47 protein-coding genes and 1 pseudogene (1 of these 48 cut by a window edge) are annotated in these 55,042 nt (G+C 58.8%); 26 read left to right on the top strand and 22 right to left on the bottom strand.

The genetic code is table 11. The annotated features are described in order from the left end of the window. Positions 1 to 85: 85 nt before the first annotated feature. From ACUNV4_RS16105 to ACUNV4_RS16055, 11 genes and pseudogenes are all read right to left on the bottom strand, one after another. Positions 86 to 1,539, bottom strand: a pseudogene (locus ACUNV4_RS16105) (transposase). Between the two features lie 296 nt (positions 1,540 to 1,835). Beyond that, positions 1,836 to 3,104, bottom strand: coding sequence for a hypothetical protein (locus ACUNV4_RS16100; RefSeq protein WP_430879603.1), 1,269 nt, complete (start codon positions 3,102 to 3,104; stop codon positions 1,836 to 1,838). Between the two features lie 160 nt (positions 3,105 to 3,264). Then, the gene (locus ACUNV4_RS16095; RefSeq protein ID WP_430879602.1) at positions 3,265 to 5,103 is read right to left on the bottom strand and encodes a DUF2264 domain-containing protein; all 1,839 of its coding nucleotides are present in this window, start codon (positions 5,101 to 5,103) and stop codon (positions 3,265 to 3,267) included. Between the two features lie 22 nt (positions 5,104 to 5,125). Then, the gene (locus ACUNV4_RS16090) at positions 5,126 to 6,193 is read right to left on the bottom strand and encodes a LacI family DNA-binding transcriptional regulator (protein WP_430879601.1); all 1,068 of its coding nucleotides are present in this window, start codon (positions 6,191 to 6,193) and stop codon (positions 5,126 to 5,128) included. Positions 6,194 to 6,324: 131 nt separating this feature from the next. Continuing rightward, positions 6,325 to 8,013 carry a dipeptide ABC transporter ATP-binding protein gene (locus ACUNV4_RS16085; RefSeq protein WP_430879600.1) on the bottom strand — a complete coding sequence of 563 codons (1,689 nt, stop codon included), beginning with the start codon at positions 8,011 to 8,013 and terminating at the stop codon, positions 6,325 to 6,327. Positions 8,014 to 8,023: 10 nt separating this feature from the next. Next, positions 8,024 to 9,184: an ABC transporter permease gene (locus ACUNV4_RS16080; RefSeq protein WP_430879599.1), complete on the bottom strand. Its 1,161-nt coding sequence runs from the start codon at positions 9,182 to 9,184 to the stop codon at positions 8,024 to 8,026. Next, on the bottom strand, positions 9,184 to 10,182 hold the full coding sequence (locus tag ACUNV4_RS16075) for an ABC transporter permease (RefSeq protein ID WP_430879598.1): 999 nt from the start codon (positions 10,180 to 10,182) through the stop codon (positions 9,184 to 9,186). The genes ACUNV4_RS16080 and ACUNV4_RS16075 overlap by 1 nt, the downstream gene beginning before the upstream one ends. A gap of 75 nt (positions 10,183 to 10,257) precedes the next feature. After that, complete coding sequence (locus ACUNV4_RS16070) at positions 10,258 to 12,180, bottom strand: ABC transporter substrate-binding protein (RefSeq protein ID WP_430879597.1); 1,923 nt, start codon at positions 12,178 to 12,180, stop codon at positions 10,258 to 10,260. Positions 12,181 to 12,218: 38 nt separating this feature from the next. Beyond that, positions 12,219 to 13,013, bottom strand: coding sequence for a sugar phosphate isomerase/epimerase family protein (locus ACUNV4_RS16065; RefSeq protein ID WP_430879596.1), 795 nt, complete (start codon positions 13,011 to 13,013; stop codon positions 12,219 to 12,221). After that, complete coding sequence (locus ACUNV4_RS16060; RefSeq protein WP_430879595.1) at positions 13,010 to 14,005, bottom strand: hydroxyacid dehydrogenase; 996 nt, start codon at positions 14,003 to 14,005, stop codon at positions 13,010 to 13,012. Before ACUNV4_RS16060 ends, ACUNV4_RS16065 begins: the two co-directional genes overlap by 4 nt. Before the next feature lie 474 nt (positions 14,006 to 14,479). Next, the gene (locus ACUNV4_RS16055; RefSeq protein WP_430879594.1) at positions 14,480 to 15,370 is read right to left on the bottom strand and encodes a LysR family transcriptional regulator; all 891 of its coding nucleotides are present in this window, start codon (positions 15,368 to 15,370) and stop codon (positions 14,480 to 14,482) included. 136 nt (positions 15,371 to 15,506) lie between these two features. Here ACUNV4_RS16055 and ACUNV4_RS16050 point away from each other — a divergent pair, with 136 nt between their 5' ends. The 5 genes from ACUNV4_RS16050 to ACUNV4_RS16030 all read left to right on the top strand — a co-directional run bounded on the left by ACUNV4_RS16050 (position 15,507) and on the right by ACUNV4_RS16030 (position 19,369). Beyond that, the gene (locus tag ACUNV4_RS16050) at positions 15,507 to 16,295 is read left to right on the top strand and encodes an ABC transporter ATP-binding protein (protein WP_430879593.1); all 789 of its coding nucleotides are present in this window, start codon (positions 15,507 to 15,509) and stop codon (positions 16,293 to 16,295) included. A 71-nt stretch (positions 16,296 to 16,366) separates the two neighbouring features. Beyond that, positions 16,367 to 17,143: an ABC transporter substrate-binding protein gene (locus ACUNV4_RS16045; protein WP_430879592.1), complete on the top strand. Its 777-nt coding sequence runs from the start codon at positions 16,367 to 16,369 to the stop codon at positions 17,141 to 17,143. 53 nt (positions 17,144 to 17,196) lie between these two features. Next, complete coding sequence (locus ACUNV4_RS16040) at positions 17,197 to 17,886, top strand: ABC transporter permease (RefSeq protein WP_430879591.1); 690 nt, start codon at positions 17,197 to 17,199, stop codon at positions 17,884 to 17,886. 4 nt (positions 17,887 to 17,890) lie between these two features. Next, positions 17,891 to 18,676 (top strand): ABC transporter permease, encoded by a 786-nt coding sequence (locus ACUNV4_RS16035; RefSeq protein WP_430879590.1) that lies wholly within the window; start codon positions 17,891 to 17,893, stop codon positions 18,674 to 18,676. A gap of 66 nt (positions 18,677 to 18,742) precedes the next feature. Beyond that, positions 18,743 to 19,369 (top strand): cysteine hydrolase, encoded by a 627-nt coding sequence (locus tag ACUNV4_RS16030; protein WP_430879589.1) that lies wholly within the window; start codon positions 18,743 to 18,745, stop codon positions 19,367 to 19,369. A gap of 3 nt (positions 19,370 to 19,372) precedes the next feature. Here ACUNV4_RS16030 and ACUNV4_RS16025 read toward each other — a convergent pair whose 3' ends face one another. The 6 genes from ACUNV4_RS16025 to ACUNV4_RS16000 form a co-directional block, all read right to left on the bottom strand. Then, positions 19,373 to 19,855 (bottom strand): hypothetical protein, encoded by a 483-nt coding sequence (locus ACUNV4_RS16025; RefSeq protein WP_430879588.1) that lies wholly within the window; start codon positions 19,853 to 19,855, stop codon positions 19,373 to 19,375. A gap of 155 nt (positions 19,856 to 20,010) precedes the next feature. After that, entirely contained in the window at positions 20,011 to 22,332 is a 2,322-nt protein-coding gene (locus ACUNV4_RS16020; RefSeq protein ID WP_430879587.1) for a DUF1989 domain-containing protein, read from the bottom strand. A 149-nt stretch (positions 22,333 to 22,481) separates the two neighbouring features. After that, complete coding sequence (locus tag ACUNV4_RS16015; RefSeq protein ID WP_430879586.1) at positions 22,482 to 23,033, bottom strand: L-threonylcarbamoyladenylate synthase; 552 nt, start codon at positions 23,031 to 23,033, stop codon at positions 22,482 to 22,484. Then, on the bottom strand, positions 23,030 to 25,519 hold the full coding sequence (locus ACUNV4_RS16010) for a DNA topoisomerase I (protein ID WP_430879585.1): 2,490 nt from the start codon (positions 25,517 to 25,519) through the stop codon (positions 23,030 to 23,032). Before ACUNV4_RS16010 ends, ACUNV4_RS16015 begins: the two co-directional genes overlap by 4 nt. 251 nt (positions 25,520 to 25,770) lie before the next feature. After that, on the bottom strand, positions 25,771 to 26,982 hold the full coding sequence (gene dprA / locus ACUNV4_RS16005; RefSeq protein ID WP_430879584.1) for a DNA-processing protein DprA: 1,212 nt from the start codon (positions 26,980 to 26,982) through the stop codon (positions 25,771 to 25,773). A 51-nt stretch (positions 26,983 to 27,033) separates the two neighbouring features. Continuing rightward, entirely contained in the window at positions 27,034 to 28,260 is a 1,227-nt protein-coding gene (locus ACUNV4_RS16000; protein ID WP_430879583.1) for a LysM peptidoglycan-binding domain-containing protein, read from the bottom strand. Positions 28,261 to 28,396: 136 nt separating this feature from the next. Between ACUNV4_RS16000 and def the strand changes: the two genes are divergently transcribed. The 14 genes from def (at position 28,397) to ACUNV4_RS15930 (ending at position 42,534) form a co-directional block, all read left to right on the top strand. Beyond that, a complete protein-coding gene (def, locus tag ACUNV4_RS15995; RefSeq protein ID WP_430879611.1) occupies positions 28,397 to 28,927 on the top strand; it encodes a peptide deformylase in 531 nt (176 codons plus the stop codon). Further along, on the top strand, positions 28,924 to 29,913 hold the full coding sequence (fmt, locus tag ACUNV4_RS15990; protein ID WP_430879582.1) for a methionyl-tRNA formyltransferase: 990 nt from the start codon (positions 28,924 to 28,926) through the stop codon (positions 29,911 to 29,913). Before def ends, fmt begins: the two co-directional genes overlap by 4 nt. Beyond that, positions 29,910 to 31,214 (top strand): 16S rRNA (cytosine(967)-C(5))-methyltransferase RsmB, encoded by a 1,305-nt coding sequence (gene rsmB / locus ACUNV4_RS15985; RefSeq protein WP_430879581.1) that lies wholly within the window; start codon positions 29,910 to 29,912, stop codon positions 31,212 to 31,214. Before fmt ends, rsmB begins: the two co-directional genes overlap by 4 nt. A 9-nt stretch (positions 31,215 to 31,223) precedes the next feature. Beyond that, positions 31,224 to 31,868 carry a DUF4390 domain-containing protein gene (locus tag ACUNV4_RS15980; RefSeq protein WP_430879580.1) on the top strand — a complete coding sequence of 215 codons (645 nt, stop codon included), beginning with the start codon at positions 31,224 to 31,226 and terminating at the stop codon, positions 31,866 to 31,868. Then, positions 31,853 to 34,069: a sensor histidine kinase gene (locus ACUNV4_RS15975; protein WP_430879579.1), complete on the top strand. Its 2,217-nt coding sequence runs from the start codon at positions 31,853 to 31,855 to the stop codon at positions 34,067 to 34,069. The genes ACUNV4_RS15980 and ACUNV4_RS15975 overlap by 16 nt, the downstream gene beginning before the upstream one ends. Continuing rightward, the gene (locus tag ACUNV4_RS15970) at positions 34,066 to 35,436 is read left to right on the top strand and encodes a sigma-54-dependent transcriptional regulator (protein WP_430879578.1); all 1,371 of its coding nucleotides are present in this window, start codon (positions 34,066 to 34,068) and stop codon (positions 35,434 to 35,436) included. Before ACUNV4_RS15975 ends, ACUNV4_RS15970 begins: the two co-directional genes overlap by 4 nt. 21 nt (positions 35,437 to 35,457) lie before the next feature. Beyond that, positions 35,458 to 36,831 (top strand): Trk system potassium transporter TrkA, encoded by a 1,374-nt coding sequence (gene trkA / locus ACUNV4_RS15965; RefSeq protein WP_430879577.1) that lies wholly within the window; start codon positions 35,458 to 35,460, stop codon positions 36,829 to 36,831. A 30-nt stretch (positions 36,832 to 36,861) separates the two neighbouring features. Continuing rightward, entirely contained in the window at positions 36,862 to 38,313 is a 1,452-nt protein-coding gene (locus ACUNV4_RS15960; RefSeq protein ID WP_430879610.1) for a potassium transporter TrkG, read from the top strand. Next, positions 38,313 to 38,867, top strand: coding sequence for a class I SAM-dependent methyltransferase (locus ACUNV4_RS15955; protein WP_430879576.1), 555 nt, complete (start codon positions 38,313 to 38,315; stop codon positions 38,865 to 38,867). The genes ACUNV4_RS15960 and ACUNV4_RS15955 overlap by 1 nt, the downstream gene beginning before the upstream one ends. 38 nt (positions 38,868 to 38,905) lie before the next feature. Next, positions 38,906 to 39,229, top strand: a complete 324-nt coding sequence (locus ACUNV4_RS15950) for a tetratricopeptide repeat protein (protein ID WP_430879575.1) — start codon at positions 38,906 to 38,908, stop codon at positions 39,227 to 39,229. Continuing rightward, complete coding sequence (locus ACUNV4_RS15945; RefSeq protein ID WP_430879574.1) at positions 39,226 to 40,116, top strand: glycosyltransferase family 2 protein; 891 nt, start codon at positions 39,226 to 39,228, stop codon at positions 40,114 to 40,116. Before ACUNV4_RS15950 ends, ACUNV4_RS15945 begins: the two co-directional genes overlap by 4 nt. 89 nt (positions 40,117 to 40,205) lie before the next feature. After that, entirely contained in the window at positions 40,206 to 40,967 is a 762-nt protein-coding gene (locus ACUNV4_RS15940; protein ID WP_430879573.1) for an FkbM family methyltransferase, read from the top strand. Positions 40,968 to 40,971: 4 nt separating this feature from the next. Further along, positions 40,972 to 41,757: a hypothetical protein gene (locus ACUNV4_RS15935; RefSeq protein ID WP_430879572.1), complete on the top strand. Its 786-nt coding sequence runs from the start codon at positions 40,972 to 40,974 to the stop codon at positions 41,755 to 41,757. Next, a complete protein-coding gene (locus tag ACUNV4_RS15930) occupies positions 41,758 to 42,534 on the top strand; it encodes a hypothetical protein (RefSeq protein WP_430879571.1) in 777 nt (258 codons plus the stop codon). A gap of 70 nt (positions 42,535 to 42,604) precedes the next feature. On the opposite strand, the gene ACUNV4_RS15925 is transcribed toward ACUNV4_RS15930, so the two are convergent. Next, the gene (locus tag ACUNV4_RS15925) at positions 42,605 to 42,964 is read right to left on the bottom strand and encodes a DUF1127 domain-containing protein (RefSeq protein ID WP_430879570.1); all 360 of its coding nucleotides are present in this window, start codon (positions 42,962 to 42,964) and stop codon (positions 42,605 to 42,607) included. 187 nt (positions 42,965 to 43,151) lie between these two features. Here ACUNV4_RS15925 and gcvA point away from each other — a divergent pair, with 187 nt between their 5' ends. Then, a complete protein-coding gene (gcvA, locus tag ACUNV4_RS15920) occupies positions 43,152 to 44,099 on the top strand; it encodes a transcriptional regulator GcvA (protein WP_430879569.1) in 948 nt (315 codons plus the stop codon). A gap of 176 nt (positions 44,100 to 44,275) precedes the next feature. Here the strand turns inward: gcvA and ACUNV4_RS15915 are convergent, their stop codons facing one another. The 3 genes from ACUNV4_RS15915 to ACUNV4_RS15905 form a co-directional block, all read right to left on the bottom strand. Next, positions 44,276 to 45,817: a tripartite tricarboxylate transporter permease gene (locus ACUNV4_RS15915; RefSeq protein ID WP_430879568.1), complete on the bottom strand. Its 1,542-nt coding sequence runs from the start codon at positions 45,815 to 45,817 to the stop codon at positions 44,276 to 44,278. A gap of 15 nt (positions 45,818 to 45,832) precedes the next feature. Next, positions 45,833 to 46,264: a tripartite tricarboxylate transporter TctB family protein gene (locus tag ACUNV4_RS15910; protein WP_430879567.1), complete on the bottom strand. Its 432-nt coding sequence runs from the start codon at positions 46,262 to 46,264 to the stop codon at positions 45,833 to 45,835. A gap of 118 nt (positions 46,265 to 46,382) precedes the next feature. Next, the gene (locus tag ACUNV4_RS15905) at positions 46,383 to 47,369 is read right to left on the bottom strand and encodes a Bug family tripartite tricarboxylate transporter substrate binding protein (RefSeq protein ID WP_430879566.1); all 987 of its coding nucleotides are present in this window, start codon (positions 47,367 to 47,369) and stop codon (positions 46,383 to 46,385) included. A gap of 168 nt (positions 47,370 to 47,537) precedes the next feature. On the opposite strand from ACUNV4_RS15905, the gene ACUNV4_RS15900 reads away from it, so the two are divergent. From ACUNV4_RS15900 to ACUNV4_RS15880, 5 genes are all read left to right on the top strand, one after another. Next, the gene (locus ACUNV4_RS15900) at positions 47,538 to 48,209 is read left to right on the top strand and encodes a response regulator (RefSeq protein WP_430879565.1); all 672 of its coding nucleotides are present in this window, start codon (positions 47,538 to 47,540) and stop codon (positions 48,207 to 48,209) included. Next, complete coding sequence (locus tag ACUNV4_RS15895) at positions 48,199 to 49,587, top strand: sensor histidine kinase (RefSeq protein ID WP_430879564.1); 1,389 nt, start codon at positions 48,199 to 48,201, stop codon at positions 49,585 to 49,587. Before ACUNV4_RS15900 ends, ACUNV4_RS15895 begins: the two co-directional genes overlap by 11 nt. Next, a complete protein-coding gene (locus ACUNV4_RS15890; protein WP_430879563.1) occupies positions 49,580 to 50,668 on the top strand; it encodes an ABC transporter substrate-binding protein in 1,089 nt (362 codons plus the stop codon). The genes ACUNV4_RS15895 and ACUNV4_RS15890 overlap by 8 nt, the downstream gene beginning before the upstream one ends. 194 nt (positions 50,669 to 50,862) lie before the next feature. Next, positions 50,863 to 52,296 (top strand): hypothetical protein, encoded by a 1,434-nt coding sequence (locus ACUNV4_RS15885; protein WP_430879562.1) that lies wholly within the window; start codon positions 50,863 to 50,865, stop codon positions 52,294 to 52,296. Positions 52,297 to 52,478: 182 nt separating this feature from the next. Continuing rightward, a complete protein-coding gene (locus ACUNV4_RS15880) occupies positions 52,479 to 53,591 on the top strand; it encodes an NAD(P)/FAD-dependent oxidoreductase (RefSeq protein WP_430879561.1) in 1,113 nt (370 codons plus the stop codon). A 3-nt stretch (positions 53,592 to 53,594) separates the two neighbouring features. Here ACUNV4_RS15880 and ACUNV4_RS15875 read toward each other — a convergent pair whose 3' ends face one another. Beyond that, positions 53,595 to 54,653 (bottom strand): ABC transporter ATP-binding protein, encoded by a 1,059-nt coding sequence (locus tag ACUNV4_RS15875; protein WP_430879560.1) that lies wholly within the window; start codon positions 54,651 to 54,653, stop codon positions 53,595 to 53,597. Between the two features lie 58 nt (positions 54,654 to 54,711). Here ACUNV4_RS15875 and glnE point away from each other — a divergent pair, with 58 nt between their 5' ends. Then, positions 54,712 to 55,042 carry the start of a bifunctional [glutamate--ammonia ligase]-adenylyl-L-tyrosine phosphorylase/[glutamate--ammonia-ligase] adenylyltransferase gene (glnE, locus tag ACUNV4_RS15870; protein WP_430879559.1) on the top strand. 2,705 nt of this gene lie beyond the right edge of the window, so only the first 331 of its 3,036 coding nucleotides appear in the window; its start codon is at positions 54,712 to 54,714; the stop codon falls past the right edge of the window.

The raw sequence follows: 55,042 nt of genomic DNA, 5'->3' as shown, positions 1-55,042 counted from the left end.
TGGGAGCCCGGTGAATCGAGAGGTTCACGCCGGGTTCTGAGAGCAGCTGAGGGGGAAGTTCCCTCGGCTGACTCACCGCGTTAAATCAGGATACAGCTTGCACCTTTTTCTCGGGGTTCAGCGCCATGACCGGCTGGTGACCCCAGTTCCGTGTGTTTCCACTCCAACGCTCAGGGTTGGCCGCTTTGGCTTGTTGGTAGACTTCCTCACGTTTGGCCAGTATTTCAATGTCTTCACCACGGTGACGCTGAGCGGGGGTGACAAATTTCAAGGCACTGTGCTTGTGCTCGTGGTTGTACCAGTGCATGAACTCGTTGGCCCATTGGCGAGCAGCGTCGAGGCTCTCGAAGCCTTCGGATGGCCAGCGCGGGCTGTACTTATCCCGCAGTTTCTGCATGACGGTTTGCGATTTCAATACGCTCCCATTGTCCCGGTGCAGTATCGGCGGGTGTAACGCGCACTTCTCTCGCCATACCGATTGCTCGATGATCTGACAGGTGTGATCACTGTTTTCCTCGTCAAAAACTTCCCAATGCACGCCATAGCGACTGAACAGATCCTCGACCATATACAGATAAAAGAACTGTCCTTTGACCCGGCTCGGGAGCCAGGTGACATCAAGCATCCAAACCTGGTTGATTGCCGTCGCCAAGTGAGTGGTCGGTGGTTTGCGTTTCTGACGCACTTTGGCTCGTCCTCTAGGGGCGAGCTGGCCGATCCGCTTGAGCTCTCTGTATATCGTGGATTCAGAGCCGATGTACTGCCCTTGGTCCGCCAGGGCAGGCACTATCTGGCTCGGCGGCAGACTGGCGTACTCCGGACGGTTGCAGGTGTCCACGATGCGCTGTCGCTCCTCATCGCTGAAACGCCCGAACGGTACCGGCCTGTCTGCCGTCGGACGACAATCGGCTTGTACGGCGCTTCCAGCGGGGCGCCATCGTCGCAGCGTACTGGCGGCAATGCCAATGACCTTGCAGGCCTCCGTGTGCCTTGCTCCGCTACTTACGGCCTCGTCAACCAGTTCCAGTATTTCGTTGCGCTGTGCAAGGGTACTCATCGATCCTCGTCCTCCCACAGCGCCTGGAACTTTTTTGACAGCACCAACAGAGCTGCGCTCTCCGCCAGGGCCTTGTCTTTGCGATCCACCTTGCGCTTGAGACGCTTGATCTCATTACGCGCCTCTTTCAGCGGTTCGTTGGTGGGCTCCTTGTTGGAGGCACCGGCGATACAGGCAGCGCGCCACCGCTCGATCTGTTCAGGGTAGAGGCCCTTTTCCCGGCAATACTCCGTCTTTTCTGCCTCATTCATGGGCTGTGTTTCCAGTACGACAGCGAATTTGGCTTCGCCGCTCCACTGTTCAGCATTGCTGGCTCGACTACCCGGCACAGCGGATCCTCCGTCTCGGACTTGTGACAACCAATTGTACAGAGTCCCCTCACTGATACCTTCTGCCTGAGCGACCTCTGGCACGGATTGGTTGTTCGGTGGCAGTAATTTCTTCAGTACGGCGTTCTTGCGTTCATGAGAATAGCGTGGCATTTCGTTGCTCCAACATCGCCCCCGGGTGATTCCGGGTTTGGGGAGCAACTATGCTGACGTAGGGGGACCGGGAGAAGGCAGCCGTAGACTGTTTAGGTAATAAAGGAATTGATATCAGTATTAGTACATTGAATGCAGTGGCGTGAAAGGTAAATATCCTTCCTTAGAAATGGCCGCTGCATGATGCCTGAAAAGATATTGACTCGGTATTTCAATCCAATTGCTGGAACAGTAAAGTGTATATGTGTTGATGGCGCTTGGATGATTGTCGGTATTGGCTGATGATTTAGCCTTACTTACCCCCAAACACTAACCACCCAAATCCACCCCGACAACAAGCCCCCACTAACCACCGCATACCCCCCATTCCACACCAATCCGGCATACCGCCCACTTACCCCCCCGAAATTCGCCATTAAAAGAGTCGAGGCGGTGAAAGGTGATGTGGCTCCTGCCACAGCCCAGCCGCCGGTGATCGTCACGATCATCGCGGTAGGACTGATGCCGAGCTCTATCGGTGTGGGCAGCAAGGGTGCAAACAGAGATACGGCCAGGATCGGGTTCATGCCCAACTGGCCGGCTATGGGTATCAACCAGAAGACCGACAGCAGGACAATGATTGCCGGAGCCTGGCTCAGATCAATACCTGAGGCGCTGACAACCGGCGCGAACAGGTCGGCGCCAACAGCTCCGATGAATCCCGCCATGGTCAACAGCACCAGCTCCGAGCGTAGCGCGGGCAGTTCGACTGTGGCAAAGGTCGTGGCACGTTGAGCGCTGTGCAGAGCGCGTTCGCCGAGAGACAGGTCTGTGGCCTGAATGGCTGCCCAGACCAATGCAATGGCCGGGACTACGGACATCATGATCCCGACAGTACGAACACCGGTCAGTGCATGTAAAGCCGTGGACAGGACGACCAGCAACGAGAGCAGGATCAGCAATGGTCGCAATTGCTGCAACCAGTTATTGTCGATCTTGTCGCGCCGTGGCGGTGGTGTGCTGAGCTTCGGTTTGAAGATGGTATCCAGGGCCCAACCACTGATCACCATGATGAAGGCACTGACCAGACAGGGCAGTAGCGCGTCGATCCAGCGAGCGCCTGGCACCAGGATGGTCGAAATGGCCATGGCGAAGCCCAGTGGCGTCCATGGCAGCGCTGAAATGAAACCGCGCTGAATGGCCACCAGCATGCGCCGGGTACGGTGCCGACGAATCTCCGGGTCAGGCTCGGATGAGGTGCTGTTCGTAGCCAGCGTACTGAGAAGCGAGATGGCTCCATAAGAGAGGATCAAACCAAACAGATGCCCGCCGAGCGTCAAGGCCAGATAGCGTCGCCCCGGAGGCTGGTTTGCCAGAAAATTTCCGCATTCGGTGATGGATGCCGAGCCGCTGGCAGCACTTCTGATGGAGGCGGTGGCCGTGAAGAAGGCGGCTATGAATGCGGCCCGTTGCAGGCCGTCGCGCAAGGTGTTCTGCCAGTCAGGCAGGGTTATCATGGCCAGCGCCATCATGGCGATACCGATCAGTACGAAGGCGCGGCGCGACCAACGGACATGGGCAAACAAGACCAGGACCAGCGCACAGACGCAGGCACCCGACAGCAGTGAGGCCCAGGGGGCGCCACTGTATTCGAGCGGTATGATGGCCAGCAGAGTGCAGACGGCAAGAATGCCGCCTGACTTTCGAGAAGCGAGGAACGTGAGATTTCTCCCGGACTACAAAGAGCTAGTAATCGTCAGGAACTGACCATACTGGAATCGGGCTGGCTTTGTCTCTCAACTGCTGTAATTCCTCGGCAGTTGGACGCTCTGGCATATCAGGTAATGGAGAATCGCTTACAGCCTGTGCCAGTACGGCGCAGCCGAGCCAATGGGTGCCGGGTTCCAGATGAGCAGATAATTGCGGTACCCAGCTTCTTGGATACAGAACATTGGTATTCGGGTCAGCTCGGTTGATTCGCGGGTCGCGCGGATTGTCGTAGAGGTCGACCATGGACGATACATCGGTATCAGTCACCACTCTGGCAACGCCGTTTTCCGCAAATGCTTCCAGAGGTGGCTGGTCGTTTCGTGCAACCGCGAAACCACCTTCGCGGGTATCGATAGCCACCGAATTGACCACCTTGTGGATTCGGATATGCCAGGGGGCGCGTGGCAACAGCCAGGTTTCTATCTCGACGCCCTTCATCGGTGACCAACAGGAATACAGCACGCCCTCGCCGATTCGTGCATCTGTTTCACTCAGGCGTACTCGGTAGTGCACACCATCATCCGAGCAGGCCAGCATGTTGTCGAACGGGCCTGTGCGGAAACTGCGTGGATCATTCTCGACTGAAAATCCGTAGCGTGTGGAATAGGCAAACTTGCTGTACTTCTCGGCTCCCTGTCGGAATTCGACGGCTTGCTGGCCGCCACTGAGTACCGTCAGATTGCCCGGCTCTTCCCACTTGATCATTCCGGGTTGTGTCAACGTCACTACACTTGCATCCACTTCTGGCGCTGCCTCATCGGCCTGCCAGAACGGGTGATCCTCGGCCAGTGCCAGTGGCAGGAAGGCTTTCATCGCCCAGTAGGGTGAGCCTGGAGAATTGTAGGCCTCACTCATCAGCAGGTTGGGGTAGGCGTATCCGACGGGCATGATGCCGTCACGATCGCTCATGGGTTGTTTTGACCAGTAGCGCAGATTTCTGGCCCAGTAACCGCGCGTTTCTCCCCAGGGCAAGGCTTCCACATCAGCGAGCGCCAGCGCTCCCCAGATGCCGGCATGGGCAAAACGGTAGGTCAGCGATCGGCCGAAGGGCAGGGCGGCTCCGTCGCTGGCAAACCAGTGTTTGATGGTGGGGGCAAACGCCATGGCGTCTTCCAGAAAACGATCACGTCGATCGTCATTCGCCTTGCCATGTCCGCCGCCCAGTGCCGCATAGATCAAGCCGTAGAAGTGCATGGCAAACGGGATGTAATGTTCGGCACGGCGGCGCTGTCCATCTCGAAACCAGCCTTCCTGCAACCGACAGGTTTCCAGAAAATCCAGATCGGACTCGATGATCGAGCGATCGTAGGGCACGCCAACACGGTCCAGGCCCAGCGAGACCAGTACATGAAAGAAGTGCCAGTTATTGGGAGCAGGGGTGTTCTCGAGAGAATCCGTCAGCCACTTGCCCAGGTGATCCCGGCCCTTGCCCGGCAAGCCGTCCCAGAATGTCTCGGGTGCCAGAGCCAACGCAAAGCCGATGGCTGCGCTTTCAACGATTCGTTGATCGCGGTTGGCCGTTGGTCCCCAGTAATCGTTGTGGTCCGGATTGGAACCATTGGCCAAGCCTTCAACATACAGCTCGGTCGCGTCGAATGTCGAGCCGCCGGCGATCAGTGGCGCCAGCCCCCAGAGCGGCCGAGCCAGGCCTTCCAGATCCGCCGCAGCTTCGTGAAAATGCGCACCGGCAACGCCAAGTCGCAAGCGACCTCGGCCTTCGGAAAACCAGGGTGTGAGCGGTGTCATCAGGTCGATGGCAGCGCGCACGGCATCATTGCGATCATTGAAAGGATTATCGGCTATCGGATTCAGCACTGACTGGGTTCTCGGGTGGCGATCAGAAAGGAGGAGCCTGGCTGACACTGGCGCGCGCAACCAGAGCAACGCCGGTTTGCACTTGCCGTGCGGGATACTTGTCAGAGACCAGGCCAAGATTCAATAAACGAAAGGCTTCCTGTCCCATGCCCAACCAGTCGACCCGAATGGTGCTCAGACCGGGGTCGCAGAGATCGGCAATGGGCAGGTCATCGAAGCCCATGACCGAGACATCGCCCGGTACGGAGATGCCGCGGGCCTGCAGGGTCTGCACCGTGGCCAGGGCCTGAAGGTCGTTGGAGCAGAAAATGGCGCTTGGTGGAACGACATCCTCACGAAAGGCATCAGTCAAGGCATCGGCAATGTAGCTGGCTTCGAGCCGTTCGAAGTATCGTGTGTCCACGATGGCGTTGCCGTTGCTGTAATCCTCGACGCCTTGCAGAAAGCCTTCTGTGCGTCGTCTCAGTGTCCAGCGCTGGCGACTGCTCAGGTGAAGAATGCGTCGATGGCCTCGTTCCACCAGAAAGCGTGCAACCAGCCGCCCCCCGAAATAGTTGGCTGGTGAGACTGCGTGGACTCGCAGATCCGGATCCAGCCCATTGACCAGGACGGTGGGTACCCCACTGTTCGACAGACGGGCCAGTGCATCAGGTGTCGGGTCGATACCGACAAACAATACACCGGCATCACTGCGGGTAAACACTGCTTCGGGGATTTCCTCATCGTTGTTGCGTAGCAGAAAGTGCAGTGCGATTCCGCTATCCTCGGCAGCGGCTCTGAGTCCTTCAAGGATCAGTCCGTAGATGGAACTGATCTGCGGCTGGTGGCTGTTTTCATTGAACAACAGAAACGCCGATTTGAGCTCCACACCCGTATGTTGCAACCCCGTCATGCCGCGATGCCCGAGCTCACGAGCGGCGCGCAGCACCTCGCCGCGTACTCGTTCGCTTATCCCGGCCGCACCGGAGAGCACTCTTGATACCGTGGAAACGGATACCCCGACAGCCTGCGCAATATCGGCTTGACTGACACGTGTTCGGGATGTTTCGGCAGCAGAGCTATCCGGTTTTGGAGATGCAGCGTCGTTCATGCGCCCTGATATGCCTCAAGTGATTGTGGATCGGGAGACTGAAGGCCTCGAAAGGTACGCAACTGCAACTTCGAATGCAACAAATGCAAATCAGTGCATGGGCTGGGCATCATGGCTGGAGTCCGACAGCCTCAAACAGCCCGCAGACCACGCTGACGCGGGTCCGGCCTCGGCACTGCCGAGATCAATCGCTGGGTATAGCTGTCGACAGGAGCATCGCAGACCTGATGGGCCAGGCCGGTTTCCACCACACGTCCTCGGTGCATGACGGCTACACGATCGCACAGATAGCGCACTACCCCGATATCGTGGGCAATGAAAATGATGGAGAGTCCGAGTTCGTCGCGCAAGTCCAGTAGCAGGTCGAGAATCTGGGCTCGTACCGAGCCATCCAGCGCCGAAGTGGACTCATCGGCAATGATGACTCTGGGTTCCAGTGCGATCGCACGGGCGATACCGATGCGCTGGCGCTGACCGCCAGAGAATGCATGTGGGTAACGTTCCATCATGCTGGCCGACAGGCCGACGCGTTCCAGCAGACTGGCAACCCGCCCTCGCAATTCGTTGCCGCTGGCCAGTCCGTTGATCCGCAGCGGTTCGGCAATGATCTGTTCAACCGTCATGCGTGGGTTCAATGAGGAATAGGGATCCTGGAAGATCATGCGGATCTCGCGATAGACCTGTTTGTCCCGAAAGCTGGCCGCCTGGGTCAGATCACGTTCTCGGCCTTGCCGGTCCGAATAGATGACACTGCCAGACACGGGCTTGTAGCGTCCCATCAGGACGCGTCCCAGACTTGTCTTTCCGGAACCCGATTCACCGACAATACCCAGAATTTCACCCGGCCAGAGAGACAGGCTGACTGATTCCAGAGCGACCACGGCGCCATGTACCGTCTTGCTGAACCAGCTCTTGTGTCCACCGAACTGCAGACGAATATCGTTGATCTGTATGAGCGGCGTGTCAGGTCGTGTCGGTATGGGGCGTGCTTCTGCCTGTTCCAACCCCAGAGAGGCATCGATCAGCTTGCGCGTGTAGGGGTGGGCCGGTGCATGGAAGATCTGGTCTACCTCGCCGTGTTCGACAATGCGGCCATTGAGCATGACGGCAACATCGTCGGCAATCTCCGCCACGACACCCATGTCATGCGTGATGAACATCACCGACATGCCCTTCTTGCGCTGCAGTTCGCGAATCAGCAGCAGAATCTCGGCCTGAGTCGTGACATCCAGAGCGGTCGTGGGTTCATCGGCGATCAGTATATCGGGTTCACAGGCGATGGCCATGGCGATCATGGCGCGTTGACGCATGCCGCCGGAGTACTCGAAGGGGTAGCGATCAACGGCACGTTCCGGTGAATGAATATGCACGGCTTTCAGTGCCTCGATCGCGCGCTTGCGAGCTTCCGCCTCGTTCACATCCTGATGCAACAGAATGGCCTCTATGATCTGCTGTCCGATGGTATGCACCGGTGACAGCGATGACATGGGCTCCTGAAAGATCATGGCAATGCGCGCACCGCGCACGGCACGGATCTCTTCACTGTCGGTATCCAGAGACGTCAGCTCCAAAGGCGCGTGACTCTCACTGTCGAAGATCGTGACCGAGCCTCGGGTAATGATGGCGGGGTCGACGATATTCATGATCGCTCGCGCCGTCACGCTCTTGCCGGAGCCGGATTCACCGACGAAACAGGTGGTCTTTCCGGGTAGCAGGTCGAAGTTCAATGATTCGATGGCATGAAAGGCGCCGTCCTTGTGCGGGAAGTCGACTGACAGGTCGCGAACCTGGAGAACCGGCTGTTGTGGTGATGTGTTCATGATGCTGTCCTTATCGTGCATAGGGGTCTGCCGCGTCACGCAGACCGTCGCCAACGAAGTTCATGGCCAGTACCGCGATCACGATGGCCAGGCCCGGGGCCAGCAGCCAGGGGGCGGTGGCCAGCACACGGATGTTCTGGGCCTCCTGCAGCAGTACACCCCAGGAAACCACCGGAGATTGCAGACCCAGGCCGAGAAAGGACAGGGCCGTTTCAGCCAGAATCATCCCGGGAATGGCAAGACTGGCTGCCGTGATGATGTGGCTGGTAAATGCTGGCACCATGTGCCGCATCACCACGCGTATATGGCTGGCACCGTCGTACAGAGCGGCGGCCACATAATCCTCATCCTTCAAGGCGAGAAAGCGTCCGCGAACCACTCTTGCCAGTTCTGTCCAACCCAGCAAGGACAGAATGAGAGTGATCACGAAGTAGACACGCAGCGGCGACCAGTCGCTGGGCATGGCCGATGCCATTGCCATCCACAGGGGGATGGTGGGCAGGGAGCGCAGGAATTCGATGGTGCGCTGGGTGATTGCATCGAACCAGCCACCGTAGAAGCCGGCAAGCCCTCCTATGAGAACACCGAAGAACAGTGACAGCACGACACCGACAATTCCAACGGAGAGCGAGATTCTTGTACCCAGCAGCAGGCGGCTGAGCATGTCCCGCCCCAATCTGTCGCTACCGAGCAAGTACAGAGGGTCGCGCTTGCGTTCTGGTCCGAACAGATGGATATTGCTCGGGAACAGGCCCAGCAACTTGTACTCATGGCCTTCCACGAACCAGTCCAGGTATATCTTCTTCGAGGGGTCGATGACGAACACGCGTCGCAGTGCTTCAGGCTCCACTTCCACCTTGTAGCCATAGACATGCGGTTTGAAGGACCAGTCACCGTTCTCGTCATGATCGATGAAATGCAAGCCTTGCGGAGGGGCATAGGTGTAGCGAGCCTGTACCTTCAGAGGATCCTTGGGGGCCAGAAAATTGGCAAACACGGCACAGATGGCAAACAGCATGAGTATGTAGAGCGATACGCGCGCCATCCTGTGTTGTCGGAAGCGGCGGCGGATCAACTGCCACTGACTTTCAGTGCCAGCCAGTGTGCCTCGAACTGTGCTGCTTTCTTCCGGAAGATCGGTGGCAGGTTCTGTCATTGTCGTGCTGTTCATCAGTTGGCTCCTACCATACCGAGCCGAATGCGCGGATCAATCCAGGCAAGCAGCAAGTCGGAGATCAATGTACCGATCATCGTCAACACACCCATGAACAGGATCAGGGCACCGGCCAGGTACATGTCCTGCGAGAGCAGGGCGCGTAGCAGTATTGGCGATAGTGTCGGCAGGTTCAGCACGATCGCTGTCACGAAGCTGGAAGAGATGACCGTTGGCAGTACCCAGCCAATGGTGGACACCAGAGGGTTCATGGCAACCCTGACCGGGTAGCGCATGATCACCTTGCGCTTTTCCAGGCCCTTGGCACGAGCAGTCAGCACATAGGGCTTGTTCAATTCATCGAGCAGATTGGCCCGCAGCACCCTGACCAGTTGTGCCGTGCCAGCCGTTGCAATGACCAGAACGGGAGCCCAGACGTGCTGCACGAAGTCGAGGAACCTGTCCAGGCTCCACTTGGCATTCATGTATTCGGGGGAGAACAGGCCGGTAATGGTGACACCGAACCACACATAGCAGATGTACATCAGAACAAGGGCGAACAGGAAATTGGGCACAGCCAGACCGAAAAAGCCGATGACGGTGGCGAAGTAATCCCCCAGGGAATACTGCCTGACGGCCGAGTAGATGCCGATCGGGATGGCTACGGCCCACATGACAACCACGGCCAGCAACTCGACTGCCAGGGATATGCCGATGCGTTCGGAGAAGATCTGCGCTACGGGCAACTTCATCTCGAAACTGTAGCCGAACTCGCCGTGCAGCATGCCTTTCAGCCAGGCCCAGTACTGCGTCAGAATAGGGGCATCCATCTGATAGCGTTCGCGCAGGGTATCGATGACCGCCTGATCAATGGTCTCGCCACTGCCGGACAGGCGCGCGATATAGGAGGTGATGAAGTCTCCAGGCGGCAGTTGTATTACCACGAATACCACTACCGACAGCGCCAGCAGTGTCAGCAGCATCGTGACCAGTCGACGGGCCAGATATATTGTCATGTCAGTTCTTCCAGGCAGGTGCGAGGACGCTCACTGACAGACCGTGGGCCGGCTGCCAGTGAGCAAGGAGCTACCTCAGTTCTTGTAATAGAGCTGTGCGGTGCCCATCGGCGCAGGTTGCGGATAGAGCCATGCATAAGGCTGACTGGCAGGCACATTGCCCAGATCCTTGTTGACTACCACATATCCTTCTGCGGGCAGTACGGTACCGATCACCCAGAACTGCTCGGCCGAGATATCCAGAATCTGCTTGAAGATCTCTGCCTGCTGCGCAGGATCGCCAGATGCCTTCAAATCCCTGTAGAGTTCCATCTGCTTCTTGGCAGGCTCTGAAGGCTCATTACCACCTTCGCTGTCAGGGTTGTTGAACCATTGGGCCCACTGCAGGGCAAAGGCTGACTCCCGATTGAACGGAAAGTAGTAGCGCGCATCGAGCAAGGCATCCCCCAGACCACCATCTCCCCACCAGATATGCATGTCATGCTGGTTGCCGTGGAGACGCTCGTAGACGAAGCTGCGTTCCACATTGCGTTGGTCGAGCTGAATACCGATTTCAGCCCATTGGTTGACGATCAGCTGCGCCATGTCATTGAACTCGATCTGGTCCGATGGCGTGTACAACTGAATGGTGATGGGGTCTCCGGCACTGTTGAGCCGAATACCGTCGTCGTTGCGCTCGGTCAGACCCAGACCATCCAGCAGTTCGTTGGCCTTGTCGGGATCGTACTCGGTGTATTGAGTCGCCAGCTCTTCGTGATAATACGGCGATTCGGGGCGTGGAGCGGCTTGGAAGGGCTTGCCCTGTCCGGCAAAGATGACGTCCACGATCTCTTCCCGGTCTGTGGCCAGAGACAAGGCAACCCTGAAGTCCCGTTCGTTGTACAAGGCGCGTTTGACCGGGTCTTCGTTGTTCAGGTTGAGCTGCAGGATCGCGTGGTTCATGCGAGCGTCGACTGTGGACGTCAGACGGTAGTTGCCCGATTCCTGACTGTCATAGATGACCGGCTTGTTGGTTACGGTCGCAAAATGCCGGTTGGAGAAATCCACTTCACCATTGATGACCTTCAGCAGAATGTCTTCGACGTTCTCGCTTTGCAGCATGGTCGCCTTGTCGATGTAAGGCAGTTGATTCCCAGCGGTGTCAACCTTGTAGAAGTAGGGGTTTCTTTCGAATTCTATGATCTGGTTCAGGCCATCGTAGGCGGTAGTCTGTTGCCAGGCATTGAGTGACGGCCGCTTTTCATCAGTGAAATAGGTGAAGCAGGTTTTCTCGAGAGCTTGTGACCAGGAATCGAAACCGCGTTCGGCCGCCAGCTTGTCAGCATCGGGGTTCACGCTGGGTACCAGCTGTCCACAATAGTGCTTCGGGGCAAAGGTCAGAAACGGGCCGTCGACGCTGGCAAGGCGTTGTATGAGAAGACCGTCCGGTCGTTCCAGGGTGATTCGGTAGGTGGTCTCATCAATGACTTCACCGGTCATGTTGTCCCAATCGAAATTGGGTGCTCTTTCACCCTTGTAGTCCGGGTTCTTGGCAATGCCGTTCAGGGCGAAATCGATATCGGCCGCAGTGAAGGGTTCGCCGTCTGACCATTTGTGGCCTTTGCGCAGATGAAAGGTGAACTCTGTTGCTTCATCATTCACTTCGAAGCTCTCGGCCACATTGGGAACGACCTCGGACCAGTCAAGATTGAAGGCTACCAGTGGCTGATAGGCGACCGTTCGACGAATCCAACCGTTGTCGTAGGTGCCCTTGAGGGCCGAACGCCAGACGCCGCCGTATTGACCGACACTCTCGATCGGTTCCAGTACAAAGGGTGTTTCCGGCAGGCGCTCTTCCACGGGAGGCAGGGTGCCGGCCTTGACTTGCTCGGCGAGTTGCGGAGCCTCCTGATAATCCGCAGCAAGCACTGATGCGCCGGGCACGGCAAGCAGGGTGGCACTCAGCGCAGCCATCGACAAGCGATGTCGAGATTGAGTGTGAGGGTTCAGGTGTTTCATGGCGGTGTCTTTCTCTCCTTGTAGCATGATGGGTGGTATCAACAAGCCGTACACAACTGGCGCAATACGCGCATGTCCTGTTTGAACTGCTCTTCATCGTTGTTGGCGACAAACTCGAGCATGGCCAGTCGCGGCTTCGACCAGCGGGGGCTGGTTTTCCAGTTGCTCATGAGTGAGCTCCACGAATCCCTGCCTTCCATCAGTGGTCGACGTTCATCAGCACCTTCTGCTGGTAACCAGTGAAAGACATGGACATGTCCGAGCCAGGGGGCCAGAGTGGTGATTTCTGCAAGCAGCTCTTCCTGTGCTCTTCCGGGGACCGGTTGCCAGTAGGTAAACAGGTTCACATGATCCGCGTTTTCAAGTAGCTGCACCGTGTCTGCCAGTCGTTCTGTCATCGTATTGCGATGAAACTCGATACTCACGGTAATGTCTTGCGAGGCGGCCTCTTCGGCCATGGCAGCCAGGTCGGTCACGATTTTCTGTCGCTGGGTGTCGTCAAGCTTGTCGGGTGTGTTGCGGCCCGCCCAGACGCGAATATTGTTGGCGCCCAGGGATTTTGCGCTGGCCAGAGCCTGGGCGAACTCTTCGCTGGTTTCCGCATCGCCTGCGCGCACATAGCTGCCATAGGAATCGGCATCGATTTCGTGTTGGCGGCACAGTTCGGCTACCTGTTCTGCCCGAGAGAGATCGCCGAGCGGGACATGCACGTCCGCACCCCATTCGATGGCCCTGACACCGTTCTGCGATGCCAGAGGAATGAGTTCCTCCGGGGCCAGTGAGCGGAAAGTGACAGAGCAAAGGGCCGGAATGACAGGACTTTCATTGTTCATGCGAGCATGTCCCAGTCTTCCAGTGTCACTTCGTGTTGCAAGGGCTCACCGCGACCGAACCTGTCAATCTCTTCGATCACCAGGGCTGTCATTTCGGCAACTTCCTCTCCCATCGAACCCGCAATGTGCGGGGTCAATTGCACATTGGGCAGATCCCACAATGGCGAGTTGTCCGGTAGCGGTTCAGGGTCGGTGACGTCCAGAATCGCGTGTATGGGGCGATTGGAAAGGGTTTCGATCAAGGCATCGTGATCCACCAGACGACCGCGTGCCGTGTTGATCAGCAGGGCATCGTCACGCATCAGGCTGAACTGTTCCCTGCCGATGGACTTCACCGTGCTCGGCAGTAATGGCTGGTGCAGCGAGATCACATCGCTGCGAGCCATCAGCTCGTCAAGGGATGCTGTTTCAACGCCCATCTGCGTGGCTTCTTCCGCATTGACGAAGGGATCGTGCAGGAGAATCTGTACACCGTGCGGTGCCAGAAGATCAATGACGCGGCGTCCGATGCGTGAAGCGCCGACAATGCCGATGACCTTGCTGCGAATGCCTACCTGGGCACTGAGCGCGGCGGTACGATTGTTGATCGATGAACGCTGTTCCCGGTACAGCGCTTCCCAACCGCGCACCTGCTTGCAGTGCAACAGTATGCTGGCAAGCGTGAATTCCGCTACGGGACGTGCATTGACAGAGGCTGCCTGAGTGACGCGGACGCCACTGGCAATGACATCGCGCGTGACGACTGATTTCACGGAACCGCCCAGATGTGCAATCAATGCAAGATTCGGGATTTTTTGCACCTCATTGATATCGTACAAATCAGAGCCCCAGCCAGTGATCAATACATTGGCCGAGTCGAGGAGTGTGCTGTCATCAGCGCTTGCCGGAAAGGTGTCAACGGACTGACAAACCTTGTTCAGCAGTGCTTTGGAGTTCTTGTCAAGGTGCACGTCGACACTACGTTCCGGTAGCTGGATCAAAGCGTTCAGCATGCTCGAGTTACTCCGTTCTGCCTGTTCACGGGCCAAGATCATCATCCCAGTTAATGCGAATGGTTGCAACTATACGCAAATTTGCATGAAATGCAAAAACTTTTTGCATGGAACAGTTCGGGAACACGCAGGACAGACAGAAAGGCAGGCGGCAGCGGCAGTAGGGCAGCGTGGGTGGAACAGGTGGATTGGGTGGAATGGACAGCACGGGCGGAACCGAGGCAGGACGCGCGATGACCATGGTGAGGTCAGTTCGGGGTCGGTGAGCTGGCTCAGTGGGCCCGGCAGTCCGAGTCTCATCCTGATTGTCGGTACGCACTGAGCCCGCGACCATGCAAGCTGCGAGCGCGGTAAGGTCTGGCTGCGTGTGTCTGCGCGCGGGGTCTCTGATGCCGCCTCCATGCAGGGACTTCGCCAGTCTTGAGCGCTTTCTGCGAAATCGTTGTTCAGGCAGGGCTCATGGGCACGATCTGGTCAATCGGAAGAATCGAGAGATTCGGCGGCACGCGTCATCAACCAGGTATGAAACTGTTTCTGAGCCGGGCTGGTAATGCGATGCATGCTGGTGAGCGAGCAATACCAGGCGCAACGCAAGGTGCGCTCGTCCAGCTGCACCAGCGCACCGGATGCCATTTCCCGTTTGCAGATGATGTGATCGGCGAGAATCACGCCTTCGCCGTCGACCGCGGCGTCGATGGCAAGCGCCAGATCGGAATGAATCTGCCCATCTTCCCAGGCGGTGGAATCCGGTTCGAATCGGGCAAACCATTGTCGCCAGATATTGGTGCCGTGGTCGTGAATCAGCGGTAGTGACTCTTCGTGCAACCAGCATTCGGGATCGTCCAGTCTGTCGAACAAGGCGGGTGAGCAGGCGGGAAATCCATCGATGGGAAAGAGCCGGTTCATGACGCGTTCCGAGCCGGACAGGCGTTGCTCGAAATGCACCAACAGATCCCAGTCCGTTGAGGTGCGGGCAGGTGGACTCCAGGCAGATCGCAGATTGATCTGGATGTGGGGCTGCTCCTTCTGATAGTCAGCGATCAGGCGCCGTAGCCAGCGGCTGGAGATTGCCGGTTCGGCAACCACCTCGATGATATTGCGCGACGAGGAATGGTGAAAGGCATCGCAGGCGTCCGAGAGAATCTGCAAGCCCTGGCTGATTCGCGGGGCCAGCATGCGGCCTTCGTCTGTCAGTTCGATCCAGTTCTTGTGACGAACGAACAACGGCGCGCACAACCACTCCTCCAGATTGCGCACATGCTGGCCCACCACGGTATGGCTGACATGCAGTTCGGCAGCGGCTTTCGAGAAGCTTTCATGTCTTGCCGCGGCCTCGAAGGCGCGAAGTGCGTTGAGGTGTTTCATGTTGCGCGGCATGGAATTCAGTGTAGTTAAAAGCTTCGCTGAGAGCAATAACTTTGCGCTCACGCCTCGTGGGAAGTGCTGCATATACTTTTTCGCATCAGGGGTCAGCGCTGTTCTCGAACGGCAGGAGTACGAATTGGTACACGGGCACGCAACCTCGGCGCCGGCGCTGGTCGTGCAGGACCTGCACAAGAGTTTCGGATCGCTGGAGGTTCTGAAAGGGGTCGGATTGTCGGCCTGCGAGGGAGATGTGATTTCCCTGATCGGTTCCTCGGGCTCTGGCAAGAGCACCTTTCTTCGTTGCATCAATCTGCTGGAAATGCCGGATGCCGGTGAAGTCAGGGTCAACGGCGAGCTGATCCGGATGACAAGAAACCGGGAGGGTGGGCAAGAGCCCGCAGATCCACGTCAAGTAGAAAACATCCGTGCACGTCTTGGCATGGTGTTTCAGGGCTTCAATCTCTGGAGCCACATGACGGTTCTCGAAAACGTCATTGCGGCACCAATCAGTGTGCTGAAACGTTCACGCAGCGACGCCATCGAGCGTGCCGAGTCCATTCTGCAAAGAGTCGGTCTGTATGAGCGCAGACACTTCTACCCCGCACATATATCGGGCGGTCAGCAGCAGCGTGCGGCCATCGCCAGAGCGCTGGCCATGGATCCGCAGTTGATGCTGTTCGATGAGCCAACCTCGGCACTGGACCCCGAACTGGTCGGTGAGGTGCTACAGGTCATCTGTTCGCTGGCGGAGGAAGGTCGCACGATGCTGTTGGTCACGCATGAAATGGCCTTCGCCCGTGATGTGTCCTCCGAGGTGGTCTTCCTGCATCAAGGACGAATCGATGAGCAGGGGGACCCGCATGAAATATTCACTCATCCCGAATCCGAGCGTTTCAGACAGTTTCTGTCGAACGTCAGACAGTGACTGCCGCGAAGCCCGGCCGTAGTGAGACATCCACAGAGTCATCCCTCTCAATAATGCAACGGAGAACGACAATGATCATCAGAAAACTGGTAACCCTCTGTATCGCAGGCACGCTGGCCTTTAGCGGTGCACACATCTTCGCCGCGGAGCCGCTGCGCATCGGTGTGGAAGGAGCTTATCCTCCCTTTTCCAGGAAAGAGGCCGATGGCAGTCTATCCGGCTTCGATATCGAAATCGCCGAAGCCTTGTGCAAGCAGATGGGTCGCAAGTGCTCTCTGGTAGAGCAGGAATGGGACGGTATGATACCCGCGCTGATTGCCCGCAAGTTCGACGCCATCATCGCGTCCATGTCGATCACGGATGATCGCAGGAAGAAGGTTGGCTTCAGTGAGAAATACTATGCGACTCCCACGCGCTTCATCGCCAGGAAAGGGTCGGATCTGGAGTTGACTGTCAGCGGGCTGGAAGGGAAGAAAATCGGTCTGCTCCGTGGTACGACCTATCAGTGCTTCGTCGAAAAGCACTTTCCGGATGCGGACATCATGCTCTACAACACTCAGGAAGATGTCTACGCCGATCTGGTGACAGGGCGACTGGATGCGCAAGTTTCCAACTCCATTCAGGCCATGGATGGTTTGCTGAACACCGAGGCCGGAAAGGATTTCGCGTTCATTGGAGATGATCTGGATGACGAAGCCTGTCTGGGTGAAGGCATCGGCATTGCCGTGCGCAAGAACGATAGGGCATTGGCTGACGAATTCAGTGCCGCCATCAAGGCCATTCGCGAGAACGGTGCCTATCAGGCCGTGAATGACAAGTACTTTGCCATTGATATCTACGGTAACTAGATGCATGGTCGCCGGTGATTTCGATCAGCAATGACTAAGTCAGGGGGGGCGCGGTGGATACGGTACTGGAATACAAGTCGATACTGATGCAGGGCACACTGGTGACGGTGTCGCTGGCCGTACTGTCTCTGCTTCTCTCGGTATTGCTCGGCCTGCTCGCGGCGTCTCTGAAGCTGTCCTCATCCCTGATGGCAAGGCGTATCGGCAATATCTATGTCACGCTTGTGCGCAGTGTGCCGGACCTGGTGCTGATGATGCTGATTTTCTACGGAGGGCAGGCACTGGTCAATCATCTGGGCGGGCTTACCGGTTGGTGGGACTATGTGGATCTGAATCAGTTCATTGCAGGTGTGTTGACGCTCGGGTTCATTTTCGGTGCCTATATGGCGGAAACCTTCAGAGGGGCCATACTGGCAATTCCAGCCGGTCAGCATGAGGCTGCCGTGGCTTGCGGTATGAACCGCTTCCAGGTGTTTCGTCTCGTCACCTGGCCGCAGATGGTAAGGCATGCCTTGCCCGGTTTTTCCAACAACTGGCTGGTGCTGGTCAAGTCGACGGCGCTGGTGTCAGTCATCGGGTTGCATGACCTGGTCTGGAACGCGGTCTCTGCCGGCCGCTCCACGCAGCAGCTGTTTTCCTTTCTGAGTGCCGTTCTGATCATCTATCTGTGCATCACGGCGGTATCGGATCTGTGTCTGAGAAAGCTGGACAGACGATTTTCTGCCGGTGTGGAACGGAGGTGATGTGATGGATGATGAGCGCAGCTTCCTGCAATATCTGCAGCACATCAGTGAGAATGTGTCGCCCGTCGATTTCTACCTCATTGCCGATAACCTCGATCGATTTCTTGCCGGTGCACTGGTCACCCTGCAATTGACCTTTCTGGCCCTGTTCTTCGGCGGGCTGTTCGCAGTGCCTCTGGCCGTGGCGAGGGCGGCCAGAACCCCCTGCCTGAATCCTGCCATCTGGGGATTCACCTACCTCTTTCGGGGGACCCCCTTGCTGGTCCAGACCTATCTGATCTACTACGGGTTGGGGCAGTTTGCGGTTGTTCGGGAGAGCTTCCTGTGGGATCCGATCCTCAGTAGTCCCTGGTGGTGTGTCCTGATAGCCTTCACACTCAATACTACCGCGTATACCACCGAGTTTCTGCGCGGTGCGATTCTCTCGGTACCCAATGGCGAGATCGAAGCGGCAAGGGCGTGCGGTATGTCCTGGTGGACACGATTGCGCCTCATCGTTCTGCCCGGCGCGTTTCGACGTGCCTTGCCGGCCTACTCCAATGAAGTCATCTTCACCCTGCACGGTTCTGTCATTGCCAGTGTCGTGACCTTGCAGGATCTGCTGGGTGTGGGGCGCTGGCTCAATGGGCGCTACTACCTGGCTTATGAGGGCTATCTGACAGCCATGGTCTTCTACATGATCATCGTGTTCGGTATTACCCGACTGTTTCGTCTGGCCGAAAGAAGGTATCTGGGACATCTGCGACCCAGAGAGCACGATGAGCTTCTTCCAATGACGACAAGCCACTGAACCATTTTCGCCGCAGATGCGGTGTGTCAAACCTCTCTGTCTCAACTGAAAAGGCAAGCAGCAAGCATGGCAAACAAGAATCGAACAGAACGCAAACTCATCGAAGGACAAGCGGCCCTTGTCGTCATCGACATACAGGCGAGCGCGTTCGCTGATCAGAATCCGGTGAGGGCCATCGATCACATGGACAATTACGCAGGCCGTATGGCGCTGGCCAGAAAGGCGATCGACAAGGCGCGCGAGTGCGAGATCCCCGTGATATTCATTCAGGAAATTCATCGAGCCAACCTGATCGATTTCGGCCGTGAGCTCGATGGCGATGAAGACATCCATTGTCTGGACAGCAACCCCAACACGGAACTGGCCAAGGAGCAGATGGGTTTCCAGCCGAATGACTATGTGATTCAGAAGCGTCGATACTCGGCGTTCTACGGAACGGATCTGGAGATCCTGCTGAAGGGGCTGAAGGCGGACACCCTGATTCTGTGCGGTGGCCTGACGGATGTCTGTGTGCACTACACCTTTGTTGATGGCCATCAGGGCGATTACTTCTGTCGTGTCATTGAAGACTGTGTGGCAGGGTCCAGTCAGGAGGCCCACGATGGTGCGCTGAAGGCCATGGAGTACCTGCAGACCGGTGCGGTCAGAAACCTGGACGACGTACTGACTGCGATGGAAGGTGAGCGGCGGTAGCCTTCACTCGGTCGGGAACAGAACACAGAAGCTGTTCTTTCCGAGGACGGGAAATATGAAGGTGCATACCAGGCCGTAAAATCTCGTGCTGCGTTGATAAATGGAAACGACCGCATCTTCATCAAGCTCATAGCTGGTCTGAGTGCGACAGATTTTCGGGAGGAGTGGCAATACCAGCAGCAGCACCCCACAGTTTGTGTGCCCCGTGTCGACCAGCACTTGCTCATGTTCGCCTGCTGCGCCCGCTTGCAACAGGGCGGATTCGCCGTGGTGTTCGAGAATACCTGCACGGGTACGCATCCATGACAGATTCGATTCGCGGTCCGGAATCGTTTGATCGCTGGTATGCGGAAGCATGACCCCGAGCCCGACGCAGGAACAGAGCAGGCAGGCGGAAGTCAGTACGACGAGAAGACGCAGCCATCCTTTGGCGGAAGTCATGTATACCTCACTATCCTTGTTGGTATCCAGAATATCGGCTGGCAAGGTATCAGACTATCAAGACGAGAACTGTGGAGCAGGCCTCATCGTCAAGGTCAGGGAGCAAGGCAGCCTGCGCAGCTCGCGGCTTCGTGCAGCATGAACGTGCACGCAGAGTCATCGGCGCTGCCTTTTCCCGGTGTGCGAAAGACTCGGTTGTGTCAGGCGCGGGCCCGTGATCGTGTCGGGTCGAAGAACGGGATGCCGGTCACTACGGCTGGCAGGCGTTTCATCTGTCCATCCAGGCGACCGCATTCCAGACGCGTTCCTTCACTGGCATGTTCCACGGCTACACGCGCCATGGCAATGGCGCACTGTCTCTGCGGAGAATGAATGGCACTGGTTATCACGCCAATCTGCCGCAGCTGTTGGAAAACCGGATCGCCATGGGCAGGGACCTCGTCGCCTTCGAATATCAGTCCGACCAGTGTCTGACGCGTGGCCGCAAGGTTTCTCTGCAGTGCAGCCTTGCCGATGAAGTCATCCTTTTTCATGTCGACGGCAAAATCTAGGCCGGATTCGAATGCATCGATCTGTGGGCCGAACTCGTGGCCGGCACTCATCAGTCCGGCCTCCACACGCAGCAATTCCAGGGCCTCGCTGCCCATGGGGGTCAAACCGAATGCCTCTGCGTTTTCCATGACGGCATCCCAGATGCTCATGGCATCGGCCCGGTCGCAGAACAGTTCATATCCCAGTTCGCCGGTAAACCCTGTGCGCGACAGCAGAAATGCAGGACCGTCCCTGTCATGCAATCTCGCCACGGTGAATCCGAACCATTTCAGATTGTCCAGAGCCGGCTGATGAGGCTGGGTGAATACCAGTTCCTTCAACAGCTCGCGACTCTTCGGGCCCTGTATTGCCAGGCTCGGCATGGTTGACCATAGCGAACGGACCCAGACCTTCATCTGCCATTGCGAGGCCATTTCCTTCATGTGTTCGGCACTGTGCTCGGATCCGCAGCACCAGCGAAACACCCCGGGTGCCACGCGATAGAGGGTGCCGTCGTCGAGTACCGAGCCATCGTCCGACAATATCAGAGCGTATTGACAGCGGTTGGCAGCCAGGCGACTGACATCGCGACTCATGACTCGTTGCAGGAAACGCTCGGCATCCGGGCCTGCAATATCATATTTGCGCAGCGAGGACATGTCCTGCACCGTCACGGCTTCACGGCAGGCCCAGTATTCGCCGAGTGTGCGTGATGCATCGTAGTTGACAGGAAGCCAGACATCTCGAGCGACCTGGTAATTGCTTGTCAGTCTGGAAGTTGCCTCATGAAACGCGCTTTGTTCAGTCATGACCGGTTCGTTGTGGGGAAGGGGGCGGTGGGCTATCGCATGGGAAATCGGGCGTTTGGCCGAATAGATGCGAACATGGATGTCCGTCGGATTCCAGCCGTTGATCGGATCGATGTCGTCAGGGCAGGCCGTGCTGACACAGACCAGGTCGGTCAGGGCTTTCATGATCACGTGATCCCCGGGGCGGGACCAGGCTTCATCCGACGAAAGCCTGTTGTCCGAAGGCAGGATCCATGAATTGAAGAACAGGTTGATGGCAGGCCAGGCAGCGCGTGCTTCCACCCCGAAAGGGTTCATGGCATGGGATATGTTGTCCGAACAATTCACATGACCGGGAAAGCCGCGCTCTTCATAACCGCGGGCAGTACAGGCCAGTGCAAAGGTATCGTGCCGCCCCACGGTGTCTCGCACCACCGACACCAGAGGCCGCATGTCCTGGTCGAAGTATTTATCGGACAGGCCGGGAGCCGGGTAGGCACGCCCGACCATGCTGCGAGTGACCGTGGAGTCGATGAAGCGCTCCACCCCCCGCTCCAGAGCATCCTGGCGAAACGCGAGAAAATCCGAGCACTGCCGTCCTTCGACGTCGATGATCTCCAGGTAATCACCGGCCTTGACCTGATAGGCACCCGCCGTTGCCCTGTCGATGCGGAACTCATCGATCACGTGCCCGACCGGGTCGGGAAGCGTGGTACGGTCGCTGTTGCCACCGTGGATCTCCACCCGCAAGGTGCCGCCACTGAGACCCGTCAGCGCCAGGGGAGCTGCGTTTCCCAGCCACAGGGTACAGTCTGCCGAACATTGCAGGGTCAGTGTCTCTGGCCCTGATGCGGACTCGCTGAACAGTTGGACCCAGGGAACGGTCTTGGCCGGGACTCGGCGTTGCTGCAGCCATTCGTGCCAGTCCTGCCAGTGTTGCGGAGCGCTTGCAGCCACGTCTGCCGCAGTTCGATTCAGGCCCAGCGAGCCGATTGCCGATCGGTCAGCCTCATCGGTGGCATTGAGCAGTACCGGGCCACCTCCCTCTAGATCGATGATGTTGAGAAGCTCGCCCTGTTGCAGGCGCATGGAACGCAATTCGTTGCCGCGAATCTCTACAACTCGTGTCCCCGGATGCGACAGCCCCGGGTAGCGGGCAGGGCCCAGAAAGGAACCACCGGCAGAAGGCGTATACAGTTGCATGTGGGCAGCTTGACCATTGTAATCACCGTCAATAGTGCTTGCCGCCCAATGGGCTGTCAAGCCAGGCCACAGGCGAGATTGCAGGTGAACACGATGGGATGCCCATCGTCAGGGGCAAGCCCTGCCGGCACTGGTCGCAGGGCCGCTTGTCAGCGCAAGCGTTGTCCGGTGCGAACGTCGATGATCCGGGTCGGCTCGCTCAGTGTTCCCACCTTGCCATCGACCGTGACATCCACTTCCGTGCCGAACAGCTGTGTCGCACTTGCTGTATCGCGACAGGGCTCCTGCCCGGATCGATTGGCACTGGTCGAGACGATGGGACCTCCGAATCGCTCGCAGAGCGCTTGCACCACCGGATGGTCGCTGACACGAACTGCCAGCGTCTGACGCCCACCCGTCAGCAACTCGCTGTTGCCGGAGGTGCAGGGTACGACCATGGTAACGGGGCCAGGCCACACGGAATCGAACTGTGCCTGCCACGCCGCTTGCAGAGGAGCGAGAAAGGGCAGCAGCTGATCCAGTGAGCCGGCGATCAGGATGAAGCCCTTGTGCGCAGCTCGCCCCTTGATGCTGATGATGCGGGACAGGGCGGGCTCGTCGTGAGGATCGCAGCCAAGCCCGAAGACTGCCTCGGTGGGATAACTGATCACGCCGCCGGCGCGCAGGGCGGCGATCGCCTCGCGCAGATTGTCTTCCTTCACTCTGTCTTGGCGGTAACCGTCGAACTGGTCGAGGCGACCTTCTTGCTGGAGGCTGCTTTCTTCTTGCTCGCCGCACTCTTTTTCTTGCTGGCACTGCTCTTCTTCTTTGCAGCGCTCTTCTTCTTGGTCTTTTTCTTGGTGGCTGCCTTTTTCTTGGACTCCACCTTGGCAGCGGCTTTCTTCTTGCCACGTCCACGACGTTCCGGCGCCTCTGCCAGGAGTTTTTCGCAGGTCTCCAGATCGATGGCTGCCGGTGTTTCCTTCAGTTCCTTGGGAATCTTGGCGTTCTTGTTGCCATCGGTGATGTAGGCGCCCCAGCGACCGTTGAGAATCTGGATGTCGGTGCCCTCGAATGCCTTGACCAGCTTGTTGGCATCGGCGATCTTCTTCTCGGCCACGATCTCCAGCGCACGCTCCAGCGTGACAGTGTAAGGATCATCTTCCTTGAGAGACACGAACTTGGAGTCATACTTGATGTAAGGGCCGAAGCGTCCGATGTTGGCAGTGATCTTTTCACCTTCGGGGGATTCGCCCAGCTCTCGCGGCAGGTCGAACAGTTGGATGGCTTCCTCCAGCGTGATGGTATTCATGCGCTGGCCGGGGCGCAGGCCGGCAAACTTCGGTTTGTCTTCGTCTTCCCGGGTGCCGATCTGGACGAATGCGCCGTACTGGCCAATGCGCACGGTAATCGGCTTGCCACTTTCTTCGTCGATACCCAGTTCGCGGGCCTGAATGGCCTCATCCTTGGAGACGTTTTCCAGTTTGTCTTCCACACGATCCTTGAAGGGTTTCCAGAATTCGCCCAGAAGCGGTACCCATTCCTTCTCGCCGCGGGAGACTGCATCGAGCTCGTCTTCCAGGTTGGCGGTGAAGTCGTAGTCCACGTACTGGTCAAAGTGCTTGGCCAGAAAGGTGGCCACTACACGACCGGTATCGGTGGGGAAAAAGCGTCGACTTTCAATCTCGACATACTCGCGTGATTGCAGTGTCGAGATGATCGAGGCATAGGTGGACGGGCGACCGATACCGTATTCTTCCAGCGTCTTGACCAGGCTGGCTTCAGAGAAACGCGGCGGTGGTTCGGTGAAATGCTGGGTGAGCTTGATGTCCTGCAGTGGTACCTGATCGCCTTCCTTCATCTCCGGCAGTACCTTTTCGTCATCATCGGACTTTTTCTTGTCGTCCTCGTCTTCCTTGTATACCGTCATGAAGCCGGGGAAGCGGATGGTGGAGCCGGTGGCACGAAACAGATTGCCTTCACCACAGGCAAAATCCACGGCTACCTGATCGATGGTGGCGAAGATCATCTGGCTGGCAACGGTTCGCTTCCAGATCAGGTTGTAGAGCTTGTACTGGTCTTCCTCGAGAAACTTCTTCATGTCCTCCGGCGCGCGCATCACGGAGGAGGGGCGAATGGCTTCATGCGCTTCCTGCGCGTTCTTGGACTTGTTCTTGTAGACGTTGATCTGTTCCGGCAGGTAGTTCTTGCCGAAGCGCTGGGGAATCAGTTCGCGCAATTCGTCCAGGCATTCCTGGGAGAGGGTGATGGAGTCGGTACGCATATAGGTGATCAGACCGGTTGGGCCTTCTTCGCCGATGTTGATACCCTCGTACAGCTTCTGGGCGGTTCGCATGGTGCGCTGAGCCCCGAAGCCGAGTTTTCTGGAGGCCTCCTGCTGCAGCGTCGAGGTGGTGAATGGCGCTGTCGGATTCCGCTTGCGCTGCTTCTTTTCCACCTTGACAGCGGTCAGCGCACCGTTGGCATTGCTCATCAGCATGTCGCGGGTGCTGTTGGCCTGGTCACCATTGGTGACGGTGAACTGCTTGACTTTCTCGCCTTCGAGTAGTAACAGACGGGCCGTGAAGGGCTGGGTATCCTTTTCCAGTTCCGCCATGATGCTCCAGTATTCCTTGGGGACGAAGGCCTCGATCTCGTCTTCACGCTCGCAGATCATGCGCAGCGCAGGGGACTGCACCCGGCCTGCCGACAGGCCGCGACGAATCTTGCGCCACAGCAGCGGCGAAAGATTGAAGCCCACCAGGTAATCCAGTGCGCGCCGCGCCTGCTGGGCATTGATCAGGTCCTGGCCAAGTTCGCGCGGGTTGTCCACGGCATCCTGTACGGCCTTCTTGGTGATTTCGTGGAACACCACCCGGGCAACATGCTTGCCTTCCAGGTCGCCGGACTCCTTCAGATGCTCGACCAGGTGCCAGCTGATGGCCTCTCCCTCGCGATCCGGGTCAGTGGCGAGCAGTAGGTTGTCGGCCTTCTTCAATGCCTTCTTGATGGCATTGACGTGTTTTTCATTGCGCTCGATCATCTGATACTTCATGGCGAAGTCATGATCGGGGTCGACAGCGCCTTCCTTGGGTAGCAGATCGCGCACGTGACCGTACGAGGCCAGCACTTTGAAGTCCTTGCCAAGGTACTTTTCGATGGTCTTTCCTTTGGCAGGAGACTCTACGATGACCAGATTTTTGCTCATGAATACCAGATTGATTGTGAAGGCAGCTGTGCCGGCGCCGACTGGCGGGCTCAGCTGCTTTGGGCACTAGCGTCGTCGCTTGATCGTACTTTGTCAACGAGGCCGTGTAATTTATCTTCCGGGCAAACGGTTTGCAAACCGATTGCAAACCATGCGCAAACCGTTCGCGGAACGCCCGGAAACCGCTCGCGGATCGCTCGCGGACTGCTCGCGGACTGCTCGCGGACCGCTGGCGGCCCACCCGCAAGGCACTAGCAGCAGGCATAACGTCCACCTGCAGTAGTGGTGATCAAGCCTTTCGTTTCAAGTAGTCCCAGAACAGATGCCAGTCGTGACGTGCTCAGAGTGGCGTGCACCATCAATTCGTCGAGCGTCGCGCTGCCGGCTTTCAGTGTGTCCAGCAGAGCCTGCTCTTCCGGGCTGATCAGCACCTGATCGAGCGCCAGTTCGTGCTGTCGTGCATCGTCGCTCACGCGTTCGGTCCCGCTGGTCAGTGCCGCCTGTACCTGGCTCATCGAGGGACCGAGAACCTCGATGACATCACGGGTCTCCTCGATCAGGGCGGCTCCCTGCTTGATGAGGAAATGGCAACCTCGTGCCTGCAGATTGCTGATGGAACCGGGCACGGCCATGACTTCCCGGCCCTGGTTCATGGCGTGGGTGGCTGTGGTCAGAGTCCCGCTGGGCAGACCAGCCTCGGCGACCAGTACGCCCAGGCTGATGCCGCTGATGAGCCGGTTGCGACGCGGAAAATGCCAGGGGCGGGTGGGTGATCCGAGTGGATATTCGGTCAGTACCAGGCCGCCGGAATCGACGATGCGCGCATCCAGTTCGGTATGTCTGCCAGGATAGACCCGGTTTGCCGGGGTGGCTGCAATGGCCACGGTCGGACCCGCGTTGCCTGCTTGCTCTCTGGCCTGCAATGCGCTTTGATGGGCGGCTGCGTCCACTCCCATCGCCAATCCACTGACGATGCCGATACCCATGCTGGCCAGTTCATGACACAGGCGTCGTGTGTGCATCAGCGCCGCGTGACTGGCCTTGCGAGACCCCACGACCGCCAGCAACGGGTAGTCGAGCGCGCTCAATGAACCCCGCGCGTACAACAGGGGCGGGGCATCATCGGTATTCTGCAATAGTGTGGGGTAGGCAGGATGATCCAGGCCCAGCAGGTGATTCCGCGGGCTTTGTGCCTGCCAGGCGAGCGCTTGCTCGCAGCGCTGACTGGTGGCATCGCTGAACAGCGCAGCCAGCTGCTGCTCGTCGATGAGACCCTGCAGCAGCTCGGGCAGATCGCTATCGCGATGGTTCAGGTAGCGGTGAATCCGATCTCCGGTTGCAGCAGGTTCCGGGCAGCTTTTGCGCAGGTGCCGGCACAGTCGGGTGCTGTCGCTGAAGGCCAGGGCGAAGCGGAGCCAGGTGTCGGTGGGGACTGGGGGTACGAGAGGTGTTGCATCATCCATGACGAGTAACCGCGGGTTGCGCCCGCAGCCACTGTCATGGCGTCAGGCAGGTTAGATTCCGGTGACGATATCGTTGATCATTACCGGGCGGGTCGATTCCATGACCAGGGCATAGCTTACCTTGTCATATGTCCTGAAGACCATCATGACGCCGGTTCGCTGGTTCGGTAATGTGATGCGTTCGTTGCCGTCCTTGCCGCGGCTGTCGACAATGGTGTTGCCACGAGACTCGATGGCCAGCATGTCGCCTTCCTGAATCTTCGACTCGGAGCCGATGTTCAGCACCACGACCTGATCCCGGCCGGTTTGCGAGATGGCATTCACCAGTGACACGATGCGTCCTTCCCCTGTCAGGGCCGGCAAACGCGGCGTGTAGGTATGGGTGATGGAGCCTTCGTGACTGGGCAGCAGGATATCTCCTGCCATGGTTTCCATCTTGTTGAGGGTGATGGCCAGTGCCGATGGGTCGCCGATACTGAGCAATCTGGCATCCGCCACATGGGTCACTTCATGGCCCAGCAGTGCCCCGGTGGTCGGGTCGCGCAATTCCTTGTTGCGGCGAAAGATGCCGTAGGCTGTCTGGTCCCGGTTCAGTTCTCCGCGCACGAAGACCCGGTGTCCGACGGCGCTGATCAGTCGGTTGTCGTAGTTGCCGACGATATAAGGGGCGTTTTCCAGTGTTCTGGCATCCACTACACGCGGGTGAACAAGAAACTGCTGGATGGAGTCGCCGGCAATGGTCGGTATGGCATCATCCAGTGATTCGGTGCGGATACGTGGAGACAGGCGAATCCGATCTCCGGACAGGGTATTGCCGTCGGCATCGAGTAACACATTGCCGGTCGATCCCAGTGACTGACCATTTCGGGACAGGGTCAGCGTGGGGCGACCATTGACGTACTCCAGCGCCAACAGATCACCCGGGTAGATGAGATGCGGATTTTCTATCTGCGGGTTGTAACTCCAGATCTCGGGCCACAGCCAGGGTTCTTTCAGAAAGCGATCGGAGATATCCCACAGAGTGTCGCCTTTCACAACGGTATACGAGGACGGGGCGTCCGGTTCCAGCTGATCGGCGCGAATGGTGCTCTGCGGCTCTGTGGCCGCTGTGACGGGCTTCGTGAGGCCTTCTTCACTGAATCGATCATTGATCTGCGCAGGCGGCGCTTCCACCACGACCACCGTGGGCCCCTGATCGGATGCGCAGGCGGCAAGCAGCGTGGACAGACAGACTGCCATGGCAAGTCGAGCAGTCGGTGCAGTCAGTTGTAGTGCCATGTGCGGGAACTCTCCCTCGTTGTTTGATCGTGGTCTATCGTTGCATCGGCGGACGCACAGAAACCTTGATATGCAAGGGAGATGCCTCTCCCGTCCCTGTTAGAATTCCGGTTTGGACAATGTTTCGGAATTTCACGTGTCACTGCTAGATATTCTTTATTACCCCGATGCCCAGCTGCGCCGTACGGCGAGTGCGATCACCAATGTGGACGGCAAGATCGCGACGCTGGCCGATCGCATGCTGGAAACCATGTACGCCGCGCCGGGCATCGGCCTGGCTGCAACCCAGATCAATGTGCATGAGCGGCTCGTCGTCATCGATGTCTCCGAGGAGAACAACACGCCGCTGGTTCTGATCAATCCCGAGATCCTGACATCGGAAGGCGAGGAGGAAATGCAGGAAGGCTGCCTGTCCATCCCCGGGGTGTATGAAACCGTCAAGCGTCCGGCCGAGGTGCGGATCGCGGCCATCGATCGCGAGGGCAACCCCTTCGAAATGGACGCCGACGGCTTGCTGGCTGTGTGCATCCAGCATGAGATCGACCATCTCGATGGCAAGCTGTTCGTGGATTACCTGTCGCCGCTGAAGCGCAACCGCATCCGCAAGCGCATGGAAAAATGGATTCGTGACGGCGCAAACCTTGACGATATCCCCGAGCGTCCATGAGCACGGTGTCCACCGGTATGAACTGTGATCGTCTGAAAGTGGCGTTTGCCGGTACCCCCGAGTTTGCCGCGGTGGCACTGGATGCGCTGATTGCCAGTGAACACGAGGTGGTGGTGGTTCTGACCCAACCGGACAGGCCGGCCGGTCGTGGCCGCAAGCTGGCCCCCAGCGCCGTCAAGCAGCGCGCTGTGGCGGCGGGTATCGCGGTACAGCAGCCGGTGAGCCTGCGAGACGAGACTGCGCAGGCCGAACTGGCAGCCTGTGGGGCCGATGTGCTGGTGGTGGCTGCCTATGGGCTGATTCTGCCGCAGGCCGTGCTCGACATGCCGCCCATGGGATGCCTGAATATTCACGGCTCCCTGCTGCCGCGCTGGCGCGGAGCTGCGCCCATTCATCGCGCCATTCTGGCGGGCGATGCACGCACGGGTATCTGCATCATGCAGATGGATGCCGGACTGGATACCGGGGATGTGCTGCTGGAGCGGCAACTGGATATCGGTGAGGACGAAACGGCGGCACAGCTGCACGATCGCCTGGCAGAACTGGGAGCAACGGCACTGATGGAGAGTCTTGCGGCCCATTGTCGAGGCGAGTTGCAGGCGGTCACACAGCCTGCGGAAGGGGTCAGCTATGCCGAGAAGCTGAGCAAGGCCGAAGCACGACTGGACTTCTCCTCGCAGACGGACGAGCTGCATCGCCGCATTCGTGCCTTCAATCCCTGGCCGGTGGCTGAGGCCAGTTTGCGCGGCGAGCGCGTCAGGATCTGGAAGAGCCGTCGGGTGCCGGCAACAGAGCTTTCCGCATCGGTGCTGGCACAGTCAGGCCCCGGTACCATCGTCGCAGTCCTGCCCGATGCCGTGCGTGTACGCACCGGAGATGGTCTGATCGATCTTCTGCAATTGCAGTGGCCAGGCAAGAAAATGCAGGATGCAGCCGTGTTCTGTCAGGGTCGCGAGCTGCAGGGCGAGGCCTTCATCGCCTCATGAATGCTCCCGCGCGCAGGGGCGGCACCATCGGGCTTCGGCTGGCCTGCGTGCAGTTGATGCAGCAGTTGCTGGGCAGTAGTGGTTCCCTGACTCGCCTGTTACCGGAAGCCCAGGCACGGGTGGCCGAGCGCGAACAGGCGCAGTTGCAGGCCTGGGCCTACGGCTTTGCTCGCTACTCCGGCGAATTGACAGGCATCGTCGACCAGCTGCTGGACAAGCCACTCAAGAAGAAGGATCAGGACGTATACCTGCTGATGCAGCTGGGTGTCTTCCAGTTGCGGCATACGCCGATATCGGCGCATGCCGCCGTCGATGAGACGGTCAAGGTTGTCAAGCAACTCAAGAAACCCTGGGCGCGCGGTCTGATCAACGCCGTGCTGCGCAATTACCAGCGGCGGGCGGACGAGCTCGAAGCGGCCCTGACCGAGGTGCAGCGTCTGAGCCACCCGCAGTGGCTGTTGTCGCAACTGCAAGCCGACTGGCCAGAGCATTGGCAGGGGATCTGCGAACAGAACAATACGCAGGGGCCCATGACACTGAGGGTCAATTTGCGGCATGGCACCCTCGAGCAATACCGGCAACGCCTGCTGACGGCTGGCATCTCGTCCCGAACCCTGCCGGAATTGCCTGCGGCCTTGTGTCTCGACAACCCGGTACCGGTGTCACAGCTGCCCGGATTCGATGCCGGCGATGTCAGTGTGCAGGATGCCGCTGCCCAGTTGGCAGCGGCTTATCTGGCACGCCACGCCCCGACAGGAGGGCGCTTGCTGGATGCCTGTTCAGCCCCGGGCGGCAAGACTGCGCATGCGCTCGAAAGTGGCCTCTTTGCCGACGTGCTGGCCCTGGATCAGGATGCCCTGCGTCTGGAGCGGGTGGCGGACACGTTGCAACGCCTGGGCCTTGCCGATGCCTGCCAGCTGCAGGCCGTGGATGCGGCCGAGATCGCGCAATGGTGGGACCAGGTGCCGTTTGACGCCGTCCTGCTGGATGCGCCCTGTTCGGGCACCGGCGTCATTCGCCGTCACCCCGACATCAAGCTGCTGCGGCGTGATACCGATATCGACGCGCTGGCAGTTCTGCAAGCCGGCCTGCTGGACAGTCTGTGGCAGACACTCAGGCCCGGTGGTCTGATGCTGTATGCCACCTGTTCCATTCTCAAGCGCGAGAATGAACAGCAGATTGCCGCCTTCGTCGAACGCACCGCGGACGCAGAGCTGCTCGAACCGAGCCGGCAGATTCTGCCGGGTGAGTCAGGCATGGATGGCTTTTTCTATGCGCCCCTGCGCAAGCGGGCCGGATGAGCTTTCCGGATGGCCACTGATCCGGAGAAACGTCGCTGGGCGTTGGCAGTACTGCTGGTACCGTCAGCGACATTGCTGGTCTTCATCCTGGTGGTGAGCATCTCGACGCGCGGTCTGTCCCCGCGCGGCCTGGCAACCGGGAGCATACAGCTGGAAGATGTGTCCTTGCGTCAGGCAGAATCGGGCCAGTGGTATCTGTCGGCTGATGCCGAGATCAACCTGCCGGAACCCATCAAGGCAGGTCTGGACAGCGGTGTGCCACTGGATTTCATACTGGACCTGGAATTCCGGCATCTGCGCCATTACTGGCTGGATCAGTCACTGGCCAGTTACCGTCACCATTATCGCCTGACGTACTATGAGCTGACGCGTCACTATCGGGTGCATGCGGTGGAAACCGATGACAGTCGCAATTTTCGAAGCCTGAATGCGGCGCTGACTGGTCTGGGTGAATTCGATCGCTTGCCGGTTGTCACCGATCCTGCCGATGAGCAAGCGTTCGCCGTCAGCGACGCTCTGGCGAAGGAGGGGGCCATCGTGCTGGCGGCTCTGGATTTCAGGCTCGACTCCAAGTCACTGCCACTGCCATTGCAACCTCTGATTGCATCAAGCTGGCGACTGGCCAGCGAGGAGTATCAGTGGCAGGTCAACTGAGCCGACTGCGACGACGCACCCTGACCAGTGCCGTGCTGATGGCGCTGCTGTTCGTCGTGCTGATCGCGTCGTTGTATGTGCTGGGTACCATTGCCCTGCAGCTGGACCGCTTTGGTCAGTATTATCACTGGCTGCTACTGGGTAACGGTCTTGCATTGAGCTTCATCGCCGTGCTGATCATCATGAACGGCTGGCGGCTGGTGCGCGAGTTCCGGCAGCGCATTGCGGGTTCTCGGCTGACCGTCAAACTGGTCATCGTCTCGGTCATGCTGGCGCTGGTGCCGGTCACACTGGTGTACGGTTTTTCCATCCGTTTTCTGCGCGCCAATATCAACAGCTACTTCGATCTGGAAATCGAGCAGGCGCTGGATGATGCGCTGGAACTCAGTCGTGAATCTCTGGGGTTGCAGATGCGTACCTTGCAACGCGATACGGTCAATGTGGCGCAACAACTGGTGGGCGTCAGCGAATCGGTGGCTGTCGTGGCGCTGAACACGCTGACGGCCGAGACCGAAGCCAGTGAGATGACGCTGATCGGTCCCGATAATCGTATCGTGGCATCAACCGGCCTGCTTGACAGCATCAGCGTACAGCCGAATCGACCGGAGAACGACCTGATCGATCGAGCCCAGCAGGGTCTGTCCTATGTCGGGGTGGATCCGGTCAGAGGCGGGGAATTGTATATCCGCGTGGTGACCCCGGTGCTGTCCGAAGACCCGATCATGGAGAATTCTGTATTGCAGGCACTGTACCCCATTGCCCAGCGTTCCTCCGATCTGGCAGAGAGCGTGCAGTCCAGTTACCAGCAGTATCGGCAGCTGGTATTCCTGCGGCGACCGCTGATGCTCAGTTCCATGCTGACGTTGTCGCTGGCCTTGCTGCTGTCCGTGATGATGGCCGTCTGGTTCGCACTGTATGCAGCCCGACGCATGATGATGCCGATTCACGATCTGGTGGAAGGCACCCGGGCGGTTGCCGAGGGCAATTACGCCACGCGCATCTACAAGCGAAGCAAGAATGACGAACTGGGTTTTCTGGTGCAGTCATTCAATTACATGACACTGCAACTGGAGCAAAGCCGCAAGAATGCCGAGCAGAGCCAGCGACAGGTGGAACGGCAGCGGGCTCGACTGCAGGCGGTGCTGGGACAGATCTCGTCGGGCGTCATCACGCTGGATGCGGAAAATTGCATCCGCACGAGCAATCCGGCGGCCGTGACCATTCTCGGCGGGGAGCTGCTGCAGATGCGCGGACAGCCGCTGGAACACGACGTCAGCGACAACAGCGTTGCCTCGCAGTTCAGCGAGCAGGTCGGCAAACCTCTGCAGCAGGCCGGCGATCATGAATGGTCCTGCGAGATCGAGGTGTATGACCAGGGCGGGCGACGATTTCTGTTCTGTCGCGGTACGGTGCTGCTCGATGCGGGCGGTCAGCTGACAGGCAGGGTCATTGTCATCGATGACATGACCACCATCATCAGTGCCCAGCGGGATGCAGCCTGGAGCGAAGTGGCACGGCGTCTGGCGCACGAGATCAAGAACCCGCTGACACCGATACAGTTGTCGGCCGAACGCTTGCGGCACAAGTTTCATGAAAAACTGGAAGGGCGCGACCTCGACCTGCTGGAGCGCCTGACCCGCACCATCGAGAATCAGGTCGATGCACTCAAATCCATGGTCAATGCCTTCGCCGAGTATGCCTCCGCCCCAAATCTGGCGCTGGCTCTGACCAGCGTGAATGCGTTGCTGGCGGAGATCGCCGACCTGTATCGAGATGCCGAGGGGCTGGTCAGCATCGATCTGAGTCTGGAAGAGACTGTGCCGGATATCCAGCTGGATCAGCCACGCATGCGTCAGCTGACCCATAATCTGATCAAGAATGCGCTGGAAGCCCAGCAGTCGCAGTCACGCAAGACCGTGCGTCTGTCCACCCGCTATCGACAGCAGAAGTTGCAGAATGTGCTGGAGATCGTGGCTGAAGATGATGGTCCGGGCTTCCCGATCGAAATCATGGATCGTCTGTTCGAGCCCTATGTGTCGTCCAAGCCCAAGGGGACGGGTCTGGGCCTGGCTATCGTCAAGAAGATTGTTGAGGAGCACAATGGCAGAATACGTGCTGAGAATCGCCCGGAACGAGGTGCTGCCATTATCATCAGTTTGCCGTATCCATCCAACCTGCAACCTGCCGGAGTCGGCGTATGAATGAGTGTGCTGTGCTTGTCGTTGACGACGAGCCGGATATTCGCAGTCTGCTGCAAGAGATACTCGAGGACGAGGGTTATGCCGTTTCGACGGCCGATACGGCTGCCGCGGCCCAGGCCTGTGTCGAGGAATCCCGGCCGGATCTGGTGCTGCTGGATATCTGGATGCCCGACATGGATGGCGTTTCCCTGCTGAAGGACTGGAAACGCAGCGGCGCGCTGGATTTCCCGGTCATCATGATATCCGGCCACGGCACGGTGGAAACCGCCGTGGAGGCAACCCGCCACGGGGCGGTGGATTTCATCGAAAAACCCCTGTCGCTGGCCAAGTTGCTGCTGACGGTCGAGAAGGCGCTGGCGGAGGCGGATCAGGTGCCGCAGGTTGGCAGTAATCCGGTGGAACAGGTCGCACCACGGCGTTTGCCGCTGTTGCTGGGGGTCAGTGACTATGTCAAGCAGATGCGCGAGCAGATCGAGGCGCAGGCCCGCCGCAGTGATTCCCTGCTGCTGATCGGCGAGGCGGGCAGTGGCCGGGCATTGTTTGCACAGCATGTTCACGACCACGACCCGAATACCACCGGTCGTTTCACCCAGCTGCGCTGCGATACGCTGTCCTCGGCCAATGCTCATCGGGAACTGTATGGCGATGAAGGCTCCGGTGCCGTCAGCATGGGATTTCTGGAATCCGCGGCCGCAGGCACACTGTTTCTGACCGATGTGGAACTGCTGCCGTCCAGCGCCCAGCACTATCTGCGACAGGCGATCGAACAGCAGGGCTTCACCCGAGTGGGCGGCTCGATGCGCGTGCCATTCCGGGCTCGGCTGGTGTCTTCCAGTCGCACCGAGCTGTCACTGGCGGTGCGTCAGGGCACACTCGACGCGGCATTGGCACGACTGCTTGCCAGTGAAACCCTGTATCTCAAACCCTTGCGGGAGCATCCCGAGGACATTCCGGCCTTGCTCGAAGGTCTGGTGGACTGGCATGTCGCCGAAGAGGGGCTCATGTATCGGCATTTCACGGTGGCGGCCCAGAATCGGCTGCGTAACCTGGACTGGCCGGGCAATCTGCTGGAACTGAAGAATCTGGTACAGCGCATCCTGTTGCTGGGCGGGACGGCTGAAATCGAGGTGCCCGAGATCAATCGCGTGCTGGGCGTCGTCATCAACAGTGACACGACGCTGGCACTACGGCATGATCTGCCGTTGCGCGAGGCAAGGGCGGACTTCGAGAGACAGTATCTGCTGCGCTGTCTGGCGGAAACTCAGGGTAATATCGGTGACCTGGCCAAGCATGTGGGCATGGAGCGCACGCACCTGTACCGAAAACTGCGCAGTCTGGATATCGACCTGGACAAGGTCCGCGAATAAGCTGCCAGCACGGAATACTTCATGAAAATAATCGTATTGGGTGTCGGTCAGGTTGGCCTGACGGTGGCTCGTAATCTGGTTCTCGAAGATAACGAAGTGACGGTTGTGGATACCAATGCCGCCATACTCGAGGAACTCGAGGCCACCTCCGATCTGGCCACCGTGCTGGGGCCTGCGTCCTACCCGGAGGTTCTGCGCTCGGCCGGCGCGGAAGATGCCGACATGATCATCGCCGCGACCGATTCGGACGAGACCAATATCGTGGCTGTCCAGATCGCGTACACGATGTACCGGACACCGTACAAGATTGCCCGAATCCGGTCTGCCGAGTACATGCGGGAAAAACATCTGTTTGACAACGACAACATTCCGATCGACGTCATCATCAGCCCGGAGCAGCTGGTCACCGAGTACGTACAGCGCATCATCGAGCATCCAGGAGCGGTGCAGGTCGTCGATTTTGCCCATGGCAAGGTCCGTCTGGTCGGCATCGAAGTGCAGGAAGGCGCCCCGATGGCCGGGCGGGTCATCGGCGAACTGACTCATCTGCTGGACGATATCGAGACTCGTGTGGTTGCCGTCTACCGCGGCGATGAGGTCATCATCCCCAAGGGTGATACCGTCATTCGCAAGGAAGATATCGTCTTCTTCATGGGCAAGCGCAAGGACACCTCGCGGGTCATGGCCCAGTTCCATCACGTCGATGTGCCCTGCAAGCGCGTGATGATCGCCGGTGGCGGTAACATCGGCCTGTTGCTGGCCAAGACGCTGGAGCGACTTTACCGCGTCAAGATCATCGAGGCACGGGAAGAGCGCGCCGAGTTTCTGGCCTCGACCCTGAACAGCGCCATGGTCCTGCATGGCGATGCTGCGAATCAGGAAATGCTGATCAATGAGCACATCCAGGATATGGATGTCTTCTGTGCACTGACCAATGATGATGAGGCCAACATCCTGTCCGCGATGCTGGCCAAGCGCATGGGGGCGAAGAAGATCATGTCCCTGATCAACCGGCCTGCCTATGTCGAGCTGGTTGAAAGGGACATCATCGATGTCGCCATCTCACCGCAGCAGATCACCATAGGTGCCCTGTTGACCCTGATCCGACGTGGCGATGTGGTTGCGGTGCATTCCTTGCGTCGTGGCGAGGCCGAAGCGCTGGAAGGTGTGGCACATGGCGATCGCGACACATCGGTGCTGGTCGGGCGCACCATCGCCGAGTTGCCCTTGCCGAAGAGCGCCAGCATCGGTGTGGTCGTGCGCGGCGATGAAGTATTGGTCGCGCATCATGACCTGGTCATCGAACCCGAGGATCATCTGATCGTGCTCATCACCAACAAACAGCAGATTGCCGATGTGGAAAGACTTTTCCAGGTCGGCGTGACGTTCGTGTAGAGGGAGACCGGCACTGTGTCAGGCATTCCCATTCAGGTAAAGGTTGTACAGCGCGTCGTCGGTATCCTGCTGTCGCTGTTCAGTATCACGTTGATCACACCGGTTCTGGTGGGTTGGCTGCACGATGACCCTTTCAATTCCATCGTGCCGTTTTTCGAAGCCTTTGCTGCCACCATGGGGGTGGGGCTGCTGCTGGCCTTGCCGGTCAGGCGACATGTGGGTACCTTGCGGCCACGCGACGGGTTTCTGGTGGTGGTCCTGTTCTGGGCGGTTCTGGGAACCTTCGGTTGTCTGCCGTTCTATCTGTACAGTCCGCTGGATCTGAGTCTGGGGGCGGCCATCTTCGAGTCGATGTCCGGGCTCACCACCACCGGGGCGACCGTCATTGTCGGCCTGGACCTGTTGCCACGCTCCATCCTGTTCTACCGGCAACAGATGCAGTGGCTGGGTGGCATGGGGATCATCGTGCTGGCCATCGCGGTGTTGCCGATGCTGGGCGTCGGGGGACAACAGCTGTTCAAGGCAGAAACACCCGGTATCAGCAAGGGCAAGTTCACCCCGCGCATCGCCGGAACCGCCAAGGCCTTGTGGTACATCTATCTGGGGCTGACCGTGACCTGCGCCGTGGCCTATTTTGCCGCTGGCATGAGTGTCTTCGATGCCATCAGTCACAGTTTCTCGACCGTGGCCATCGGTGGCTTCTCGACACACGATGCCAGCATCGGCTATTTCGACAGCACCGCCATCGAGTTGATTGCCGTGGTGTTCATGCTGATCTCCGGGGTGAACTTCGCGCTGCATTTCACCGCCGCCCGACAGTACAGTCTCATGCACTACTGGCGCGACGAGGAATTCCGTACCTACATCCGCATTGCCCTGGTACTGACCATCATCACGGCCTGCTATCTGTTTCTGACCGAGACTTCGGACTGGAAGATCTCCTTGCGCAATGCCCTGTTTCATGTGGTATCGATTGGTACCACTACCGGCTTCACCTCCGAGGAGTATTTCAACTGGCCGGGCTTTCTGCCGGTACTGCTCCTGTTTGCCAGCTTCTCGGGAGGCTGTACCGGTTCGACTGCCGGAGGCATGAAGGTCATGCGCGTACTGCTGCTGTTCAAGCAGGGACAACGTGAAATGGCAAGACTGGTCCACCCGCATGCCAAGATCATGGTCAAGGTGGGTCGGCAGACCATGTCGAACCGCATGATCGATGTGGTCTGGGGGTTCTTTGCCAGTTATGTGGCATTGCTGGCCATCATGCTGCTGTTGCTGATGGCGGCTGGCCTGGATCAGGAAAGTGCCTTCTCGGCGGTGGTGGCCTGTCTGAACAACCTGGGTCCGGGGCTGGGTACGGTTGCCGCCAACTATTCGAGCCTGGGTGATTTCTCCCTGTATGTGCTCAGTGTTGCCATGTTGTTCGGCCGGCTGGAGATCTTCACCTTGCTGGTCCTGTTTACCCCGGCATTCTGGCGGCAGTGATGAGTGACACCTCCGATCGCTGGAATGCGCGCTATGGCGATGGCGATGATGTGGTCCCGCCACCTGCCAGGGTGTTGCAGTACGGTGCTAGCTGGTTGCCGGAGAGCACTTCGGGCGAGACACTGCAGGCACTGGACCTGGCCTGCGGTCGCGCCGGAAACGGCCAGTGGCTGGCGGAGCGTGGCTACCGGGTAACGGCCTGGGATATCAGTGAACGTGTCATCGAGCAGATCCGGCAGCGTCGTCCCGCCATCATCGCGCAGTGCGAAGCGCGTGATGTCAGCGCACAGCCACCGGCTGCGGAGAGTTTCGACATCATCGTGGTGGCGCGGTTTCTGGATCGCGACCTGTGTCCGGCCATCGCCAGAGCACTGAAGCCGGGTGGCGTGCTGTTCTATCAGACCTTCACCCACGGTCTGTCCAATCCCGACTACCTGCTCGAATCCAATGAATTGCTGGATCTGTTCGATACGCTGAGCATTCTTGAGTACCATGAACCCGAACCGGATGCGTCCGGCAAGGCAGAAGCGCAACTGGTTGCGCGCCGATCCTGATCAGACCGGTCTGCATCTGAAGACAAGGTAACGCCACCATGAATCAGATAGACAATTTTGAAGCCATGCTGGCACGAGGTCAGGATAACGAGATGCTGCGTTATACCCTGGGCAATGCCTACTTCGCCGAGCAGGACTTCGGCAAGGCCATCGAGCATCTGCGCAAGGCTGTGGAACTCAAGCCGGATTACTCGGCAGCGTGGCGAGTGCTGGGCCGTGCGCTGGCCGGGGATGGGCAACTGCAGGCGGCGCGAGATGCTTTTGACCAGGGGGAGAAGGTGGCCGAAGCCAATGGTGACAAGCAGACGGCCAAGGAGATCAGCGTGTTTCGCAAGCGCGTCATCAAGGCACTGGAAGCATGAGTTCGGACGGCTTCATCTGGTTGCAGAACCAGTTCTACAACCGTGTCATGGGGTCGGTGCTGCCCTTGTCCTGGTTTGCTCCGCGTGCCCCACGCCCCGAGGAGCTGTCGATGCCCGAGGGGCGGCTGTCGCTGCAGGTTGTCAGCCACTCCTGGCAATATGCACACCTGTCGCAGTTTCAGCTCAGTTCCGTGGTCAATCATCCACCGCGTGAGTGCGATCTGACTTACACCCTGTTTCATGCCGCTGAAGATACTGGTATGCGTCGGCTGATAGATCGATTCGACAAGATCGATGTACCCAATGTGAGCTGGGATTGGCAGGTATTGCCCAAGGCCGAGCTGTTTCGCCGTGCCATCGGACGTCACCGTGCCTCTCTGGCCAGCAAGGCGCACTGGATCTGGTTCGCGGATTGCGATCTGATCTTTCATCAGGGGTGTCTGGACTCGGTGGCCAGAGCGGTGGCCACGCAGCGTACCGGCTTGTGTTACCCCGACCATGAAGGCATTACGGACCTGTTGCCGGCGGATCATCCCATGCTCAACCAGCAGCTGGGTGCGGAAGGCACGGTCGATATCGACACTTCGCTGTTTCGTCACAATCCCATCAGCAAGCCCAAGGGGGCCTTTCAGATCGTGCATGGCGATGTGGCCAGGTCCGTGGGCTATTGTGGTTCGATTGCCTTGTACCAGAAGCCGACCGATGTCTGGCGCAAGACCTTCGAGGACACGGTGTTCCGGCGTGTCATCGAGTATGAGGGGGTGCCCATCGAGGTAGAGAACCTGTATCGCATTCGCCATGCGGAAAAGGGGCGTTATGCCAGCGGATCGCGCTGGGGACGTTTGCGCGGGCGGATTCGACAGGCAACGGACAGGAGCGGCGCCTGAGGGCCGATGTCGGCTTGCCTGTACTTTGACAAGGTGCGTGGTTTATCATTCACGGGCTATTTCACGCCACTCCAACGTGTCACAAACGCATGAATCTCTTCCGGTTTTATCTGAACAAGCTCACTGGCAAGCCATCGATCTTCGATTTCAGGCTGCTGGGGCAGTCGGTCACACTGGGAATCGCCGCGCCGCGCGAGATTCGTCGGGCACGTGAAATCGAGATAGAGTCCGAGCTTGTGGATCACATGCGTGAGGTTCTGCGCGAGGGCGACACGATCTTCGATATCGGTGCCAATATCGGTCTGATCAGTATCCTGTTGGCCAGCGGGGAGAAGGGGACTCGCTCGCAGATCCATTCCTTCGAGCCCGAGCCACGCAATTTCCGGCAGTTGAGCAACAATATCGGTCTCAACGATCTCCTGGAGCGCGTACACCCGCACCAGTTGGCGCTGGGTGCCGCCGAGGGGCAGGTCGAGCTGCATATTCGTGGCAGTGAAGGGGAAGGGCGTCATTCCATAGCAACCAGCAAGGGTGCCACCGGTGCCATCTCCGTGGAGCTGACCACCATGGCCATTTTCTGTGCCAGAGAGAAAGTGCAGCCGGATATCATCAAGATCGATGTTGAAGGTGCAGAAGGGCAGGTGCTGGCCGGAATGGAGGGTTTGCTGCAGGACTCTCCACCCACCGATGTCTTTCTGGAAGTACACCCCAAGGGAGACGGCGATCTGATGCCGGACGGTTCGACGATTCAGGACTGGATGCTGGCGCGCGGTTATGAGCTGGCCTGGAACAATGTGCGTGGTTCCGGCGAACATCGTCATTATCGCCACGCTGGTGCCAAGGGAGTCTGACACAGTGGGCAGGGATGTCATCTTCACCACGTATTTCACGGGTAAACCCGATCCGCAGTCCGGTGCCAAGAAGAAGAGCAACTGGTTCAAGCACTTCAAGACCTGGGCGCGCAGTCGCCGCGGTGGCGCTCGCGCAGAACTGCCCGGCATTGCTCGGGAGGACGAATACGAACGCATCGAGGTCTGGTACGAAAGCCTGTTGAAGGTGGGCTGCGAGGCCGTCATCTTCCACGATCGTCTGAGTCAGCCCTTCGTCGACAAATGGACGCGTCCAGAGGTGAAGTTCGAACGCTATACCCTGAAGACGCCGCGGTCGGTCAATGACGAGCGCTACCAGTGCTATCAGGAATACCTGCTGGCCCATCCGGATATCGAACGTGTCTTCATGCTCGATCTGTTCGACATCGAATTCTTCAGCAACCCCTTCGATCTGATGGATGACGAGACCTTCGACATCTATTGCGGCGGGGATGCCGGCGAGTACAACGACAAGCTCAACCGCAACAAGATGGTCGCCGCGTTCGGCCAGGCGTACTACGAGGATCAGATCAAACTCAATGCCGGCATCTGCGGCGGAAACCGCAAGCCTGTCATGCAACTCATGGATACCATGATCGATGTCTTCGACGGGCTGACCGAGCGTGGCGAGATTGCCAATCTGAACATGGCCATCTTCAACAAGTGTGTCTACGATCTGTTCGAGCCGTCACGTATCATGTATGGCTACCCGCTGAACAGCCGATTCAAGAAGTACGAAAAGGCAGGTAATTTCGCCTTGCGGCACAAATAGATGCTCGTTACCTGCGCGACCTTCAACTATCTGGACATGCTGTGCCTGTTGCTGGCATCGCATCGCGCCAGCAATCCGGATATCCCGCTGGCGGTTCATGCCATTGGCTGGCCGGATGAGTATCTGCAGGCCGCCAGACAGCTGTACCCGAATGCAAGCTTCCATGCGCATACCGATCTGCACGATGGTGAACCCATGGAAATGAAGGGGCCGGTGCCGCGCAGTGCTGCCATCCTGAAACTGAAGGTGCGGCTGCTTCACGAGAGCTACCATTCGAGCAATGACCCGGTTACCTGGGTCGATGCCGATACGCTGCTGTTGAAACCGATGAAACCGTTACTTGCGCGAGTGGCCGAGACCGGGGACTTTGCAGTGACCTACCGTTCCCGCAAGCGAGCTCATGCGCGCTTCGCCGTGGCAGTGTTGTGTTTCATGCGCACTGACAGAGCGGCCAGCTTGCTGGATCGATATGCCCAGCTGACACAGCAGACCAGCGGTACGACAAAACGCAAGCCTGGCAATGAAGTGGCCTGGTTTCATGATCAACTGGCCCTGTGGCAAGCCTGGCAGGAGTCGAGCCGAGGGGTGCTGGGCCTGCCTCGGCGTAACGCACCTCGAATGGTTCCGCTGACCGATGCCGAGCATTCGATCGATGGCAGCACCGATGCCATTTTCGTGAGTCGTCGAGACAAGGTTCTCGACACACAGGCCATGCTGGATGTCCTGCAGGAACGGGGAGTGGTACTCAGTTCGGTTCATGATGCCGTGGCGACATGATTGTCGTGTCGGTAACGGTGGTGTCACCGTACTGATATGACAATCATGTCACCCGGCAAGCTGGCTGTCGTCAGGCAACTTTCAGATCCTTGTCGTGTTCCACACCCGGTTGGCCTGACATGACGGTTCGTTCGATGCTGCCGCGAGTAATACCCAGGTCATGCAACTCTGCATCGCTCATGCTGTTCAGGTCCTTCATGGCCTGCCGTTTCGACGCCTGGTCGATGGTTGCCCTGAGAATGTGCTCCTGCTCTTCCATGGTGCGCCATGGCCAGGCATCGACACCCTGTGTCAACAGTTCACGTGAAAAGCCGTTGTCCGCCAGCATGCGATCATCGCATCGCAGCAGATATTCACGGGCAATATCGCGACCACGATAGGTCATGTAACGCTCATAACTGCTCGCTATTTTTCCGAATACCTTGAACATGTGTTTCTCCTGATAAGCTGCATGAAAACTGATTCATCAATCCGGGCTGTTTCTGCTCTCAGACTTCGTTGAGCAAGCCAACTGCTAGCCGTATATGGCTTGTGTTCAATTTAGGCATCGTTGCCGAGAGTGACAAACGACATTTTCTTTCGGTGGTAGTTAGTACAACTTACTCAGTGAATGACATATGGCAGGACCACTTCCACTCAATGCATTGAATGCATTCGAAGTTGCAGCCAGACACGAAAGTTTCAGCAAGGCAGCAGAAGAACTGAACGTGACTCCGGCGGCAGTCAGTCAGCAGATTCGCATGCTCGAAGAGTTACTCGGGGTGCAGTTGTTTCACCGCCTGAACCGCGGCCTGGCGCTTACCGGCGCCGGCAAGTCAGGCTTGCAGAAACTGCAACATGGTTTCCAGAGCGTCAATGAAGCTGTGCAGCAGATTCGGGCAGAACCCTCTGCCGACAGTCTGGATGTCTGGATGGCACCGTCCTTCGCCTCCAAGTGGTTGATGCCACGCATGCACCGCTTTGTCGAAGCGCATCCGTCCATCGATCTGCGAGTGTCGGCCAGTGGAGACCTGGTCGATACCAATGTCTCGGCGCCGTCACTGAGCGAGGAAATACTGCGAAAGCATGACATCGATGTCGCGATTCGCTTCGGTAGCGGCAATTACCCCGGATGTCGGGTGGAAAAGCTGATGAGTGTCACATCCTTGCCGATGTGCAGTCCCGCATTGCTCGAGGATCAGCAACGCCCCCTGCGCACACCGGACGATCTGGCGCACCATACGCTGTTGCATGATGAAACACCGTATGAGGGCAGGCCTGACTGGTCCAGCTGGCTCGAGGCCGTGGGGGCACAGCAGGTGGACGGTACCCGTGGAATGCGATTCAACCGGGTATCCCTGGCGCTGGCTGCGGCTGTCGAGGCGCAGGGGGTCGTGCTCAGTCTGGAGCAACTGGCAGCCAGTGATCTGGAAATGGGGCGACTGGTCGTGCCGTTCGAGCACCGGGTAAGGTTGCAGCACGCCTATCACGTCATCAGCCTGGAGAACACCACTGATGATGACCGGGTGCTGCTGTTCAAGGAGTGGCTGTTCAGGGAAGTGGAGGCGATGCCTTCCTATGCCTGAGCACGGCGATCAACGCTGAGTTTGTCAGGTGACCTTGCACACAAGTCCTCCGGGGCGTACCTGCTGGAGTTGGTTCCACAAGCAAGTCTTCCGGGGCGTCCCTGCCCCGTGAAGCCTGGGCCTTGCATCACGCAGGGGCATCCTGCCGTCTGATCGTCAGACGGGTTGACGATGGATCAGTCCTGCACTGCACCAACCTCATCGCGGCGCATTCTCATGCGGCGACGAATCAGTCCGCCGAGCAGGATGGGCAGGATGAAACCGATGATGGACACCAGCCACAGACCGATTGCCAGCGGTGAGCCCAGCAGGATGCTCCAGTCGCCATCGGAGATGGTCATGGCGCGACGCAGATTGTCTTCCATGTTGTTGCCCAGCAGTATGCCGAGAATCACCGGTACCAGAGGCACATCCAGTTTACGCAGTACCCAGCCCATCAGACCGAAGACAATCATGACCATCAGGTCGAAGGTCGAGCCCGAGATGCCGTAGATTCCCACGAAAGAGATCATGGCGACGATGGGCATCAGTATGCGTGGTGGGATCAGAAGAACCCGGACAAACAGTCCCACCATGGGAATGTTCATGGCCAGCAGCATGAAGTTGCCCAGGAACAGCGCGGCAATCAGACCCCAGACCACATCCGGATTGGAGATGAACAGCAATGGACCCGGTGTGATGTTCAGCGCCAGCAGCATGGCCAGCAAGACCGCCGTGGTACCTGACCCGGGTACACCCAGGGCCAGCATGGGCACCAGTGCGCCACCGGCCGCGGCGTTGTTACCCGCTTCAGGCGCTGCCACGCCGCGGGGGTCGCCGGTACCGAAGGTGCCTTCCTTGTCGACCAGTTTCTTTTCGATCGAATAGGAGATGAAGGAACCCAGGGAGGCGCCGGCGCCCGGCAGGACACCCGCGATGAAACCGATGAATGAGGTGCGCAACATGGTGGGCGTACAGCTCTTCAGCAACTTCCAGGACGGCGTGATGCGGCCGATGCCGACACTGGACGATTTACCTTCACCCGTGCCGTCGCCACGGTGTTCCAGAAACAGGAATACCTCTGACAGGGCAAAGAGTCCGACAATGGCGACCAGGAAATCGATGCCGTCATACAGATGGACTCCGCCGAAGGCAAAACGTGGCACACCGGTTTGCCCATCGACTCCCACCATGGCGATCATGATGCCCAGAGCGGCGGCAAACGCGGCCTTGGCCTGGTTCTTCGACGTGATGCCACCGAGGGTGGCAAAGGCCAGTGTGAACAGGGCAAAGTACTCGGCAGGTCCGAACAGCAAGGCTACCTTGACCAGTTGCGGGGCGAGAAATACCAGCCCCCAGGTAGCAAGAAAGGCACCGACGAACGAAGCCACTCCGGACAGTGACAGGGCCTCTCCGGCGCGCCCCTGCTGTGCCATCGGATAGCCATCGAGCGTGGTCATCAATGCAGGCTCATCGCCCGGGATATTGAGCAGTATCGAGGAGATGCGCCCGCCGTACATGGCACCGTAATACACCGAGGTCAGCAGGATCATGGCAGCGGTCGGGGGCAGGCCGAGAGTGAAGGCCAGAGGGATCAGGATGGCCACGCCATTGGATGGGCCCAGACCGGGCAGGGCGCCGATGATGGTGCCCAGAAAGCAGCCCATCAAGGCCAGAAAGACATGTTGCCACGTCAGAGCCACGGCGAAGCCATGGAGCAGAGAATTGAGTGATTCCATCAGAAATGGTGCTCCCTAGAATCCGAAGGGACCGCGCGCCAGCGACAGTCCGAGAATCAGATGAAATACGGTGTAGATGCCGATGGAGGTCAGCGTGCCGGATACCAGAGACCACAATGGCTGCGTGCCCAGACGCCATGTCAGAAATGCCGATGCCACGGCGGTGGCGATGAGAAATCCGACCTCCGGCAATGCCAGTGCGTAGGCCACCATGACACCGGCGGCGATTGCAATCTCCAGCAGACGCGATGCTCGGGGCCATTGCGGTCTCACATCGGGTTTGATGATGATGACCAGGCTGGCCACTGCCATGACCACGGCGAGAATGATGGGAAAGGTTCTTGGTCCGACCGGGTCAGAGATGAAGCTCAGCTCGATATGGAAGGCCGCCCAGATGAACAGTAGTGCGAACAGGAGTCCGATGCCACCGAAGATTCGGTCGCTCATGATGTATTCCTCCGATGGAACGTGGGTGATTTGTGGCGAGAGGTCGACACGCCACGCCCGAGAAAGGACGGGGCGAGGCATGCCGACCAGGGCAGGAGCGTGAGATGCTCCGGGTCAGCTACTTGATGAGACCTATCTGCCGGGACAACTCGGTGATCGAGGCAACCGAATCGGCCACGAAGGCTTCGAATTCGGCACCTTGCAGATCCAGTGGGGCCAGACCACTGTCTGCCATGGATTGCTTCCACTCGTCAGACGCGTAGACCTTGCCGATTGTCTCCACCCAGTAGTCATAAGCCTCGTCACTCATGTTGCCGGGGGCATAGAAGCCGCGCCAGTTGGCACCGACCACGTCGATGCCCTGTTCTCGCGCTGTCGGGAATGAGGCGAAATCGCCTTCGAGACGTTCAGGGGCAAGTACGGCAATGATGCGAATATCTCCTGAATCCACAAAACCCTTGGCCTCGGAGGCATCACCGGTGTAGGCCTGCAGCGAACCACCGAGTACCTGTGTGATCGCCTCACCACCCCCGTCGAAGGCAACGTATTTGACAGTGCGAACATCTTCGATACCCGCCTCGGTGGCAACCAGCAGGGCTTTCAGGTGATCCCAGCCACCCACTGCCGAACCTCCGCCAATGGCAACCGAGCGCGGATCGGCCTTGATCTGGTCGAGCAGCTCGTTCAAGGACTGTACGGGGCTGTCCTTGGCCACGGCGATGATGCCGTAGTCGGCGCCAACGGAACCCAGCCAGCGTACCTGACTCATGTCGTTGCCGGGGTAGGCTCCCTGAGCCAGACGGGTGGCTGTTGCCGAGGAGGCAGCGACGATCAGGTCGTTGTCGTCACTGCGCTTGTTGACGACCGCAGCAAATGCGACTCCGCCACCGCCACCAGACATGTTGGTGACTTGCAAAGTGCCCGGTATGGCTTTGATATCCTGCATCGTCTTGCCCACCTGACGGCAGGTGAAGTCCCAACCACCGCCCGGATCGGCAGGGGCGATGCATTCGGTGTTTTCGGGTTCGTAGGCATGCAGGGATGTACTGGCCAGCAGGGCCAGAGACGCCAGCAGCAGTCTGTTCTTGTTCCGAGTGATAGTCATTCCAGATTTCCTTTGGTGAGTCAGTTCAGCCATCCCAGCAATTCAGCTGTGACGGCTTGTCGTATGTTTTATACTTTGAACCTGTCATGAGCCTGTCACCGCAGAGACAATCCTTGCCGCATTGCTGGCGACAACCGCACTCTCGAAGCCGTTCGGAGCCCTGATCACATGCGACTGTTACTGGTTGAAGACACTGCAGATGTGGCCGAGGCGATCGCACTGAGTTTCGCCCGGGCAGGCGATACGCTGGATTGCGCCTTCGACCTCAAACAGGCACGCAGCAGTCTTTCGCTGCAGCAATACGATGTACTGATTCTCGACATCAATCTGCCCGATGGCAGTGGCAAGGATCTGTTGAGAGAACTGCGACGTGAACGCAATACCACCCCGGTATTGATGCTCACCGCAAGACTCGGCATCGAGGAGCGCGTTGCATCGCTCGATGGTGGTGCCGATGACTATCTGACCAAACCGTTCGATCTGCGTGAATTGCAGGCGCGTGTACGCGCCTTGCACCGGCGTTCGCCAACGGTGCGGGATACCGTCGTCGAGTTCGGTTCACTGGTCATCGACGTTGCCGGCAAGACTCTGGTCTGCAACGGTCAGGAGCTCACCCTGACACGGCGAGAGTTCAGTCTGCTGGAAGCGCTGCTGGATCGGCGTGGTCGTGTGGCCTCCAAGGAACATATTCTCAATCGCATGTTCTCCTTCGATGAGGCCGATGTCGGGACCAATGCGATAGAGTTGTATGTGTCACGCCTGCGGCGCAAGCTGAGTGGCAGCGGTGTGTCCATTCGCACCTTGCGAGGACTGGGATATCAGCTTGTCGATGAAGCCTGATCAGCGTACCTCGCTGACAAGACGCCTGGCGCTGTCGATCTCGCTGTTGCTGATTGCCGGTGGGGCTCTGGTCAGTCTGGCCGCACTGGCCTACGGCAGGCAGGCGGCTCAGACTGCGTATGATCGATTGCTGCTCGGGTCAGCCAGGCAGGTAGTGGCCAGTACCAGTGTGATCGATGGGCGGGTCATGGTCGATATTCCGGTTTCGGCGTTCGAGCTGCTGGCTCTGGCGCCGGAGGACCGCGTGGTCTACAGAATCATCGGACATGATGGCCAGACACTGACCGGCTACGATTCACTGGTCATTCCCGATGACGCGGCGCAGGAGCTGGCCTACTACAATCTGGAATACAACGATGAGCCGATTCGCGTGATCGCCTTGTCGAAACGGTTTGCCGAGCGTGCATTCAGCGGCACAATTCAGGTATTGATCGGCCAGACGATGCGGGCACGCAACGCCCTGGCGCAGGAGCTGGTCGGCAATGCCGTCCTGGTGGTTGCCGTGGTGGGACTCAGTATGGCCATACTGGCCATCGTTGCCGTCTACTCGGCACTGCGCCCGCTCTATCGCATCGAGCGCAGTTTCTCATCCCGGGACCCTCGTGATCTGACTCCCCTGCATGTGGCGGTGCCCAGTGAGCTGACACCTGTGGTCAATGCCATCAATCGATTCATGTCACGTCTGGAGCGGCAGATGGAGACAACCAACAATCTCATTGCCGACTCTGCACATCAACTGCGCACGCCGATTGCCGCCCTGCGAGCACAGACAGAGTTGGCCACCGAAGAGTCCGATCCGGCTGCCCTGTCGCTGTCTCTGCAGCGTATTCATGCACGCAGTCGCAGTCTCAGTCGCCTGACCGATCAACTGCTCAATCGCGCCCTGATCATCCACCGCAACGATTCCGTTGTGCGTACTCGAGTCGATCTGCGCACCGTGGCCATGGAAACAGCCGACGAATTCGATATCGACAGTCAGGGACGCGCACGTGAATTGCGGCTGCAGCTGCCGGAGTTCGCGGTGTGGGTGCGAGGGGATGCCCTGTCGCTGCGAGAAGCCTGCAAGAATCTGGTGAACAACGCGTTTGTGCATGGTCAAGCGCCGGTCACTCTGACGGTCGAGGCCGTTGGTGACCAAGTGGTTCTGGCCATACAGGACCAGGGGAAAGGCATACCGATACAGACCGAGTTGCGGGCCGGAGAGCGGTTCGTGCAGGCAGACGTGGCAACAACCAGGCCTGGTACCGGCATTGGTCTGGCGATCGTGCAGGAGGTGCTCAGGGCTCATGATGGGAAATTGCGTTTTTCCTCGGATGACAGCCGCGGATTCAGGGTGTCGATGGTATTTCCGGCTGACTGGAAGGGAAGTGATGCATAGTTGCAGAAACCTGCTTTGTCATTGCCTTGCCATGCTGACCTTGTGCCTGCCTGCGCCTCTGCCGGCGCAGGAAGAGGTGGGTGAGTTTGGACCTGACGATGCCATTCGCACCCTGGTGGTGAGGGGCAGCACCGATATCGAATTGTTTGCTCCGGTCATGCGGGCATTCCTGGACAGGAGCATCGATACTCGCATTCGCTATGAACAATGGGGTTCGAACGCGCTGTATCTTCGCTCCAGCAAGGAATGTCAGCAGTCATCAAGCAGCGCGGACGTGTTGATCAGTTCTGCGGTTGATCAGCAGGTCAAGCTGGTCAACGATGGGTGCGCCATCGCTCATCGTTCGGTCTATACGCGACGCCTGCCTGCTCACGCCATCTGGAGAGACGAGTTGTTCGGCATTACCCTCGAGCCCGCGGTGATGGTGTACAACCGGGACGAGTTGCGCGAGGAGGAGATACCGCTCAGCCGTTTCGATCTGCTGGACAGGCTGCGACCCCATGACAGCCGTTTCGCCGGACGTGTGGCCACCTACGATATCGAACTTTCCGGTCTGGGCTATCTGTTCGCCTTTGCCGATTCGCAACAGGCGACAACGTTTGGTGCCTTGCTCGAGGCCTTCGGGAGAACCGGGGCAGTTGCCACCTGTTGCTCGGCCGAGCTTATCGATGCCGTGGCTGAAGGACGTTTTCTGGTAGCCTACAACGTTCTCGGCTCGTATGCACTGGCGCAGGCGGAGCTGGATCCGCGTATCGGTATTGTCAGTCCGCAGGACTATACGCTGACATTGTCACGCGGTGCCCTGATTCCGCAAGGTGCACCGCAGGAGGATACGGCGCGAGCCTTTCTCGATTTTCTGTTATCCGATCAGGGGCGTACCATTCTGCAGAAATCGCATCTGATTGCCACCTTCGATGACAATGACATGGCGGATTTTCCTTCTCTTGAAGGGGCCGTACCTGTATTGAGGCCAATCAGCCTGTCTCCGACACTGCTGGTCGGGCTGGATCAGATGAAACGCGAGATCTTCATACGTCAGTGGCGCGAGAAGATGGTGTTGCAGTCAGGCAGACGCGAGTAGCTTGATTCGAGCAGGCCAAAGCGAGCAGGCCAACGCGAGCAGGCGAACGCGAGCAGGCGAACGCGAGCAGGTCGATCCGAGCAGGCCAGTTTGAGTCATTGAAGGCGATTGCCATGCTGTCATTGGCTGTTGCCAGGCAGTCAGCGCGGCGGCTTGTAGAATGAGGCCAACTTGCCACTGATCGATGGATGTCCTTGAAACTCTCCAGACGTTTGTTCCTTGTCATGTCCCTGTGGGTATCCGCATCGCCTGCTCAAGCTGGCCCGGCGGCGACAAGCGGCGCCCCTGCTGCCGCGAACGACGCCCTGCAGGGTGGTGGTCAGGGCAATCCTGCGCAGACAATGACGGTAGCCAGTGCCGGCTCGAAGGTGGAATTGCTGCAGTCGGGCAAGGACTGGACACTCCAGGTGGACGGCAAGCCCTTTGTCGTGCACGGTGCCGGCATGGGCTATACGGATGAGGCCGGTATTGCCCGGCTTGCCGAGGCAGGAGGCAATGCCTTTCGAACCTGGGGTACGCAGCATCTGGATGTGCAACTGGCCGCCGCGCAACGCCACGGCCTCAAGGTGCTGGTTGGCCTGGACATGCAGAAGCAGTTGCAGGGCTTCGATTATCAGGATGAGGAGGCCGTTGCCCGTCAGTTGAAGGCTCTGCAAGCCAGCATCGATCGCTACCGCTCTCATCCAGGCCTGTTGGGCTGGATCATTGCCAACGAACCCAATCTGATGATCGGTGCCGACGGTGCAGCAGTACAGCCTGACCCGGCCGTGTATGAGGCCATGGCCGATGTTCTCGATTACATTCACGAGCAGGACCCCGATCATCCTGCCACCGTGGCCTTTGCCTTCACGGCGACACTGGCCGAGGATGTCGCCCTGGCACTGCAAGCCATGCCGGCACTCGATTTTCTCTCATTCCAGGCCTATGGCGCATTACCGGTGGTGCCCGACCTGGTTCAGGGTCTGGCGGTGAATCTACCCTACATGGTGACCGAGTTCGGTCCGCTGGGGCATTGGGAGATGCCAGCCACGCAGTGGGGTCGTGAGATCGAGGAACCCAGTGGAGCAAAGGCTGTCGGTCTGGTCGAACGCATGCAGCAGGCCGGACTGCATGATCCGCAGGGGCAACTACTGGGAGGGTTTGCCTTCCTGTGGGGGCATAAACAGGAACGCACGCCCACCTGGTATGGTCTGTTCACCGAAGAGGGAGGGCGCACGGCGGCCGTGGACGAACTGAGCCGACTCTGGACCGGGCAGTACCCACGCCATCGGGCACCATCGGCATGGGGGCTGACGCTGAACGGGGAGGTCGCTGGCGCCAGTGTCTCGGTGCTTCCCGCGTCCCGGCTGACAGCCAGCCTGCAGGTCAGCGATCCGGACAGCGATGACTTGACGGTTCGCTGGCAGGTGCGCAAGGAAGTCGAGCTGCGCAGTCATGGTGGACACTTTGAAGCGAGGCCTGACAGCGTGGCAACGCAATTCAGTGACCATAGCCGTGCCGATGATCGGCATGGCGTCACCCTGCTTGCACCGGTAGACCCCGGGCACTATCGGCTTTATGCCTGGGCCAGTGATGAACAGGGTGGGGTTGCAACAGCCAATTTCCCGTTTCTGGTTCAGCCTCTCTGAGGCACGGCACGGCACGGCACGGCACGGCACGGCACGGCACGGCACGGCACGGCACGGCACGGCACGGCACGGCACGGCACGACACGACACGTTGTCGAGGCGCTTGCTGCGAGCGCCGTGCGCGAGTCCGCTTCCCGTAGTCTGATACAGTGGCTGGCTGTTCATCAGGGAATGCAGAGTCAGTGAGTACAGATTGCGAATGCATCGTCATGGGTGCCGGAGTGGTGGGGCTTGCCATTGCGGCAGAACTGGCGGCTGCCGGACGCGATGTCCTGGTTCTGGAGCGCGAATCGGCATTTGGAACCGTGACCAGTGCCCGGAATTCCGAGGTCATTCACGCCGGCATCTACTATGCCGCTGACAGTCTCAAGGCGCGCTTCTGTCTGGCCGGTCGCGAAGCCCTGTACCAGTATTGCCGTGAGCATCATGTCGATCATGCCCGCTGTGGCAAGCTGATCGTGGCAAGCAGCGAGGTACAGGTAGCGCAACTGGCATCCATCAAGTCCCGCGCCATGGCCAACGGTGTCACTGACATCCGGCAACTGAGCGCTGCCGAGGCTATCGCCATGGAGCCACAGCTGCATTGTCTGGCAGCCCTGCATTCACCTTCCACCGGTATTGTCGACAGTCACGGCCTGATGCTCTCGCTGCTGGGTGATGCCGAACGGCACGGAGCCGTGCTGGCAACGCATTCACCGGTGGTCGGGCTGGAGCATGAGAGCGACAAGGGGCAGTTTCGGGTGGAAGTCGGAGGCGAGAATGCCATGTCGCTGACCACGCGCTATCTGATCAATGCCGCTGGCCATGGTGCCTGTGAGCTCGCCGCGAAACTGCCAGGCAATGGCGCTGCAGCACAGGTGACTCCGGTACTGAGCAAGGGCAACTATTTTCGGCTCTCCGGCAGAGCGCCGTTCAGCCGCCTGATCTATCCGGTGCCCGAACCGGGTGGGCTCGGGGTTCATATCACTATCGACCTGGGTGGCCAGGCACGCTTCGGGCCGGATGTCGAACCGATCGATAGCGAGGACTATGTGGTCGACCCGGCGCGTTCAGCGGGTTTCTACGCAGCCGTGCGTCAGTACTGGCCGGGTCTGCAGGATGATGCCCTGGCATCGGACTACGCCGGCATTCGTCCGAAGATCCGTGTCGATGGAGAGCTGTATCCGGATTTTCTGATTCACACGCAGCACCAGCATGGCATGCCGGGGCTCATTCATCTGTTCGGGATCGAATCCCCGGGTCTGACCGCCAGTCTGGCCATTGCCCGAGAGGTTGGACAGCTGCTGGAGGCCTGAGCCTCAGGCAACATCTTCCTGGCGGTCGAAGATCACCAGGTGATCCAGCTGCAGGCGAATGCCGAACTGTTCACCCACCGGATGGTTGTGATGCGAGGGTGCCAGACACAGCAGACGGGTATTTCCGGGCATGCGCAGGGTGTACAGATGATCCGCGCCGCGGAAGTCACGGGCGACGACAGTGGCCTTGTTGGGACTGTTGTCGTCATGGATGATGTCATCGGGTCGTACCAGCAGCTCGATCAAACGCCCCGGGGGCACATCCTCGCTCAGCTCGCCGTGAATGGTGCCCAGTTCGGTCTGGATGACATTGTCATCGAGGGTATTGCCACACAGAAACACCCCTTCGCCGATGAAATCCGCCACAAAGCGGTCTGCCGGGGTGTGATACAGACTGTAGGCATCGTCCCACTGGCGCAGCCGGCCCTGCGAGACGACGCCGATATGGTCGGCGATGGCAAAGGCTTCGTACTGGTCGTGGGTGACCAGTACCGCAGTAATGCCGTCGCGTTTGAGAATCTCGCGCACCTCATGGGCCAGTTGCACCCGTCTTTCCGTATCCTGGCTGCTGAAGGGCTCATCGAGCAACAGCACGGGCGGCCGCGGCGCCATGGCCCTGATCAGCGCCACTCGTTGCTGCTGACCACCGGAGAGCTGGTGCGGGTAGGCATCGGCAAAGTTCTGCATGCCCACCAGTTCCAGCAGCTCATTGACACGGGCATCGATGGTCTTGCGTGGCTGGGTACTGATTCCGAAGGCGACATTGCGGCGCACGCTCATGTGGGGAAACAGGGCGAGATCCTGGAAGACCATGCCGACCCGGCGTTCCTCGGGAGAGGCCTGCCGTTCGGCACTGGCTACCGCCTCGCCCGCTATCGACAGGGACCCGGCCGAGGGGGCCTGAAATCCGCCTATCGTACGCAGCAGGGTTGTCTTGCCACAGCCACTGGGGCCCAGCAGGCAGCCGATATCGCCGGGTTCGAGTGAAAATGACACATCGTCGATGATGCGAGTACCATCGATGTCGACGCAAATGTGTTCTAGTGCCAGCTGGTTTGCCATGCCGGCATGATACCCGAACCATTCACCTTTGAAGACCAGGAAGAGGCATCGTCAGACCGTGCGCAGCGACTATTCGACACAATGGGTGACTCCTGCCGTCAAGGAGCAGGTTGAGCAGGTTCTGCAATCCCTTGAACCGGACGATGCCCAACGGGACCTGCTGCAGCGCTGGCTGCTGCTGGTCTGCGCGGCCAGCCCCTATCTGCTGCGGGTGGCTCTGCAATACCCGGCAGCCGTGCAGCGATTGTTGCAGCAGGGTGTCCTGCTGCCTGATGCGCCGTCGCCCACGCTGGAAGAGCTGCGCAGCGAAGTCCAGACCGACTGGCAGAGTGTGCTGGAGAAATCTGCCGTGACGCCGGACAGCAAGCAACGGGAAACCGCCCAGCTGC

Source organism: Granulosicoccus sp. 3-233 (assembly GCF_052681095.1).
This window is presented reverse-complemented; position numbering and strand designations above follow the sequence as displayed.

Bases quoted from the DNA above. Each gene is read 5' to 3' on its own strand.
- ACUNV4_RS16090 (WP_430879601.1), bottom strand. From the start codon at position 6,193: ATGAACGACGCTGCATCTCCAAAACCGGATAGCTCTGCTGCCGAAACA.
- ACUNV4_RS16085 (WP_430879600.1), bottom strand. From the start codon at position 8,013: ATGAACACATCACCACAACAGCCGGTTCTCCAGGTTCGCGACCTGTCA.
- ACUNV4_RS16080 (WP_430879599.1), bottom strand. From the start codon at position 9,184: ATGAACAGCACGACAATGACAGAACCTGCCACCGATCTTCCGGAAGAA.
- ACUNV4_RS16075 (WP_430879598.1), bottom strand. From the start codon at position 10,182: ATGACAATATATCTGGCCCGTCGACTGGTCACGATGCTGCTGACACTG.
- ACUNV4_RS16070 (WP_430879597.1), bottom strand. From the start codon at position 12,180: ATGAAACACCTGAACCCTCACACTCAATCTCGACATCGCTTGTCGATG.
- ACUNV4_RS16065 (WP_430879596.1), bottom strand. From the start codon at position 13,013: ATGAACAATGAAAGTCCTGTCATTCCGGCCCTTTGCTCTGTCACTTTC.
- ACUNV4_RS16060 (WP_430879595.1), bottom strand. From the start codon at position 14,005: ATGCTGAACGCTTTGATCCAGCTACCGGAACGTAGTGTCGACGTGCAC.
- ACUNV4_RS16055 (WP_430879594.1), bottom strand. From the start codon at position 15,370: ATGAAACACCTCAACGCACTTCGCGCCTTCGAGGCCGCGGCAAGACAT.
- ACUNV4_RS16045 (WP_430879592.1), top strand. From the start codon at position 16,367: ATGATCATCAGAAAACTGGTAACCCTCTGTATCGCAGGCACGCTGGCC.
- ACUNV4_RS16035 (WP_430879590.1), top strand. From the start codon at position 17,891: ATGGATGATGAGCGCAGCTTCCTGCAATATCTGCAGCACATCAGTGAG.
- ACUNV4_RS16030 (WP_430879589.1), top strand. From the start codon at position 18,743: ATGGCAAACAAGAATCGAACAGAACGCAAACTCATCGAAGGACAAGCG.
- ACUNV4_RS16020 (WP_430879587.1), bottom strand. From the start codon at position 22,332: ATGCAACTGTATACGCCTTCTGCCGGTGGTTCCTTTCTGGGCCCTGCC.
- ACUNV4_RS16010 (WP_430879585.1), bottom strand. From the start codon at position 25,519: ATGAGCAAAAATCTGGTCATCGTAGAGTCTCCTGCCAAAGGAAAGACC.
- dprA (WP_430879584.1), bottom strand. From the start codon at position 26,982: ATGGATGATGCAACACCTCTCGTACCCCCAGTCCCCACCGACACCTGG.
- ACUNV4_RS16000 (WP_430879583.1), bottom strand. From the start codon at position 28,260: ATGGCACTACAACTGACTGCACCGACTGCTCGACTTGCCATGGCAGTC.
- fmt (WP_430879582.1), top strand. From the start codon at position 28,924: ATGAGCACGGTGTCCACCGGTATGAACTGTGATCGTCTGAAAGTGGCG.
- rsmB (WP_430879581.1), top strand. From the start codon at position 29,910: ATGAATGCTCCCGCGCGCAGGGGCGGCACCATCGGGCTTCGGCTGGCC.
- ACUNV4_RS15980 (WP_430879580.1), top strand. From the start codon at position 31,224: ATGGCCACTGATCCGGAGAAACGTCGCTGGGCGTTGGCAGTACTGCTG.
- ACUNV4_RS15970 (WP_430879578.1), top strand. From the start codon at position 34,066: ATGAATGAGTGTGCTGTGCTTGTCGTTGACGACGAGCCGGATATTCGC.
- trkA (WP_430879577.1), top strand. From the start codon at position 35,458: ATGAAAATAATCGTATTGGGTGTCGGTCAGGTTGGCCTGACGGTGGCT.
- ACUNV4_RS15955 (WP_430879576.1), top strand. From the start codon at position 38,313: ATGAGTGACACCTCCGATCGCTGGAATGCGCGCTATGGCGATGGCGAT.
- ACUNV4_RS15950 (WP_430879575.1), top strand. From the start codon at position 38,906: ATGAATCAGATAGACAATTTTGAAGCCATGCTGGCACGAGGTCAGGAT.
- ACUNV4_RS15945 (WP_430879574.1), top strand. From the start codon at position 39,226: ATGAGTTCGGACGGCTTCATCTGGTTGCAGAACCAGTTCTACAACCGT.
- ACUNV4_RS15940 (WP_430879573.1), top strand. From the start codon at position 40,206: ATGAATCTCTTCCGGTTTTATCTGAACAAGCTCACTGGCAAGCCATCG.
- ACUNV4_RS15930 (WP_430879571.1), top strand. From the start codon at position 41,758: ATGCTCGTTACCTGCGCGACCTTCAACTATCTGGACATGCTGTGCCTG.
- ACUNV4_RS15925 (WP_430879570.1), bottom strand. From the start codon at position 42,964: ATGTTCAAGGTATTCGGAAAAATAGCGAGCAGTTATGAGCGTTACATG.
- gcvA (WP_430879569.1), top strand. From the start codon at position 43,152: ATGGCAGGACCACTTCCACTCAATGCATTGAATGCATTCGAAGTTGCA.
- ACUNV4_RS15915 (WP_430879568.1), bottom strand. From the start codon at position 45,817: ATGGAATCACTCAATTCTCTGCTCCATGGCTTCGCCGTGGCTCTGACG.
- ACUNV4_RS15910 (WP_430879567.1), bottom strand. From the start codon at position 46,264: ATGAGCGACCGAATCTTCGGTGGCATCGGACTCCTGTTCGCACTACTG.
- ACUNV4_RS15905 (WP_430879566.1), bottom strand. From the start codon at position 47,369: ATGACTATCACTCGGAACAAGAACAGACTGCTGCTGGCGTCTCTGGCC.
- ACUNV4_RS15900 (WP_430879565.1), top strand. From the start codon at position 47,538: ATGCGACTGTTACTGGTTGAAGACACTGCAGATGTGGCCGAGGCGATC.
- ACUNV4_RS15895 (WP_430879564.1), top strand. From the start codon at position 48,199: ATGAAGCCTGATCAGCGTACCTCGCTGACAAGACGCCTGGCGCTGTCG.
- ACUNV4_RS15890 (WP_430879563.1), top strand. From the start codon at position 49,580: ATGCATAGTTGCAGAAACCTGCTTTGTCATTGCCTTGCCATGCTGACC.
- ACUNV4_RS15875 (WP_430879560.1), bottom strand. From the start codon at position 54,653: ATGGCAAACCAGCTGGCACTAGAACACATTTGCGTCGACATCGATGGT.